The organism is Azospirillum sp. B510 (genome assembly GCF_000010725.1).
GTDB classification, from domain to species: Bacteria; Pseudomonadota; Alphaproteobacteria; order Azospirillales; family Azospirillaceae; genus Azospirillum; species Azospirillum lipoferum_B.
This window is the reverse complement of sequence record NC_013855.1, coordinates 288,358-346,028: the sequence shown is the minus strand read 5'-3', so window position 1 is coordinate 346,028 and position 57,671 is coordinate 288,358. Positions and strand designations below refer to the sequence as shown.

Genomic DNA, 57,671 nt, shown 5'->3' with positions numbered 1-57,671 from the left:
CGCCGCCCGCATTCGTCCAGAACGCATCTCAATCCCCCCACGGTCGAAGGCCCCGACATGCCGCAGCAAGCCCTCCCCCTGACCTATCTGGAAGCCGGCGAAGCCAATGGCGGAACGCCGATGCTGGTCCTGCACGGCCTGTTCGGGTCGGCCCGCAACTGGCAGACGCTGGCCCGCCGCTTCGGCGAGACGCACCGGGTCTATGCGCTCGACCTGCGCAATCATGGCGGCGCTCCCTGGGCCGACGGCATGAGCTATCCGGAGATGGCGGCCGACGTGCTGCGCTTCCTCGACGACCGCGGCTTCGCCCGCGCCACCGTGGTCGGCCATTCGATGGGCGGCAAGACCGCCATGGCCCTGGCGCTGGCCCATCCCGACCGGGTGGAGCGGCTGGTGGTCGCCGACATCGCCCCGGTTCCCTACACCCACACCCACGCCCCCTATGTCGCCGCCATGAAGGCCGCGAAGCTGGAGGGCGTCACCCGCCGGCCTGAGGTCGAGGCCCAACTGACCGACGCCGTGCCGGAGGCGCCGCTGCGCTCCTTCCTGATGCAGAATCTGGTTCTGGAGAATGGCGCCTTCTCCTGGCGGATCAACCTCGACTCCATCGCCGCGAACATGGCCGGCCTGATCGGCTTTCCTGATTTCGGCGCCACCCGCTATGACGGCCCCACCCTTTTCATCGGCGGCGGCGCGTCGGACTATATCCGGCCGGAGCATCACGACGCCATCCGCCGCCATTTTCCCAAGGCGGACATCCGCATGATCGAGGGGGTCGGGCACTGGCTGCACGCCGAACGGCCGGCCGAATTCGCGACGATGGTGGAGGGGTTCCTCTGACGCCGGCCCCTCCCCTCGCTCTTCGACCCGGGTTGTAGGCCGACGCAGATATTGCATCGCCCGGACGTCGGGGCTATCAAGCCAGCGCGCCTTAAAACGCGGCCTGCGAGACAACGCGGCTGCCATTCCTCGAAGGATCGACCGATCATGAGCGTCATCACCGAGATTCACGCCCGCGAAATCCTTGACAGCCGCGGCAACCCGACCGTGGAAGTGGACGTCGCGCTGGACAGCGGCGCCTTCGGCCGCGCCGCGGTGCCGTCGGGCGCCTCCACCGGCGCCCATGAGGCGGTCGAGCTTCGCGACGGCGACAAGGGCCGCTACGGCGGCAAGGGCGTGCTGAAGGCGGTCGAGGCCGTCAACGGCGAGATCTACGACACGCTCGCCGGCTTCGAGGCCGACGACCAGCGCGCCATCGATCTCGCCATGATCGAGCTGGACGGCACCGAGAACAAGGGCCGGCTCGGCGCCAACGCCATCCTTGGCGTTTCGCTGGCGGTCGCCCGCGCCGCCGCCGAGGATGCCGGCCTGCCGCTCTACCGCTATGTCGGCGGCGCCTTCGCCTCGCTGCTGCCGGTGCCGATGATGAACATCATCAACGGCGGCGCCCATGCCGACAACCCGATCGACATCCAGGAATTCATGATCATGCCGGTGGGGGCCGAGACCGGCGCCGACGCCATCCGCATGGGCTCGGAAATCTTCCAGTCGCTGAAGAAGAAGCTGAAGGACGCCGGCCACAACACCAATGTCGGCGACGAGGGCGGCTTCGCCCCCAACCTGGCCTCCACCGACGACGCGCTCGGCTTCGTCATGAAGGCGATCGAGGCCGCCGGCTACAAGCCGGGCGACGACGTCATGCTCGCCATCGACGCCGCCTCCACCGAATTCTTCAAGAACGGCAAGTATGAGCTGGCCGGCGAAGGCAAGTCGCTGTCGCCGGAACAGATGGTCGCCTACTGGACCGATCTGGCCGGGCGCTATCCGATCATCTCGATCGAGGACGGCATGGCCGAGGATGATTGGGAAGGCTGGAAGGCGCTGACCGACGCCATCGGCAACAAGGTGCAGCTGGTCGGCGACGACCTGTTCGTCACCAACCCCAAGCGCCTGGCCCAGGGCATCCGCCAGGGCGTCGCCAACTCGATCCTGGTGAAGGTCAACCAGATCGGCACGCTGTCGGAGACGCTGGAAGCCGTCGACATGGCGCACAAGGCCGGCTACACCGCCGTGTTGTCGCACCGCTCGGGCGAGACCGAGGACAGCACCATCGCCGACCTCGCCGTCGCCACCAACTGCGGCCAGATCAAGACCGGCTCGCTCAGCCGCTCCGACCGCCTCGCCAAGTACAACCAGCTGATCCGCATCGAGGAGCAGCTCGGCGTCGCCGCACGCTTCGCCGGACGCGGCATCCTCAAGGCCTGAGCGGTTTAGGGTAATGAAAAGCCCCTCTCCGGATTGCCGGAGAGGGGCTTTTGTATTGGTACGCCTGAGTTTTACTCCCCGGCCAGCGCACCGATCATCTTGCGCACCGCGGTCATCTGGAAGCCGCTCTTGCGGGCGAAATCATAGCCGGTGTAGCCGAACCAGTCCCAGCAGGCCTTGGGGTTGGAGGTCGGCTTGGCCGCGCCGTCGATCTGCGGATAGAGCACGACGATGTTGTTGACGTCGGCCCAGCGATTATAGCCGGCATGGACGGCGAAATGATCGCCGATCAGGTTCGACGCCATCTGGCAGCCGTGGAAGGCGACGTGGATGCGGCAGGTCTGCTTGCCGCCCTCGCAGGCTTCCGGAACATAGACGTAGCCGGTCTTGGCCATGCCGCTGCGGCTGGTATCGCCGACGAAAGGCGCCTGGTTGAACAGCCGCGGCTGGCGGGCCGCATTGGCTGCGTTCGGAGTCTTCGCATCGGCGTAGAAGAAGCTGACGATGGCTCCGGCCTGATCATATTGGCAGTTGTTGATGTATTCGCTCTTCTCACCCTCTTTCGGGATGAAGTCGCAGGCGGCGCCATAGCCGTCGGTGACGTAGGAGTGCGCCGCCTTGGGCAGCTTCACATAGGTGAGATTCGCCTCCGGCACGCCCAGCGCCTTGTAGAACTGCTCGGTGGCGTCGGCGACCGGCCGCTTGACCGTGATGTCGTTGTCACCGTTGAACAGATAGATCTTCGACTTCGCCAGGTTGGACAGCGGGTCGATGTCCTTCGCCGCCTCGCGCGCCTTGGCGTTGGCGACCAGGGCCGACACGTTGGGCGGCCCCATCGCCACATCCATGCAGCGCTTCAGCGCCACCACGGCCGGAGCGATGCCACCCTCCGACACCTCGGCACAGTCATAGGGGCCGCCGGCGACGATGCCGGCCGCCTTGACCAGATTGGAATAGGCGACCTGGAACTGCCCGGCCATGTAGGCGCCGGAGGAGATGCCCGACACCGTGGTCTGGGTCGGGTCGATCTTCAGCTTCAGGTCGGCCAACTTGATCGAAGCACCGTCCTGGGCCGCGACCGGAAGGGGCGCCAGGGCGACGAGCGCCGCCAGCGTGGTTTTCAGAATGGCTTGCTTGGAAATGATCATGGAAAGGTCACCTTTGCCCGGCAAGGGTTGTCAACATCGCATGGACCGCAGCGATCTGCGCCCCGCCCTTCGTCGCGTAATCCGCCCCCGTCGTGCCGATCCAGTCCCAGCAGGCGATCGGATCCGCGGACCGGCGCGGCGACAGCTGCGGGTAGAGCACGATCAGATTGTTGTTGGCCGCCCAGCGGTTGAAGCCGGCACCGGCGGTCACCGCGTCGCCGACCTCGGCCGCGGACTGGCGGCATCCGTGAAAGACGATGTGCACGGCACAGGCCGCACCACCCGCACAGGCCGGTGGCACATAGACATAGCCGGCAGGCGCCAACCCGGTGCGTACCGGATCGCCGAACGGCGTCTGGTCGAAGGGGCTGGCGGCCGGCTGGCCGGCACCTTGGTTCTCAAGCGGAGGATTCAGGCCGCCATAGATGTGCGACAGGATCCGTCCGGCCTGATCATAGTCGCCGCACGCGTTGACATAGGGGCTGCGGTTGGCGTTGCAGTCGTTGACGCCCCCCGGCGCGATGAAGCCGTTGCCGGCCTCCAGCCCGGTTTCCATCCTGATCCGGTTCGGCGGCACATGGGCGGCGCGATAGAAGGCCTCCGTCTCCTCCACCGCCTTGCGGTTCACCACCATGTCGGCGGTGCCGCTGAACAGATAGACCTGCGCCTCCGTCAAGCGGTCCAGCGGGTCGATCGCCCCGGTCATCGCCAGCGGCAAGGCCGCCTCGTACAGCGACTGGCCATGGGGCCAAAGCGCGTTCCCCTGCATGCAGGCCGCCGCCATCAGAGGATTTCCAGCGGCGCAGAGATAGGGGCCGCCGGCGATCAGGCCGACGCCGGCCATCTCGGACGAATGGGCGACGTGGAACTGGACCGCCATGAAGGCGCCGGCTGCGAGCCCCGAGGCCGAGGTCTTCGCCAGCACCACGTTGCGCGGGACGAGTGGCGCGGCATCCTGACTGCCGGCCGCAGGACCGGCGATGGCGCCACCGGAAACGAACGAGACCGCCGCCGCCAGAAGCACAACCAGAACACACCGGATCGGGCATTTCACTGCCACTTGCCGAACCCCATCCACTCCAACCGGCTCGAAAGGTAGCAAGGAAATAAGGATTGTCTAACAAAAAGGGGGAATGCGTCCTTTTCACACGCATCCCTAGATTGGTGCCGTCACCACCCGACAATCGTCGAGAGAGAGCGGTGCCATAAGAAAATGGCCGGCGGAGCCTTCACCCCGCCGGCCATCATCTTCCCGCATCCTTCATCCCGGTCCGCTCTCCGGTAACCGGAAAGCGACGACTCGGAAGGGTTCAGCTCCGCAGATAGGCGAGCATATTTTCCGGCGACGATTCGCCATAGGGGTCGCCATTCTCGCCGTCGTCGTTGATCCCCGGTTCCTCGAACCATTTCTCGACGACGCCGTCCTTCACCACCATGGCATAGCGCCAGGAGCGGAAGCCGAAGCCCAGATGATCCTTGTCGATCAGCATGCCCATGCGCCGGGTGAAATGGCCCGACCCGTCGGGGATCAGCTTCACATTCTTCAGGTTCAGGCTCTTGCCCCACTGGAACATGACGAAGGCGTCGTTGACGCTGAGACAATAGACCTCGTCGACCCCCAGCGCCTTGAAGTCGTCATAAAGCCGCTCGAAGGCCGGGCATTGTTCGTTGGAACAGGTCGGCGTGAAGGCGCCGGGCAGCGAGAACAGCACCACCCGCTTGCCCTGGAACAGCTCGTCGCTCCGCACATCCTGCCAACGGAACGGGTTGGGTCCGCCGACGCTCTCGTCGCGCACGCGGGTCTTGAACACCACCGAGGGGACCTTGCGCCCTTCCATCATCATCTCCGGCTGATTGGGGTGGACCGGCGGAACCGCCGCCCGCGCACGATAACGGCAACCCCCGCCGCCTCCAACCGGCCATAGGTCATGTCCCCTGCGGCGAAGAGCATCAAGTCCCCCCGAAAGAACAGACAAGACCTGAACCGGTCCGCGCAAAAGTGGTGGCGCCCGGTGGCAATCCTGTGACGTCGGCGAATGTTAATGTCCCATTTACCAAGATGGCATTCCCTGGTCTCGCCTGCATCCAGTGGGCACTGCGCCGACCGGTGACAATTGGAGGGCTCTTCATGCCTGTTTCTACGAAATCAGACTCTTTGCGACGGCCCGAAACCACCAAGCCGGAACTTTCTTTCAATCGCGGTTATTTCAGCAGGATACTTGTTAGTGCATTTATCTTCAGCGCCACCATCAACGCTCTGATGCTGGCCATGCCGCTCTATTCGCTTCAGGTGTTCAGCCGCGCCATTCCATCCGGCAATTACGACACGCTGGCCATGCTGACCGTCATCGTGGTGATCGCGCTGACGCTGAGCGGTCTGCTGGAGATGGTGCGGTCGCGCCTGCTGGCGCGGGCCGGCAACGCGCTGGAGGTGCGCTGGCGCCGACGGCTGACCGCCGACGCGCTCGACGCCGCCGGCCGCGGCCGTCCGGACAGCGGCCCGCTCGCCGACCTGATCGAACTGAAGGGCGCCTTCTCGCGCCCCTCGCTGCCGGCGCTGATGGACCTGCCCTGGGCCCCGCTGTATGTCATCGGCATCTATGTCATCCACCCGATGCTGGCGCTGGTGCTGGTGGTGTCGATGCTGATCATGGCGGTGATGGGCTGGATCGGCTATGTCGCGGTCAAGGACATCAACGACGAGAGTAAACTGCCGGCCAGCCGCGCCCAGAAGCTGTTCGAGGCGCTGGCGTCGCGCTCCGACACCGTGCGCGGCCTGCGCATGGGGAACGCCTCGCTCGACGCCGTCAACCGCGACTTCCTGACCGCCAGCGCCATGCAGGGCCAGGGCTATGAGCGCAGCGCCGCCATCGGCGCCGCCACCAAGTGGGTCCGCATGGTCCTGCAGATCGCCGTCACCGGCATCGGCGCCTGGCTGGTGATCGAGCAGCATCTGTCCTTCGGCGGCATGATCGCCACCTCGATGCTGGTCGGCCGCGGCCTCGCCCCGATCGAACAGACCGCCGGCGCCTGGGGCGGGCTGGTCCGCTCCGCCCAGGCCGTCCGCCGCCTGTTGCCGCTGCTGAAGCGCCTGTCGCGCGAGCCCGAGCGTCCTTCCGTCCCGGTGGAGAGCGAGCGCCTGACGGTGGAGAACCTGCTGTTCGTCTCGCCCCGCGACCAGAAGCCGATCCTGCGCAGCGTCACCCTGTCGGTCGAGCCCGGCGAGACCGTCTGCATCGCCGGCCCCAACCGTTCGGGCAAGTCGGTGCTGGCCCGCCTGCTCGCCGGCGTCGCCCTCCCCTCGGCCGGAACGGTGCGGCTGGGCGGGCTGTCCGTCGCCACTCTGACCCCCGACAGCCCCGAACAAGGCATCGGCTACCTGCCGCAACAGGTCGATCTGCTGCCGGGCAGCATCGCCGACAACATCGCCCGCTTCACCAGCGCCACCCGCGATCAGGTGGAGGAGGCCGCCAAGGCCGTCGGCATCCATGAATGGATCGAAAGCCTGCCGATGGGCTACGAGACCGAGGTCAACGACCCGCTGTCCCCGATCACCGGCGCCAGCGCCCGCCTGATCGGCCTCGCCCGCGCCGCCTTCGCCCGGCCGCCGCTGCTGGTGCTGGACGAGCCGACCGCGGGACTGGACGAGCTGGGCATCAAGGCGGTCCGCGCCTTCGTCGCGGCCTGCAAGGAGCGCGGGGCGACCACCATCGTCATGACCCACGCCCCGGTCTTCGTCGACATGGCCGACCACACCTACGTCCTGAAGAACGGCATGGCGATGGAGCTGCCGCGTCCGGAGCAGCAGGCCCAGCCCGGCGCCGTCAACCTCGCCCGCCTCCGCAATCTCGGCCCTCAAACGGGTCCGTCCACCGCCACGGCCGGGACCGCCGGCTGACCGCCGCGCCGTCCCCCCAAGACCGACCATCAGGCTGACGGCGACCGACCCGACAGAGCCAAGGAAGTCCCATGACCACGATGACCACGACCTTCCCCGCCCCCCTGTCCACCGACATGAAATCGTCCGACAACGGTTCCGAAACCCCCTCCGGCAAGCCGTCGCGCAAGACCGCGACCATCACCTCGATCCATGCGCTGCGGGCGGCGATGCCGGAAACCGGCGTGCGCGGGCTGCTGCTCGGCGGCTTCCTGGTCCTGGCGGTCGGTTTCGGCGGGATGACCGGCTGGGCGGCGGTCGCCCCCCTGCACAGCGCGATCAGCGCGTCGGGCTCGCTGGCGCCGGAAACCGGGCGCAAGGTGATCAAGAACACCGAGGGCGGCGTCATCAGCGCCATCCTGGTCAAGGAAGGCGACCGGGTCGACGCCGGTCAGGTGCTGATGCGGCTGGACAGCACCGAGGCGCAGACCCGGCTGGAGATGCTGAACGCCGCCCTGTTCGACACGCTGGCCTCCGAAGCCCGCCTGTCGGCCGAGCTGTTCGAAAAGCCCGCCATCGAGTGGCCGGCCGAGCTGGCCGCCCGCCGCGCCCGGGAGCCGGCGGTCGAGAACGCCATGACGAACCAGGAGAAGCTGTTCCAGGTCCGCCGCAACCAGCTGGACACCGAAGCCAAGCTGACCCAGGACCGCATCGCCACGCTGGGTGACGAGGTGCACAGCCTGGAAAAGCAGCGCGCCTTCCTGGCCCGCGAGATCAAGCTGTCGGACGAGGATATCCAGATCACCCAGGGCCTGCTGGACCGCGGCAACTCCACCCGCACCAAGCTGGTGGCGGCGCAGAAGGAGAACGCCCAGCTGCACGCCCAGGACCATGAGCTGGAAGCCCGCATGTCGCAGTCGCGCCAGCAGGCGGTCGACGCCCAGGGCGATCTGGTCCGCCGCCGCAGCGATTTCCGCGAGAAGGTGCTGGTCGAGCTGGACAAGGCGCGCGGCGACGCCCAGAAGCTGGCCGAACAGATCCGCGACGCCAGGAACCGCCTGGACAACCGCACCATCAGGGCGCCGGACACCGGCGACGTGGTGATGTACGGCCATCCCACCGTCGGCGGCACCATCACCGCCAACGAGCCGGTGCTGGACATCGTCCCCGACGACAAGGCCCTGCTGGCGGAGGTCCGCATCCAGCCGAAGGACATCAAGTCGATGGCCGTCGACCTGCCGGTGAAGGTGCAGCTGACCGCCTATGACAGCCGCGTCGTCGGCACCATCGACGGCACGGTGTCCTACGTCTCCGCCGACCGTCTGACCGACAACGCGACCCGCCAGGACTATTATCTGGCGCGCATCCGCCTGAAGGACGCCGATTCCCACGAGGTGCGCAATCTGAAGATCAAGGCCGGCATGCCGGTGGAGGCCCGCATCGTGCTGTCCGCCCGCACCCCGCTGGACTATCTGATCCAGCCGCTGCGCCAGTCCTATGTGAAGGCGTTCATCCAGGAATGATGGGGGGCGTGACCGGGGCGGGCGATCGAAGCCGTCGCCTTCCCGCACGCGGAAAGGCCCCCGGCCGGTTGGCCGGGGGCCTTTTCCTTGCCCGAAGCCCTTGGAGTGCAATCGTTTCAAGCGCTATCGCTTGAAACGTGAATCGGACGGAGACTCTAACTCCGTCCCGGCCGCAAATCCGGCTTGGGCGGAACCGCCATCGGGGTGGGCAGCGGTGCCGGCATCGGAATCGCCTCCGTCTGCGCCCTGGTGCGACGGGATGCCGCACGGTCCTCGGCCAGCCGGTCCATCGATCGCTGACGCTCGGCCTCGGTAGTCAGATCGGTCGGGCGTGGCGGAACCGTGCCGAGATTGGGGTACTCGTCATTGGTTCCGCTCATGCCACGAACCGGCGACGAATTGTCGCTGACCGGCGACGGATCGCCGAGGACGGCCCCCAGCGGACCGGTGTCGAGCATCCGGTCACCGCAGCCCGCCAGCCCGAAAACCATCGGCGCCGCAACGATTAGCGCGCCGACCACCCGACCGGCCGCCGCCATCCCGCGACCACTCCCCTGGCCGCCTCCCTGACTGCCCGTCACCATCATCCTTCCCCGTTCTGGCCGCCACACCGCACTTGTGCGACGATCCGTGAAATGAAATGTTCACACCTGCGGTGTATGAGAGGTTTCGTATTTCTCCCGCACCGCACCAGAAGGCCGGACCGCCGCACGCCACCCACAGCGACATGGTGCAGAACGCCCCCCAGACATCCTTCCCCCAGACATCATCCCATAGATCACCGACAGCAAGCCTGTATAGCCGTCCCTCCGCGAGGCCCAAAGCCCAATCTGGCGCCAGCCGGGCCCCGCGGACGGTGGTCACACAGGCGATGCGACCGAGACGACGCGACACCCGCCCAAAGAAGAAGGACCGTGCTCATGGCCGAGACCAAGGCCCCCCCTCAGGCTTCCACCCCGGCTTCCCCCCAGGTGCCCGACGTCAAGCTTCCCGATCCGGTAGAGATGTCGCGGGCGATGACCCGCATCGCCGAGCAGAGCCAGCGGCTGGTCTCCGAGTTCCTCGCGCGGCAGGCCGCCGACGGCGCCGGCCCGAAGAGCCCCGACCCGATGGGCGTCGGCCACGCCTTCCTCGAGATGACCACCCGCATGATGGCCGACCCGGCCAAGCTGATGCAGGCGCAGATGTCGCTGTGGCAGGATTACCTGACCCTGTGGCAGCGCACCACCCAGCGTTTCTTCGGGCAGGAGACGCAGCCGGTCATCGCCCCCGCCAAGGACGACCGCCGCTTCAAGGACGCCGCCTGGGACGAGAACACGCTGTTCGACTTCATCAAGCAATCCTACCTGCTGAGCGCCCGGTGGATGCAGTCGACCGTCAATCAGGTCGAGGGGCTGGACGACCACACCGCCAAGAAGGTCGATTTCTACACCCGCCAGTTCGTCGACGCGATGGCGCCGTCCAACTTCGTCATGACCAATCCGGAGGTGCTGCGGGCGACCATCGAGAGCGGCGGCGAGAATCTGGTCAAGGGGCTGGAGCATCTGCTGAAGGATCTGGAGCGCGGCAAGGGCGAGCTGCGAATCTCCATGACCGATTATGACGCCTTCCAACTGGGCAAGAACATCGCGGTCACGCCGGGCAAGGTGGTGTTCCAGACCAGCCTGATGCAGTTGATCCAGTACACGCCGACCACGCCGGACGTGAACAAGCGCCCGCTGATGATCGTGCCGCCCTGGATCAACAAGTTCTACATCCTCGACCTGCGCGAGAAGAACAGCTTCATCAAGTGGGCGGTCGACCAGGGCCACACCGTCTTCGTCCTGTCCTGGGTCAACCCGGACGAGACGCTGGCGGCCAAGGGCTTCGAGGACTACATGGTCGAAGGCCCGCTGGCGGCGCTCGACGCCATCGAGAAGGCGACCGGGGAGAAGGACGTCAACGCCATCGGCTATTGCCTGGGCGGCACGCTGCTGGCCTCCACCCTCTCCTACATGGCGGTCAAGAAGGACGACCGCATCAAGTCGGCGACCTTCTTCACCACGATGCTGGACTTCGCCGAGGCCGGCGAACTGTCGATCTTCATCGACGAGGAGCAGCTGACCTTCATCGAAGGGCAGATGGCCGAACAGGGCTATCTCGACGGCGCCAAGATGGCGACCACCTTCAACATGCTGCGCGCCAACGACCTCATCTGGTCGTTCGTCGTCAACAACTACCTGCTGGGCAAGGATCCCTTCCCCTTCGACCTGCTGTACTGGAACAGCGACAGCACCCGCATGCCGGCGGCGATGCACAGCTTCTATCTGCGCAACATGTACCAGAAGAACATGCTGGCGCAGCCGGGGGCGGTGACGCTGAAGGGCGTTCCCGTCGATCTCGGCAAGATCAAGGTGCCGTCGCTGTTCCTGTCGGCCCGCGAGGACCACATCGCGCCGTGGAAGAGCACCTACAGCGGCGCCCAGCTGTTCAGCGGCCCGGTCAAATTCGTGCTGGGAGCGTCGGGGCACATCGCCGGCGTCGTCAACCCGCCGGCGGCCAACAAATACTGCTACTGGACCAGCGACAAGCTGGCCAAGACCTCCGACGAGTGGCTGGAGAAGGCGACCCAGACCCCCGGCTCCTGGTGGCCGGAGTGGAACAGGTGGGTCGGCCAATATGCCAACGGCAAGGTGCCCGCCCGCCAACCTGGCGATGGCGCCCTGCCCGCCCTGGAGGACGCGCCCGGCTCCTACGTCAAGGTCAAGAACGAGTGATCACTGCGTCGCGGAACCTCCTCTTCCCTGGTGGAAAAGGAGGATTCGGAAGGGGCCGCCGAAAGGCGGCCTCTCTTTTTTCCGCCTTTTAGAGCCTGTCTGGTGCTTCAATAAGCACCAGACAGACTCTAGCCTTTTGATTTTCCGTGCGATTCACGCTCCAGACGATTCCGTCTGAACCGATCGCCCTCTAACCGGCCAATGCCGCAAGGATCGCGCGCTCCAAGCCCGCCAGATCATAAGGCTTCCGCAGGTGGACGGTTTTTCCACCGAACGACGCGGCATCCAATTCGTCAGGCCCCATTCGACCGGACGCGAACACCACCGGAAGTCCGGGCATCCGTCGCACCAATTCCGCCGCCAGATCCTCTCCGCGCCCGTCCGGCAGGGTCAGGTCGGTGAACAGCAGGTCGATCGCATGCTCCGACCCGGCGATGTGCAGCGCCTCCCGCACGCTCCCAGCCTCCAGCACCCGGTGGCCAAGCTCGGCCACCATGTCCGCGACCGCCATGCGGATCAAGGCATCATCTTCGACCAGAAGTATCGTCAGGCTTCCCGCCGCGACATTACCCGCTGCCACGGCGGGTTCCGGCCGCTCCGGCTTCCGGCCGCTCAGCACCTGACGGATCTTGCGTGCGAGAATTTCGCGGGAATAGGGCTTGCTCAGCAGTTCCACGCCGGGGTCGAGCCGGCCGCCATGCACGATGGCGTTCTGCGTGTAGCCGGAGGTGAACAGAACGGCCAGGTTCGGAAAGCGTTCCTGCGCCTTGCGCGCCAAGTCCGGACTGCGCAACGGTCCGGGCATCACCACATCGGTGAACAGCAGGTCGATCGGAACGCCGCTCTCCAGAATGGCAAGGGCGCTCTGCGCGTCACGCGCCTGCAACACTCTGTAGTCGAGGTCGGTCAGCATCGCCACCACGGTGTGGCGGACCTCCTCGTCATCCTCCACCACCAGCACGGTTTCGCTGCCGCCGCCGGCCGGCGCCATGTCCACCGCCACCGGCGGATCCTCCACCTCCTGCGTGCGCGGTAGATAGAGGCGGATGGTGGTTCCGTGGCCCATCTCGCTGTAGATCTTGACGTGCCCGCCGGACTGCTTGACGAAGCCGTAGACCATGCTCAGCCCCAGACCGGTGCCATGCCCCTCCGGTTTGGTGGTGAAGAACGGATCGAACGCGCGCTCCCGCACCTCGGGCGACATGCCGCTGCCTGTATCGGTCACCGCGAGCATGACATACTGGCCGGGCCGCACGTCGCCATGCCGGGCGGCATAGACATCGTCCAGCTCGGCATTGCCGGCCTCGATCGTCAGCACGCCACGGCCCTTCATCGCGTCGCGGGCGTTGATGGCCAGATTGAGCAGGGCGTTTTCCACCTGGGTCGGGTCGACCACGGTGTTCCACAGGCCACCGCCACCGATCACCTCGATCCTGATCTCCTCGCCCAGCACCCGGCGCAGCATATCGTCGAGACCGCGGATCAGCCGGCCCGGATTGACCACCCGAGGCTCCAGCGGCTGGCGCCGCGCGAAGGCCAGCAGCGACGAGGCGAGCTTGGCCCCGCGCGACACGCCGCTCAGCGCATTGCGCACCCGGTCCGCCGCACGCGCGTTGTCGCCCACATCGTTGAGAAGCAACTGGAGATTGCCGCCGATCACCTGGAGGAGATTGTTGAAGTCGTGGGCGACACCGCCGGTGAGCTGCCCCACCGCCTCCATCTTCTGCGCCCGGCGGAGCTGCTCCTCGGCCTGGCGCAGCGCTTGCCCCTGTTCCTTTTCAGCCGTGATATGGCGGCCATAGGCATAGATCATGTCGCCTTCGACCGAGCTGTGCCAGGAAATCCAGCGGGGCGTACCGTCCTTGTGCCGGTAGCGGTTCTCGAAATTGATCAGGCTGCGCTTGACCGCCTCCTCATGTCCGCCCTGGGTCCATTCCAGATCCTCGGGCCAGACGAAATGGCGGAAGCTGTGCCCGACCACCTCGTCGGGTCGATAGCCGAGGATTTCGGTCCAGACAGGATTGACCGCCCGGAACACCCCGTCGGCTCCCACCACGGCCAGCAGGTCACGGGAATTGCGCCAGACTTGATTCAGCTCGCGCGTCCTTTCCGCCACCCGTTTCTCCAGTTCCTCGTTCGCCGCGCGCAGCATGGCGCTGGTTTCCCGGCGAAGCTTGGCCAGCCGCAGCGTCCCTTCCACGCGCGCGATCAGTTCACGCGCGCTGAACGGCTTGGCGACGTAATCGTCCGCCCCGGCCTGGAAACCGTCGATGGCGGACTCCTCGCCGGCACGGGCGGACAGCAGGATGATCGGAAGCTCCCGGGTGTCCGGGTTGCGACGCAGCGCGTCGATCACACCGAATCCGTCGAGATGGGGCATCATCACATCGGAGAGCACGAGGTCGGGCCGGATGGCGCGGACGGCGGTCACCGCGGACCGTCCGTCCTCGACCGCCACCACCCGGTAGCCGGCCCCGGCCAGCAACCGCTCAACATAGCCGCGCATGTCGGCATTGTCGTCGGCGAGCAGGACGGTCTCCCCCTGCGCCCGGTCGGCCATGGTCGCCGGGGCGGCATCCACCGCGTCGGCATCGGGCAGCCAACGCATCGCCTCGGAGAGAAAGACGCCGGCACGGGTCGCAGTCGGCACCTGCGCCGTCTCGCCGCCCACATCCGCCAACGGGATATGCGACCTGCCGAAAGGCAGGGAGACCGTGAAGACGGCCCCCTCGCCGATGCGGCTCTCGACACCGACGGTTCCGCCATGGAGCGCCGTCAGATCCTTGACCAGCGCCAGCCCGATCCCGGTACCCTCATGCGTGCGGCCGACCTGCCCTTCGATCCGATGGAAGCGGTCGAACACGCGGGTCAACTCGGCCTCGGGAATGCCGATGCCGGTGTCGCGGACCTTGAGGACGGCGGCACCGCGAACAGCTTCCAGCGTCACCGCGACTTCGCCACGGAGCGTGTATTTGAAGGCGTTGGAGATCAGGTTGAGAACGATCTTTTCCCAGAGATCGCGATCGATCCAGACCGGTTCGGGCAGGGTCGGACAGTCGATCCTATAGGCCAGCCCCGCCTTCTCCATGGCGGAGCGGAAGCCGCTCGCCAGATCGGCGGTATAGGCCGCGAGGTCGACCGGCGCGAAGCTGGCGCGCATCCGTCCCGCCTCGATCCGGGAAAAGTCGAGGAGCGCGTTGACCAGCCGCAGCAGCCGCTGCCCGTTGCGGTGGACCATCTCCAGCTCGTTCCGGGAAACGCTGACGGATGAGCCGGCCAGCGCCGCCGATCCGTGCAGCATCTCCTCCAGCGGCCCCAGCATCAAGGTCAGCGGGGTGCGGAACTCGTGGCTGGCATTGGAGAAGAAGGCGGTCTTGGCCCGGTCGATCTCGGCCAACGCTTCCGCCCGGCGGCGCTCCGCCTCGTAGCTCTCGGCGTTGGCGATCGCCGCGGCGACCTGTCCGGCGACCAGCCCCAGAAACCGCCGGTATCCGTCGTCGAACAGGCGGTACGGATTGAGCCCGACGATCAGCATACCGGACCGTCCGGTCTCGCCGCTGGGCGGCAGCGGCAACGCGACCGCCTGCGTCGACTGGCGGTTCCAGACACCGGCCGGCAGGCTGTCGGCCACCATGGCGCGCAGGTCGGCGATATGCACGACCCCCGTGAGCTGGTCCGCGAGCGGCCAGACCGGGGCGGCCACCGTCAGGGTGTCCGGGGCGGCGGGGTGTCCGGGAGCGATGCCGGTGGCCGCGGCAAGGGCGAAATCCGTCTTCTCCGGCTCCTTCAGATAGATCAGGGCGAACGCCACATCGCGCGGATCGGTCGCCAATGCTTCGGCGCTCCGGTCGCAGACCTGCCGCCACGTCTGGGCCCGCGAGGTGCGCGTCGCCAACTCACGCAGCAGAGCGAGTTGCCGTTCGCCGATCACCCGTTCGGTGACGTCGGTGTTGGCGCAGATGATTCCGCCCGGGCTGCCGTCGTCGTCCGGGATCGGGCTGTAGGAGAAGGTGTAGTAGGTCTCCTCGGGGTAGCCGTTGCGCTCCATGATGAGGAGCTGGTCCTCGACATAGATTCCCTCCACCCCCGTCAGGGCGGTGGTCAGCAGCGGATGGATGTCGGCCCAGATCTCGCGCCAGACGGTCGAGGTGGCAAGGCCGAGCGCCCACGGATGCTTGCCGCCGATGATCGACTTGTAGGGATCGTTGTAAAGGTATGTCAGCTCCCGTCCCCAGCCGATCCAGATCGGCTGCCGGGAGGTCAGCATGATGCGGACGGCGGTCTTCAGGCTCTGCGGCCACCCGTCGGGCGGACCGAGCGGCGTCGCGCCCCAGTCATGGGCGCGCATCAACGCGCCCAGTTCCCCTCCACCGGCGAAGAATCCCGGGTCGAAACCGCCTGGAGCGCCGACGCCCAGGGTGACGGGCTGGCTGCCGCCGGTTCCGCCGCCATCTTGTGCATTCACGTTGGCACCCACTCGCCGCACCGCCTGATCGACCGGAATTCGTGTGCGTGCCAAGTGTATGGTCCATGCCGGACGGCGCAAGCCGGAGAAATGCCATACCCCGATTGGTTGCCGTCGCGTTACCCGCGGCAGTCTTTTGGTGGCAGCGCCCCAAATTCCGCAGGGGTCATGCCCACGCCCCCGCCTTCGCAGCGGGGGTTTTCCTTTCCGATCCAATCCGATAGTGTTGCGCACGCACACGTTAAGGGTTTGTTTGCCCTTTTCACGCCACGTAAGGCCTGCGGCCGTTCGCACGCCCCAAGGGATCCGCCATCCATGCCATCCGACGCCCAGACAGGTACGATGGGAGCCGCCGCGGCAGCGATGGCGAATGCCGAACCGGTCAAGCTCGCCGAACGCTACGAAATCCAGCCGGGCGCGCCGATCCCACTGCTGAACGCCGTCGGTGGCAACGCCTTCACCGCCAAGGCGCTACGCGAGAAGCGGATCGAGCCCTTCGCCATCATCTGCCATGCCGCGATCCTGCCGCGGATGGACATCTGCGCCACCGTCGGCAGCCTCGACAACGCCACCCACATGCGGTTGCTCGACTGGGGACTGGTGGATTGGCCGCAGGACCGCGGCCGGCGCTTCTGCCTGGTGTTCGAGCGGCCTGGCGGCAAGCGGCTGATGGGATCGCTGACCGACACGCTGGACCCGATGCCGGAGGATCAGCTGACCCGGCAGATCGTCCATCCGCTGGTGTCGGCGCTGAAGGAATTGTCGAGCCGCGGGGTCGTCCATGGCGCGATCCGCCCGACCAACCTGTTCTACCGCGATCTCGCCTCCGGCGGGTTGATGCTGGGCGATTGCGTGTCGGCCCAGCCCGGCTATGGCCAGCCGGTCCTGCTGGAAACGATCGAGCGCGGCATGGCGAACCCGGCCGGGCGCGGCACCGGCACCATGGCCGACGACCTCTATTCGCTGGGCGTCACCCTGCTGATCCTGGCGCTGGGCCGCAACCCGCTGGCCGGCCTCGACGACGAGGCGGTGCTGCAAGCCAAGATCGAGCGGGGGTCCTATCCGGCGCTGGTGCAGCAGCTCCGGCTGCCGCTGGCGATCAACGAGGTGGTGCGCGGCCTGCTGGTCGACGACCCCAAGCAGCGCTGGACCCTGAACGACCTGGATCTGTGGGTGGCCGGCCGCCGGCTGAGCCCGAAGCAGCCGCAGATCTCCCGCCGCGCCGCCCGGCCGCTGGAATTCCAGGGATCGGAATACTGGCATTGCCGCACGCTGGCCCGCGCCTTCGCCCGCCATGCCCCCGCCGCCGCCTCCGTCATCGAAAGCGGGGAGCTGGACAAATGGCTGCGCCGGTCGATGGGCGACGAGGTGCGGGCGGAGGCGGTGAGCAACGCCATCCAGACCGCCTCCAGCGGCAAGGGCGGCACCCAGGGCGACCGGCTGGTCGCCCGCGTCTGCATCGCGCTCGACCCCGCCGCCCCCATCCGCTACCGCGGCCGGGCGATGATGCCGGACGGCATCGCCACCATGCTGGCCGACGCCTTCATGCGCGGTGAATCCCCCCAGGCGGTGGCGGAGGTGCTCGCCAACCAGCTGCCGATGTTCTGGGTCAATGTCCAGACCGACTTCAAGCCGGAATTCGTGCCGCTGGTGCAGAGTTTCGACCAGTTGCGCAGCTTCCTCGACCGGTCCAGCCACGGGCTGGGGGTGGAACGGGCGCTCTACGAGATGAATCCGACCATGCCCTGCATGAGCGGGCTGGTCGCCCGGCAACTGCCGACCACGCTGGCCGAACTGCTGCGGGCGCTGGACTGGCTCGCCGCCGGGGGCGAACGCCACAAGGATCCGATCGATCGCCAGATCGCCGCCTTCCTCGGCGCCCGCAACAAGCGGGGGGACGAACTGCTGTTCACCCAGCTCGGCAGCGGGGTGGAACCGATGCGGCGCGTCATCGCCATGCTGACCATCCTGTCCGACATCCAGGCCCGCACCGGCGTCGATGGGTTGACCCATCTGGCCTCCTGGGTGGTGGCGCTGCTCGACCCGGCCTTCCGCCGCTTCCACAACCGCCCGCAACAGCAGGAGGTGCGCAAGATGGCCGACGCCGCCGCGCACAACGGCCGGCTGACCGAGCTTTTGAAGGTGGTGGACGATCCCGAGGCGCTGCGCCGCGACCGTCTGGAATTCGAGGCGGCGCAGATCGCCTACCGCGAGGCCGACGCGGAGATGGACAAGATCCGCCACACCATCGCCGACCGCAACGCCATCATCGAGACGTCGGGCCGGCAGGTCGCCGCCATCGCCTCCAGCCTGCTGTCGACCGTACTGGTCGCCGGCATCATCCTGTTCTTCGCATTCTGACCGGCCGACGGGGATCGCCATGGCGCGCAAGAAGAAGAAAAAGGGCGGTGCCCTCACGCTGATCCTGCTGGTCATCCCGGCGGGGCTGATCGTGCTGCCGACCACCATCCTGTTCGGCATCGGCATGATCCCGACCATCGTCGCCTATGTCGTCGACCGCGACCCCGACAAATCGGCGCCGATCACCGTCGGCGGCCTGAATTTCTGCGGCTGCATGCCCTTCGCCATCGATCTTTGGAAACACCAGCACACCCTCGGCGCCGTCGCCAAGATCCTTGCCGATCCGCTGGCCTGGCTGGTGATGTACAGCGCCGCCGCCGTCGGCTGGGGCCTCTATTACGGCATTCCGCCTTTGGTCGCCGGGATGGAGATCACCCGCGCCGAGAAGCGGGTCGAGGTGCTGAAGCAAAAGAAGGTGGCGCTGGTCCAGGAATGGGGCCCGGACGTCGCCGGCGATTATTTCGACGAGTCCGGGGAACCCGAAGCCCAGCCGGAAGGCGCCTGACGGACGGTCTTGCAACCGATCCCGTCGCCGGGGCATGATCGCTGGCGGGAGCCGCGAGGTCGGCCATGAGGATCGGATGTTCAGCGTCAGCCAGGATGAAGCCGCCGCGATCCAAAGGGCGTTTCACGAAAGCGGCGAATGGGCGGCCGTCGCCGAATTGCGGCGGCACTTCCACATTCAGGACAATGCGAACGCCCTGAATGCCGTCCGCTCCATCGTGCGATGGGCCCAGCCGCCGCATCCCGCGTCAACCTCCCCTGTTTGAAGCCGCCCTCCTGATCAGCGGTTTCAACCGATCAGACCGGCCACCGTCCGCGCGACCTCGGCATGGATCGAATCCTGCGCCTTGAAGCCTTTGGCCGTCTGGGTGAGGTAGCTGGCGATCAACACCGGCGCGCGGCCGTCCGGCCAGACGATGGCGATGTCGTTGGCGGTCCCGTTGGCGCCGGTCCCGGTCTTGTCGCCGACACGCCACCCCGCCGGCAGCCCGGCGCGCAGGCGCTTGTCGCCGGTCTTGTTGGCGATCAGCCAGTCGACCAGCCGCCAGCGGGAGTCCAGCCGCAGGACATCGCCGATCAGGAGCCGCTCCATGCCGCGGACCATCGCCGCCGGCGTGGTCGTGTCGCGCGGATCACCTGGGATGGCGCTGTTCAATGTCGGCTCGTTGCGGTCCAGCCGGGTGGTCTGGTCGCCGATGCCGCGCAGGAAGGCGGTGAGGCCGGCCGGATCGCCGACGCCGGGCAGCAGCAGGTTGGCCGCCGTATTGTCGCTGAGCGTGACCGCCGCCTCGCACAGTTCGGCCAGCGTCGGCGGCGTGCCGGTCAACCGGGTCTCCGAGAAGGGCGCATAGGGCAGGAGATCGGCCTTGGTCACCGGGATCCGCCGGTCCAGCCGGTCCTTGCCCTGGTCCACGCTCTTCAGGACAGCGGCAGCCAATAGAAATTTGAATGTGCTGCACATCGGGAACCGCTCGTCGCCGCGCCAGCCCCGCAGCCGTCCAGTGGCGGTGTCGAGCACCGCGACGCCGAGCCGCCCACCGCTCCGCTCCTCCAGCGCCGCCATGCCGGCCGCCAGCCCATCGTCCCCGGATGGCTTTCCATCCTTGACAGGCTTGCTCTCCTCAGCCTGCGCCGCGGCGGCCGACCAGAGCAGGACACCTCCCGTCGCCACCAGAAATCCACGTCGTCCGATCATCCCTTCCCCCCAATTGCCCGGTTGCGATGGCCGGACGATAGAAAGCCCCGGACATGCGGACAAACGAGCTTTCCTCGCCGAAGCCACAAATTAAACTTATGCCTTGCCGCCGCCGCTCCATGGCAGTCTATGGACCGCATCGGGAGAGGAAGGGGCCGGCGGATGCCTTTGCGCCAGGAGATGGAAACGGACCGCTTCGAGGCGAGAGCCGAAGACGGCAGCGTCCATGTGGTGGTCGAGATGACCAGCTTCATCCAGATGGTGACCTTCCGCGGTCCGGCCGGCTGGGTTCCGGACGGCAAGAGCCATCGCCTCGACGGCGGGGAGGCGGTGGAGCAGACGGAGGATGGCGGCTTCCGCATCGCCGCGTCCGGGCTGACGGTGCGGCGGATCGGCTGAAGCGGCCACGGCACCGTGGGCATCGCAACGAGATGTTCACAAACATATCCAGCGCTTTCCACTGGCATGGCCGGGCTGGTTGAGGTCATCCTCGCGGCAACGCCGGACGCCGGTCCAGCCGGGTCCGCAAATCAGGGAGACAGAGATCGTGACCGCGCCCTTCATTCTGTACGGCAATGTGAATTCCCAGCCCGCGACCCGCATCGCGCTGTTCTTCCGGCTTGCCGGCATTCCCTTCCACTACCGCCATCTCGACCTGCGGGCGGGCCAGCAGAAGTCGCCGGAATATCATGCGATCAACCGTTTCGGCCGGGTGCCGACGCTGGTGCATGGCGACCATTCGATTTCCGAATCCAGCGTGATCCTGACCTATCTGGCCGAACAGACCGGCCGGTTCGGCGGCCGCGACGAGGCCGAGACGCTGCGCATCGCCGAATGGCTGAGCTGGCTGGCCGACGTGCTGCTGCCGGTCCAGCGGGCGCGGGCCGTGCGCAAGTTCAACGGCGACGCCAACGCCCTGCCCTGGCTCGACGCCTCGGCGGCGAGCGGGCTGAAGCTGTTCGACCAGCATTTGGCCGGCCGCAGCTTCATCGAGGGCGAACGGCTGACCATCGCCGACATCTTCGCCTTCCCCTGGATCGATCTGCTGGGCGAGTCCGCCGTCGACGAGACGGACTATCCGAACGTGAAGAGCTGGGCCGACCGCATCCGCGCGCAGCCGGGCTACAAGCCGCAATATGAGCTGATGCCGTCGGCGGATGCGGAGTGCTGATAGGGGATAGGGCGGTCGCGGCGGGCATCCGCCGCGACACCCTCACCCCCGCATGTCGTCGATCACCTTGCCGTCATTCGGCAAACTCCCCGGCGCCACGAACTCCACCGCCCCCTTCAGCTTGGTGACCGACGCCAGCGTCTCGCGAAGGGTGGCGGCGAGCGCCTCGCCGCTCTCCGCCGCTTCGCAGCGCAGAATCATGGTGTCGCCGGCGTCCAGGCGCCCGACGACCAGACGGGCGCGGGCGATCTCGGGATGGCGGCGCAGCAGCTCGGCGACCTGGGACGGGTGGACGAACATGCCCTTGACCTTGGTGGTCTGGTCGGCGCGGCCCATCCAGCCCTTCAGCCGCATGTTGGTCCGGCCACAGGGGCTGGCGCCCGGCAGCACCGCCGACAGGTCGCCGGTGGCGAAGCGGATCAGCGGATAGGCCGGGTTGAAGATGGTGACCACCATCTCGCCGACCTCGCCGTCTGGAACCGGGTCGCCGGTGCCGGGGCGGACGATCTCGACGATGCAGCCCTCATTCACCACCAGACCGGACCTTGCCGTCGTCTCATAGGCGACGATGCCGAGATCGGCGGTGCCATAGCATTGATAGACCTCCAGCCCGCGCGACTCGTAGAAGGCGCGGGCGTCGGGCAGATAGGGGCCGCCCGACACGCTGGCGATGCGGATCGACGAGACGTCCAGCCCCAGCGCGTCGCCCTTCTCCAGGATGACCTTCAGGAAGTCGGGCGTGCCGACATAGCCGCGCGGCCTCAGGCTGGCGACGACCTGGGCCTGCATCTCGCTGTTGCCGGTGCCGGCGGGAATGACGGCGCAGCCGATGGCATGCGCCCCGGTCTCGAACATCGAGCCGGCCGGGGTCAGGTGATAGGCGAAGCAGTTGTGGACGAGGTCGCCGGCGCGGAAGCCGGCGGCGAACAGCGCGCGGGCGCTGCGCCAGGGATCGACGCCATGCGGCTCCGGATCATGGATCGGACCGGGCGAGGCGAAGACGCGGGCCAGCCGGCCGATCTCAACCGCAGCCAGACCGCCGAAGGGCGGGTTGGCCTGCTGCAAGGCGATCAGATCGGACTTGCGTGTCACCGGCAGGGTGGCGAGCGACGCGCGGTCGTGGATCGACGCCGGGTCGATGTCGGCCAGCAACCGGCGGAAATAGGGGCTAGCGTCCCTGGCGTGGTGCAGATGGGCGGGTAGCGCCGCGAACTGCTCGGCCTCGCGCCGGTCAGGGGAACGGGTTTCGAGGTCGTCGTGGAAATCGGTCATGGTCGTTCGTCCGTTCGGGGGTCGGCCGAGGTGACGCGGAGAGTGGCCCCTCAAATCCAGCGCTTGCGCCGCTTGAAGCTCTTGAGGTTCTTGAAGCTCTTGCGCTCCTCGTTGCCACCGCCGAGGTAGAATTCCTTCACGTCCTCATTGTTGCGCAGCTCCTCGGCGGTGCCGTCCAGCACGACCTTGCCGTTCTCCATGATGTAGCCGCGCGTCGCCGCCTGGAGGGCCATGCGGGCGTTCTGCTCCACCAGCAGGATGGTGACGCCGAGATCCTTGTTGATCTGCTGGACGATGCTGAACACCTCCTTCACCATCAGCGGCGACAGGCCCATGCTGGGCTCGTCCATCAGGATCAGCTTCGGCCGGGCCATCATCGCACGGCCGATCGCCAGCATCTGCTGCTCGCCGCCGGACAGATAGCCGGCGAGGCCGGTGCGCTCCTTCAGCCGGGGGAAATAGCTGAAGACCATGTCGAGATCGTCCTTCACCCCATTGTCGCGGCGGGTGTAGGCGCCGAGCCGCAGATTCTCCAGACAGGTCATGTCGGCGATGATGCGCCGGCCCTCCATCACCTGGAAGATGCCCTTGCGGACGATCCGGTCGGGGTCGATTCCGTTGATGCGCTCGCCATTGAAGGTGATATCGCCACGGGTGACCTCGCCATCCTCGGTCTTGAGCAGGCCGGAGATCGCTTTCAGCGTCGTCGATTTGCCCGCACCATTGGCACCGAGCAGAGCCACGATCTCCCCCTCCGGCACCTCCAGGCTGAGACCGCGGAGGACAAGGATCACATCGTTGTAGACGACCTCGATGTTGTTGACGGACAGCATCATCCGCTTCGCCGCCGTGATTGGCGGTACTACGAAAGCGCTGGTCGAAGCGGCCGTGGCGGTGATCGGCATGCGGCACCTGAACGATTTGGAAGAAAGGGGGCGCCCCCGCCGGGACGGGGCGGAGGCGCCGGACATTCAACGGCTCACCAGCCCAGCCACTCCGGCTTGCGCGGGACGTCGACGGTCGTCAGCTTCTCCAGCTTGATGGTGCCGGCCTTGACCAGATCATCGACGCTGGCGCCGGTGTCACCCGACACCTTGGCGCGGTAAATGTTGACCGCCGTCATGCCGCGATGGTCGGTGTCGGTCCAGGTCGAGGGAACGCACACACCCTCCAGCCCGGCGGGCACCCAATCCTTGTTCTGGTACATCGCCTTGCGGATGTTCGGGCCGGTGACGCCGCCGTTCTTCGAGGCCCAGTCCATCGCCTCCTTCATGTAGAAGGCGGTGCAGACGCCGGCCATGTAATGCACCGGGCGATAGGCTGTGCCCGCGGCGTCGGAGAGCTTGGAAATCTCCTTCAGCGTCTTCATGCCCGGAACATCCGCATTCCAGGTCACCGCCGTGCGCATCGGGAACACCACGCCATCGGCGGCCGAGCCGGCGGCCTTGGCGGCGTTCTCGTCCATGCCCCAGACATTGCCCATGAACTGGACCTTGGCGCCGACCGTCTGGCAAGCCTTCAGCACCGAGATGTTGGAGCCGGCGGTGTTGCCGAGATAGGCGTAATTGGCACCGGCCTGCTTCAGCGTCAGGCACTGGGCTGTGTAATCGCCGGGGGTCAGGGCGAACTGCACGGCCGGCAGCACGTCGAAGCCCAGCTCCTTGGCCAGCTGCTCGCCGGCATCCTTCGGCGCGTTGGGATAGGGGTGGTTGGCGCCCATATGGACATATTTCGGCTTGCCCTGGCCGCCCTGCTTCTTCCAATCGTCGGCCGCCCACATCAGCATGCCGCGCAGCGCGTCGGAATAGGAGGGACCATAGAAGAAGTTGTAAGGCGCCGGCTTGGAGCCGTGCGGGCCCTTGCCGGTCGGGTCGGTCAGATGGCCGGAGTAGGAGCCGGAATAGGCCGGGATCTCGTCCTTGCCGACGAAGCCGGTCAGCGCCTCGGTGTCGGCGGTGCCCCAGCCCTGGAGGGCCGCGATCTTGTCGCTGCCCGACGACCATTTCTTGTACTGGCTGATGGCGCGCGGCGCCTGATAGCCGTAATCGACGCTGTCGACCGCAAGCTTGGTGCCGTTGATGCCGCCCTTGGAGTTGATGTAGGCCAGCGCGTCCGCCACACCCTGGGCATAGGGCACGCCGACGTCGGAGGTGGCGCCGGACTGGTCCGCCAGATGGCCGACCGGGATGTCGGCATATGCCGTGGCGGAGGTCGCCAGCAGAAGGGCGGAGGTGGCGAAGAGCGCGGTCCTGATCGACATGGTGCGTTGACTCCCCAGTCTGTTCTGTTCGTTGATCGGCAAAAGCGTACGCGTCAGTGCGAGAAGGGATAGAGCTTCCAATAGGCCTTGATCTGCTTCCAGCGGTGGGCCAGCCCGTCGGGCTCGAACACCAGGAACAGAATGATGACGAGGCCGATCGACATCTCGCGCAGAAAGGCGATGTTGTCCTTCAGGTTCAGCGCGGTATCGATGGCGGTGCCGCTTACCAGCTTGGTCAGCGCCTGCATCGCTTCGGGCAGGAAGACCATGAAGGCGGTGCCCATCAGCGTGCCCATGATCGAGCCCAGTCCGCCGATGATGATCATGCCAAGGAACTGGATCGAGAAGAGGATGGTGAAGCCCTCGACCGACACGAACTGGAGATAATGGGCGTACAGCGCGCCGCCGATGCCGGCGTAGAAGGCGGAGATGCCAAAGGACATCGTCCGGTACTTCGTCAGGTTGATGCCCATGATCTCGGCCGAGAGATAATGGTCGCGCACCGCCACCAGGGCGCGGCCGTCGCGGGTCCGCATCAGGTTGGTGGCGAGGATGTACATCACCACCAGCGCCACCAGCGCCACATAGAAGAAGCGCTCGTCGGTGTCGAAGGCGAAGCCGAGGATGGTCAGCGGCTCGGCGATGGTGCCGGCGGTGCCGCCGGTGAACCAGTCGGCCCGCGCGAAGAAATCCTGAAGGATATACTGCGCCGCCAGCGTTGCGATGGCGAGATACAGGCCCTTCAGCCGCGCCGCCGGCATGCCGAACAGCAGCCCGACCAGTGTCGTCATCATGCCGGCCAGCGGGATGGCGAGCGCCACCGGAACGCCCAGGCTGTTGCTGGCCCAGGCCGAGGCGAAGGCGCCGAAGCCGAAGAAGGCGGAATGGCCGATGGAGATCTGGCCGGTGAAGCCGACCAGGATGTTGAGGCCCAGCGCGGCGATGCCGAGATAGCCGATCTGGATCAGCAGGCTGAGCCAGTAGCGGTCCATGAAGGCCGGGCAAGCCAGCAGCAGGACCACGCCCAGGATCGCGAAGTTGCGGCTGGTCCTGGTCGGGAAGATGGTGGTGTCGGACCCGTAGGAGGTCTTGTAGTCGCCGCTCGGGATGATGCTGACGGATGCCATGGGGTCCTCACACGCGCTCGATGTCTTTGGTGCCGAACAGGCCGTAGGGCTTGATCATCAGGATGGCGATCAGGACGTAGAAGGGCGCGATCTCGTACATGTTGCCCCAGTTCAGCCACTGGCTGTCGAGGTAGTGCGCCATGTTCTCCAGCACGCCGACGATCAGGCCGCCGACCACGGCGCCGATGACGCTGTCGAGTCCGCCGAGGATCACCGCCGGAAACACCTTGATGCCGAAGAAGGACAGGGCCGACGACACGCCGTTGACCACGCCCACCGTGACGCCGGCCACCGCCGACACCATGGCGGAGATCGCCCAGCTCATCGCGAACATGTGGCGGACCGAGATGCCGAGCGACTGCGCCACCTGCTGGTCGAAGGCGGTGGCCCGCATGGCGAGGCCGACCCGCGAATATTTGAAGAACCAGCCGAAGCCCGCCATGATCAGGATCGAGATGACCAGCGACATGACATAGACGGTCTGCACCTCCAGCCCGAACAGGTTCATGGTCGGGCTGGCGAAGATCGGCGGGAAGGGCTTGGCGAAGACGCCGAACATCCATTTCATCGCCGCCTGGAAGACGATGGACAGGCCGATCGTCACCATGATGACCGAGATGATCGGCTCGCCGATCATCGGCCGCAGCACCACGATCTGGAGGATGACGCCGAAGGCCAGCATGAAGGCCAGCGTGATCGGGAAGCCGATCCAGAAGGGCAACTGCCAGCTGGTCAGCAGCCACCAGCAGGTCCAGGCGCCGATCAGCAGGAATTCGCCCTGCGCGAAGTTGACGATGCGACTGGCCTTGTAGATCAGCACGAAGGACATGGCGACCACGCCATACAGCGCGCCGACGATCAGGCCGTTGACGAGAAGCTGGAAGAGAAGGGTCATGGCGTGGCCTCTTTCTGTCCCTCTCCCGCCCCGGGAGAGGGGGACCGCGAAGCGGTCGGGTGAGGGGGCTTCCAAGGATCAGGACGCCCGTTCTTTGCCGGACCCCTCACCCTCCCCGTGCTGCGCACGGGTCCCCTCCCTCGCCCGGGACGGGGGAGGGTTTGATTGGCGGTTTGCATCGCGCGCTCCTTACGCCGCGACCGTCTGCCGCGGCTCCTTGGCAGCGCCGGACACAAGGTCGATGACGGTCAGCGTCGTGCGGATGCGCTGTTTGGTGCCGTCCTGGAAGGCGATGGTGGTGTCGACGCCGATCTTCGGCTGGCCGGCATAGATGCTGTCGATGATGCTGCCGTATTTCTCGGCGATGACACCACGACGCACCTTGCGGGTGCGGGTCAGCTCGCCGTCATCGGCGTCCAGCTCCTTGTAGAGCAACAGGAACTTCGAGATGCGCTGGTAGTCGGGAAGCGTCCGGTTCACCCGCTCCACCTCCGCCCGCAGCAGATCGTAGACCTCCTGCTTCGACGACAGGTCGGAGTATGTGGTGAAGGCGATGCGGTTCTTCTCCGCCCATTTCGACACGATTGGGAAACGGATGCAGATGATCGCCGACAGATAGTCGCGCTTGTCGCCCAGGATCACCGCCTCGGCCACATAGGGGCTGAACTTCAGCTTGTTCTCGATATATTGCGGGCTGAAGCGGTCGCCCTTGGCGGTCGTGGCGATGTCCTTGATGCGGTCGATGATGACCAGATGGCCCTTCTTGTCGAAGAAGCCGGCGTCGCCGGTGTGCATCCAGCCGTCGCGCATGTCGGCGACGGTCGCCGTCTCGTTGCGGTAATAGCCGGCGAACATGTTGGGATGGCGGGTGACGATCTCGCCGACGCCGTTGTGGTCGGGGTCGATCACCTTCACCTCGATGCCGCCGTCGAACGGCACGCCGACCGTGTCGAAATCGACGTCGGCGCCGCGATGGACGGTATAGGCACCCATCGTCTCGGTCTGGCCGTAGATCTGGCGCAGCGGGACGCCCAGCGCCTGGAAGAATTTGAAGGTGTCGGGCCCGAGCGCCGCACCGCCGGTCGCCGCCGATTTCAGGTTGGTGAAGCCCAGCCGGTCGCGCAGCGCCTTGAACAGGATGGCGTCGGCCATCGCCGAGCGCCGCCCCTTCGCCAGCGCCTCCAGCCCCAGCTTCATGCCAAGGTCGAACATCTTCTGCTTGAAGGGCGAGGCGTCCATCATGCGGGCGCGCACATCGGCGGCGATCTGCTCCCACAGGCGGGGGGCGAACAGCACGAAGGTCGGCCCGATCTCGCGGAAATCATGCATCATCGTCTCGGCTTCCTCGACGAAGTTCACGCGCATCCGCGACACCATCCCCATGCCGACCGCATAGACCTGCTCCATGATCCAGGACAGCGGCAGGACCGAGACATAGTCATCCTCCGGCCCCTTGGGATCGGCCGACAGGTAGCTGGCGACATGGCGGATCAGCCGCCCGGCCGGCAGCATCGCCATCTTCGGGTTGGACGTGGTGCCGGACGTGGTGCAGAGGATCGCCACCTCCTCGCCCTTCGTCGCCGCGACCATGCGGTCGTAGAGATTCGGCTGCCGCGCATGCAGCTCCTCCCCCATGGCCACAAGATCGGTGACCGGCATCAGGCGGGGGTCGTGGTATTTGCGCATGCCGCGCGGGTCGGAATAGAGGATGTGCCGCAAGGTCGGCAGCCGGTCGGCGAGGTTCAGCAGCTTGTCGACCTGCTCCTCATCCTCGGCGAAGACGACCTTCACATCGGCATAGGTGATGAGGTAGGCGACCTCCTCGTCCAGCGCGTCGCGGTAGATGCCCAGGCTGTAGCCGCGCACGGCATGGGTGGCGATCTCGCCCATCACCCAGTCGGGACGGTTGTCGCCGAGAAGCCCGACGACCTCGCCCGGCACGACGCCGAGCTTGGTCATCCCCAGCGCGAAGGCGCGGACACGCGCCTGCACATCAGCCCAGGTGAAGGTGCGCCAAATGCCGAAATCCTTCTCGCGCATGGCGATGTCGCCGCCATGCTCACGCGCATGCAGGGCCAGCAGCTTCGGCAGGGTGTCGTTGACGACCAGATCGGGAAGGGGGACGGCGGACATCACGCGACCTCCTTGCGCGGGGGGATGACCGCCGCGGGCACATCCTCCTCGTCGTCATCCTCGCCCAGATAGGCGCGGCGGACGCGGGGATCGGCCAGCACCTCCTCCGGCTTGCCCTCGGCGATCTTCTTGCCGAATTCCAGCACCATCACCCGGTGCGAAATGTCCATGACCACGCCCATGTCATGCTCGATCATGACCACGGTCATGCCGAACTCCTCGTTCAGGTCGACGATGTAGCGGGCCATGTCCTCCTTCTCTTCCAGATTCATGCCGGCCATCGGCTCGTCCAGCAGGATCAGGTCCGGCTTCAGCGCAATGGCGCGGGCCAGCTCCACCCGCTTGCGCAGGCCGTAGGACAGGGTGCCGGCGGTCGCCTTGCGCACATGCTGGATTTCGAGGAAGTCGATGATCTCCTCCACCTCGCGGCGGTGGGACAGCTCCTCCCTCCGCGCACCGGTCAGCCAATAGAGCGACCCGGTCAGGAAATTGTTCTTCAGCAGGTGGTGGCGACCGACCATGATGTTGTCGAGCACGGTCATATGCCCGAACAGCGCCAGATTCTGGAAGGTGCGGCCGATGCCGAGCGCCGCGCGGTGGTTCGGGGTCATGCCCGTCACGTCGCGGCCCTTGAAATAAACCTTGCCGTCGGTCGGCCGATAGCGGCCGGAGATGCAGTTGACCATCGAGGTCTTGCCGGCCCCGTTCGGGCCGATGATCGAGAACAGCTCCCCCTTGCGGATGCCGAAACTGACGTCGGTCAGCGCATGGACGCCCCCGAAGCGCAGATTGACGCCCCGAGCCTCGAAGATGGTTTCCGCCTGGGTGGTGGGCGACTTTTGGCCAGGGGAATTTTGGCCAGGGCCGGGCTGTGCGACGGGCGCGCCGGACATTTCCTCCTCCGTTGCTGTTGGTACCGCTTCTCCGGGTCACGCACCGGCTCTTTGGCGGCCGGCTGGGTCCATATTGTGGACCGTTTCATGAGCAACTTCCTCACTATATACCGCGATGCTTTCTGTTTTCAACACTGACATTCCGCCAATGCATGTTTTTTGACGCGACAAGCGGTCGCGCGGTCCATATTATGGACCCCTATGAGCAGTCGCACCGACATCGCCCCCGCCGCTCCCAGCGCGGCGGGGGGCACCCAGAGCCTGGAACGGGCCATCGCCCTGCTGCGGGCGGTCGCCGAGGCCGGGACCGCCGGCGCGCGGCTGGCCGACCTGATGGCCGGGGTCGGGCTGTCGAAGGCGACCGCCCACCGGTTGCTGATGGCGCTGGCCCGCGATGGGCTGGTCGAGCAGGATGCCGGCAGCAAGCGCTATCACTTGGGCCCCGACCTGATGGCGCTCGGCGATCTGGCGGCATTGAGGCATCGCCCTCCGGCACCGGTTCCCCCTCCTGCCCTGCCCCAGCCGCCGGAAGCGGCCGCACCGGCGTCGGTGCCGTCCGCTCTGATGGTGCGGCCCTCGGCCTTCCTGAGGCCGGAATATCGCGGCGGCTCCATCGCGCTGGCGGCGCTGCTGTGCGACCGCCATGTCCGTGCCGCCGACGGCGCGCGGGCGGCGCTGCTGCATGAAAGCGTGGCCGGACAAACGACGGAACTGAGCTTCGCCCGGCTGGCCCGCGATTCGGCGCGCTTCGCCACCGTGCTGGCCGGCATGGGGGTGGGAGCCGGCGACCGGGTGGCGGTCCTGCTGCCGAAGGGGCCGGAGTTGCTGATCACCGCGCTGGCGATCTGGCGGCTGGGCGGCGTCTACATGCCGCTGTTCACCACCTACACCGCGTCGGCCGTCGCCTACCGGCTGGCCGACAGCGAGGCGCGGGCCATCGTCACCAACGGCTTCCTGCGCCGCAAGGTGCCGCGCGACAACACCCGTCCGGTGGTGACGGTGGAGGGGGACGAGGCCTTCGGCCCCGACGCCGTGCCCTTCTGGTCGTCGCTGCACGAGGCCGTCCCGCTCGCCGAAATCGCCCGCTACCGCGAGGACGACGCCTTCGCGCTGATCTACACCTCGGAATCCGAGCCGACGCCGCTCGGCGTCTCGCTGCCGGTCAAGGCCCTGTCGGGGATCGAGCAGTACATGCGCATCGGCCTCGACCTGCGCGACGACGACATCTATTGGAACATGGCCGATCCCGGCTGGGCCTATGGCGCCTATTACGGTCTGGTCGGACCGCTGCTGCTGGGACGGACGACGATCTTCTGCGACGGCCCCTACGATGTGCGGCAGGGCTACCGCATGCTGACGAAGTTCGGCGTCACCAACCTGACCGCCGCCCCGTCGCAGATCCGGGCCTGGCACGGCGCCGATCCTGGCGTGTCGCATCAGGCCGCGCTACGCATCCTGTCAGTGGTGGGCGAACCGTTGCCGCCCGACCTGATCGCCTGGGCGAACCGGACGGTGAAGGTCCCTCTGCTCGACCAATATGGCCAGCGCGAGACCGGCATCTTCATCGTGAACCGTTACGACCCGGACGGGCCGGAGAATGGCGACGCCGCCCAGCCGCCCAGCGGCTCGCTCGGCCGCCCGATGCCGGGGTTCCGCGTCGTCATCCTCGACCCCGACGGGCAGGAGGCGCCGGTGGGCGGGGCCGGCGAACTCGCCATTGACGTCGACCACTCCCCGCTGTTCTGGTTCGAAGCCTACGCCAACAACCCGAACCGTACCGCGCAGCGCTTCCGCCATGGCCGGCGCTATTACATGACCGGCGACCGGGCCTTCCTGGACGGGGACGGCAACATCCATTACCGCGGCCGGGCGTCCGACGCGATCCAGATGCAGCAGGGCGAATAGGCAGCGGCCTTCCTTTTCGGGTATAGATCGCCTTCGGGACCAAGGCCGCGGCAGCCGGCAACGCGCGAAGGACGGGTATGGAATCCAAGACGAAGAACCGCGAATCCTGGCTGGCCGCCGCCTTCGCGGCGTTGGCCGAAGGCGGCGTCGACAAGGTGCGGGTGGAGGTGCTGGCGAAGGCGCTGAAGGTCACCAAGGGCAGCTTCTACTGGCATTTCCGCGACCGCACCGACCTGATGGCCGCGTTGCTGGAGAGCTGGAAACTGGGCCGCATCGCCGCCATCACGGACCAGACCCGGCTGGACGGGCGCGAGCCGGCGCAGCAGTTGCGCGACCTGCTGGCGCTCTATGGCGGCAACAAGCCGCGCGGCATGGCGATCGAACTGGCGGTACGCGACTGGGCCCGGCGCGACCCGGATGCGAAAGGCGTGATCGCCGAGGTGGACCGCGAGCGCCTGCGCAGCGTCGCCGGCCTGTTCGCCGCGCTCGGTCTCGCTCCCGACCAGGCCTTCGCCCGCGCCTATCTGTTCTACGCCTTCGCCTTCGGCCAGGGGCTGCTGGCGCCGGACGCCGCGGCCGACCGGACCGAGCGGATGCGGGCGATCTGCGCCGACGTGCTGGTCCCCGAGACGCACAAGGTTCCTTAGAGTCTGTCCGAAGCGATCGCGCTCTAACGCGGCATGCGGCTCTGCGGGGTTTGGTAGACCTCGCTGAAATGGGTGCGGAACAGGCGCATGGCCGGCGTCAGCGCCACCCCCTGGCGCCAGGCCAGCCCGACATCCATGGCGGGAACCCGCTCCCGCATGATGATGGTTTCGATGCGTTTCCCTTCCAGCGACCAGGGCCGGTAGACCATGTCGGACAGGATGGTCACGCCCTGGCCGTTGGCGACGATCGACCGCACCGCCTCGATCGAGGAGGTGCGCAGCCGGATATTGGGACGGAAGGGCGAGGCGCTCCAGTAGCGCGTCGTCCAGTGGGCGGCCTCGTCCACCGTCAGCATGATGTAGGGATGCTCGGCCACATCCTGCAAACCGACGGATTCGAGGTCGAGCAGCCGGTGCCCGGCCGGTACCCACAGGCGCCGCTGGCTGCCAGTCAGGGTTTCGGTCGTCAGCTCCGGATTGCTGATGTTGGAGGTCAGGACCACCGCCATGTCGAGCCGGCCGGTGATCAGATTGTCCTCGATCATCTCGCGCGTCAGTTCATGGATGTGGATGCGCAGGTTGGGATAGCGCCGCTCCAGCCGTTCCAGATGCTGCGGCAGAAAATATCCCAGCACCGTATAGCTGGCGCCGATGGTCAGGCTGCCCGCCACCTCCGCCGCGGTGTCGACCGGGTGCAGCGCCTCCTCCACGCTGGCCATGATGCGGTGGCTGGCGGCCAGGAAGCGGCGGCCGGTGTCGGTCAGCTCCATACCCTGGGCGGTGCGGACGAACAGGCGCCCGCCCAGCTCGGCCTCCAGCTCCTTGATGGCCGAGGTGATGGCCGACTGCGAAATCGACAGTTCGCGCGCCGCCCGCGACACCTGACCCAGATTGGCGGTGGCGACGAAATATTTCACATGGCGGAAATTCAGCATGCCAAACCTCGGAATTTAGCGCGTCGATATATTGATAAATCAGAAAATGCCTAAAATTTGACTAGGCGCCATCGCCTCAGAATCCCCTATCGCATGGTGATTTGCCTGATATACAGGCGGATTTTTCCAACGGAAAATCAGATAAAGCAATCGCATAAATTAGAAATTGCAAAGGACCTGAAACGACATACGCTCAGATGGCAAGGCAGCCATTCCACAGACTCATTTCCCGGAATGAGCCGGCCTCATAAGCAAGCAAGGGAGTAAGGCGTTGGCCCGCACAATGGTCGATCTCAACTGTGACCTCGGCGAGGGGTACGGCCAGTGGACGCTCGGCGAGGCTTCCGACGACGCGCTGATGGACCTGATCAGCTCCGCCAATGTCGCCACCGGCTTCCATGCCGGCGATCCGAACCTGATGGATCGCGTGGTGCGGCTGGGGGTGGAGCGCGGCGTGGCGCTGGGCGCCCATCCCGGCTATCGCGACCTCCAGGGGTTCGGCCGCCGCGTGATCCAGGCCAAGCCGGAGGAACTGGTCAACGACATCCTCTATCAGGTCGGCGCGCTGCGTGAATTCGCCCGCCGCCACGGTACCCGGCTGCAACATGTCAAGCCGCACGGCGCCCTCTATATGGAGGCGGCGAAGGACGAGACGCTGTCCCGCCTGATGGTCGAGGCGCTGCTGAAATCCAGCCCGGACACGCTGCTGTTCTGCATGGACGTGTCGGAGACCTGCGCCGTCGCCGAGGCGTCGGGCCTGCCGGTGATCCGCGAATTCTACGCCGACCGCGACTATGACCGCAGCGGCTCCATCGTCTTCGCCCGCCGCATGCGCCCGCTCGCCCCGGCGGAGGTCGCCGACAAATGCGTGCGCGCCTGCCGCGACGGCAAGGTGCGGACGGTGGAGGGCGACGACATCGACATCGATTTCGACTCCATCTGCTTCCATTCCGACACGCCCGGCGCGCTCGCCATCGGCACCGCGGTGCGGAACGCCCTGCTGAAGGAGGGGCTGCGCATCGTCGCCGCCGCCGATCTGGTCGTCCAAACGCGCTGACGTCTTTCGACTTCCCAGCCCGCCACTGGCGGCCCGCCAAGAACAGCCCGTTGAAGAAGGATAGTTTCGATGCCCGAGATCCGCTCTCCCCTGCCCGGCTCCTTCTACCGGCGTCCCGCCCCCGGCCAGCCGCCCTTCAAGGAGGTCGGCGACAAGGTGGAGCCGGGCGACGTCATCGGCCTCGTCGAGGTGATGAAGAGCTTCAACGAGATCCGCGCCGACGTCGCCGGGACCATCCTGAGCTTCGCGGTGGAGGATGAGGAGCCGGTGATGGCCGGCGCCGTCCTCGTCGAGCTGGAAGGCTGAGCGCGATGACGATCCGCCGCCTGTTCGTCGCCAACCGCGGCGAGATCGCGGTGCGGATCATCCGCGCCGCCAAGAGCCTGGGCATCGAGACGGTCCAGGCCTATTCCGAAGCCGACCGCGACATGCTGGCGGTCAAGCTGGCCGACGAGGCCGTCAGCGTCGGTCGCCCGGCCGCCCGCCACTCCTACCTCGACGCGGCGGGGTTGGTGGCGGCGGCGCGGAAGACCGGCTGCGACGCCGTCCATCCCGGCTATGGCTTCCTCGCCGAGAATGCCGAATTCGCCGACATGGTTGAGAGCTTCGGCATGGTTTTCGTCGGTCCGAAGGCCGACACCATCCGCCGCATGGGCGACAAGGCCGCCGCCCGCGAGGCCGCCATCGCCGCCGGTGTGCCGGTGGTGCCCGGATCGAAGGGCCGCGTCGCCGATGTGGACGCGGCACTCGCCGCCGCGGAGACCATCGGTTATCCGGTGATGATCAAGGCGGCGGCCGGCGGCGGCGGTCGCGGCATCCGCATCGCCGAGACGCCGGACGATCTGCGCCGCCTCGCGCCACAGGCCCAATCGGAGGCCCAGGCCGCCTTCCGCGACGGCGGCCTTTATCTGGAACGGGTGATCGAAAACGCCCGCCACATCGAGGTGCAGATCCTCGGCGACGGCAGCCGGGCCATCCACTGCTTCGAGCGTGAATGCTCGCTGCAACGCCGCCGCCAGAAGGTGTGGGAGGAGGCGCCGGCCGCCTGCCTGGACGAGGCCACCCGCCAGCGGCTCTGCGCCTCGGCGGTGGCGCTCACCGAAAGCGTCGGCTACCGCGGCGCCGGCACGCTGGAATATCTCTATGACGAGCCGAGCGGCGCCTTCTTCTTCATCGAGATGAACACCCGCATCCAGGTCGAGCACCCGGTGACCGAGATGATCACCGGCATCGATCTGGTCGCGGCGATGATCCGCATCGCCGGGGGCGAGCCGCTGCCCGTCACCCAGGATCAGGTGACGCGGACCGGACACGCGATCGAGGTGCGCATCAATGCCGAGGATCCGGCCGCCGGCTTCCTGCCCTGCCCCGGAACGGTCGAATACCTGTCGGTGCCGACCGATCCGGCGATCCGCTTCGATGGCATGATCTATGAAGGCTACACGGTTCCGCCCTTCTACGATTCCCTGCTCGGCAAGCTGATCGTGCATGGCGCCACCAGGGGCGAGGCCATCGACCGCATGGCGGCGGCGCTGGAAGGCTTCACCCTGACCGGGCTGAAGACCACCGTGCCGCTGCACAAGGCGCTCGCCGCCGATCCGCAGGTCCGGGCGGGCAAGGCGCACACCCGGTTCCTGGAAGGCTGGCTGGCCGGGAACCCCGCATTCAATCCCCCGAAGGCCGCGCAATAGGAGCACCGGATGCAGACCCGCTATTCCTACGGTGGCGACGAGCACATCTTCGTCGAGATGGACGAGGAGATGTCGCTCGAAGCCTTCTTCAAGAGCATGTCGATCACCAACGCGGTCCGCGCCGCCCACATCGACGGCATCACCGAGATCTGTCCGGCCAACGGCAGCTTCCAGATCAAGTTCGATCCCGACCGCATCGCCCCCGATGAGCTGATGGGCCGGCTGCGCGCGCTCGAACAGGCGGCCGACAAGGCGGAGAAGCGGCTGGAGACCCGCATCGTCGAGGTGCCGGTCTATTACCGCGACCCCTGGACCACCGAAACGCTGATGCGCTTCCGCGAACGGCACCAGGATCCGCAGAGCACCGATCTGGAATACGCCGCCCGGATGAACGGCTACGACACGGTGGAGCAGTTCATCCACGCCCACCATGCCTCGCCCTGGTTCGTGTCGATGGTCGGGTTCGTCGCCGGCCTGCCCTTCCTCTACCAGCTGGTCGAGCGCTCGCGGCAAATCCAGGTGCCGAAATATTTGCGCCCGCGCACCGACACGCCCAAGCACACCATCGGCCATGGCGGCTGCTTCGGCTGCGTCTATTCGGTGCGCGGTGCCGGCGGCTATCAGATGTTCGGCATCACGCCGATGCCGATCTACGACCCGACCCAGAAGGTCTCCCACCTGCGCGAATTCATGGTGTTCTTCCGCCCCGGCGACATCGTGAAATGGAAGCCGATCGACCGCGAGGAATATGACGCCGTCACCGCCGACGTCGCGGTCAACCGCTATGAGCCGCGCATCCGCAAGGTCACCTTCGATCTGGACAGCTTCAACGCGGACATCGACGGCACCAACCAGCGGCTGATGGAGACCCTCCATGGCGTTTAAGGTTCTGAATCCCGGCCTGCTGACCACCGTCCAGGATCTCGGCCGGCCCGGCTATTTCCATCTCGGCATCCCGATGTCGGGGGCGATGGACCGCTATGCGCTGCGCGCCGCCAACCTGCTGGTCGGCAACCCGGAAGGGGCGGCGGCGCTGGAGGCGGTCTTCATGGGGCCGCAACTGGAATTCGAGGTCGACGCCACCGTCGCAGTCACCGGCGCCGACCTGCCGGCCCGCGTCGACGGCGAGCCGCATCCGGCCTGGACCGCCTTCCCGGTGCGGGCCGGACAGGTGCTGTCCTTCGATTATCTGAAGGGCGGCGCCCGCGCCTATATCGCGATTTCCGGCGGCATCGACACCCCGCCGGCGCTGGGCAGCCGCTCCACCTACATCATCGGCGCGCTCGGCGGCCATCACGGCCGGGCGCTGGCGGCGGGCGACATGGTGCCGCTGGGCACGCCGGGCGCCATCCGCCACGGCAGCGAGGTGCCCGAGGCGCTGCGCCGCACGGTTGGCAAGAGCGCCGAGCTGCGCGTGCTGCCCGGCCTCTACTGGCGCCTGATCACCGAGGAGGCCGGGCGCAACTTCTTCGAGGATGGCTGGAAGGTGGCGCCCGAGGCCGACCGCATGGGCTACCGCTTCCGCGGCGGCCGTCCCTTCACCTTCGAACCGCGCGAACAGCCCTTCGGCGCCGGTTCCAACCCGTCCAACATCGTCGACGCCTGCTATCCCTACGGCTCGATCCAGGTGCCGGGCGGCACCGAGCCCATCGTGCTGCATCGCGACGCCGTGTCGGGCGGCGGTTACTTCACGCTGGGTGCGGTGATCTCCGCCGACATGGACCTGATCGGCCAGATGCAGCCCCACACCGGCGTGCGTTTCGTCAAGGTCGATATGGAAGAGGCGCTGACCGCACGCGCCGACGAGGCCCACAGGCTGGCCCGCCTGCGCGAAGCGCTGGCCTGACAGGCGGGGAGGCGGCGTCCCCCCCGCCGCCTCCCTCCACTTTTCCGCACACCCCATTCCATCCGTCCAATCCCATGCCGTGGAGACCACCCGCATGAACGCCTTCGCTCGCGCTCTCGTCGCCGCCACCGTTCTTGGAAGCGGCCTCGCCGCCGCCCTCCCGGCATCCGCCGCCGACTGGTTCCCCTATCCGGCGGTGGAGGTGACGCCCGCCTTCTCCGCCGACGGCAAGCCGAAGGACATCTCCTACAGCCCGCTGGCGAAGGCGGCGAAAAAGTGGGACATCTGCGTCTCCTTCCCACACATGAAGGACGCCTATTGGCTGGGCGTCGATTTCGGTGTCGTGGAGGAGGCCAAGCGGCTGGGGGTGAAGGCCAACATCGTCGAGGCCGGCGGCTATACCGAGCTGAACAAGCAGATCAGCCAGATCGAGGATTGCGTGGCGCGCGGCGCCAACGCCGTGGTGATCGGCGCCATCAGCTTCGACGGGCTGAACAATCTGGTGGCGGAGTTGGCCAAGAAGAGCATCCCGGTCATCGATGTCATCAATGGCATCTCCTCCCCGGCGCTGACCGCCAAGTCGCTGGTCTCCTTCCACACCATGGGGGCGGAGACCGGCCGCTATCTCGCCGCCAGGCATCCGGCCGGCAGCCCGCCGGTCAAGGTCGGCTGGTTCCCCGGCCCGGCTGGCGCCGGCTGGGTCGAGGCCGCCAACAAGGGCTTCATGGAGGCGGTGGCCGGTTCCGCCGTGCAGGTGCTGGAGCCGCGCTATGGCGACACCGGCAAGGAGGCGCAGCTTCGGCTGGTCGAGGACGTGCTCCAGGCGACCCCCGACATCAAATACATCGCCGGCACCGCCGTCACCGCCGAGGCGGCGCAGGGCCTGCTGCGCGAGCGCGGACTGACCGACAAGGTCGGGCTGCTCGCCTTCTACATGACGCCCGGCGTCTATCAGGGCATCAAGCGCGGCTTCATCCAGGCCGCCCCGGCCGACTCCATGGTCATCCAGGGCCGCATCGCCATCGACCAGGCGGTGCGGGCGCTGGAGAAGACCGATCTGGTCCGCCATGTCGGCCCGAAGATCTTCGTCGTCGACAAGAGCAATGTCGGCAGCGTGCCGCGCGACAGCATCCTGCCGCCGGACAGCTTCGCTCCGATCTTCAGCGTGAAGTAAGGCCGTCTTCCCCCCGCCGCCGGCTTCCGAGGGGAAGCGGCGGCGGGGATCATCCGGAGTGTGCGCATGTCTCCTCCCGTCCTGATCCGCACCGTCGCCCTGACCAAGCGCTATCCCGGCGTCACCGCGCTGGACCGCGTCGATTTCGACCTGCGCCCCGGCGAGGTGCATGTGCTGTTCGGGGAGAATGGCGCCGGCAAATCGACCCTGATCTCGCTGCTGGCCGGGGTGTCCGCCCCGAGTGACGGCGAGATCCTGGTGCGCGGCCATCATGTCCGCTTCACCGGCGTCGCCGACGCCCGCGCCGCCGGCATCTCCGCCGTCTTCCAGGAATTCTCGCTGGTCCCCAGCCTGACGGTGGCGGAAAACCTGTTCCTGGGCGACGAACCGCGCAAAGGCCCCTTCCTCGACCGCCGGGCGATGCGGCGCAAGGCCGCCGCCCTGTTCGCCGACCTCGATTTCGCCATCGATCCGAAACGGCTGGTCGCCACGCTGAGCCGCGCCGAACAGCAGATGGTGGAGATCGCCAAGGCCCTGCATGGCGAGGTCGGCATCCTGATCCTCGACGAGCCGACCGCCTCGCTGACCGACCGCGAGGTCGATCATCTGTTCGCCGTCATCGCCCGCATGAAGGAGCGCGGCGTCGGCATCATCTACATCTCGCACCGCATGCAGGAATTCGCCCGCATCGCCGACCGCGTCACCGTACTACGCGACGGAAAGCGGATCGGCACGGTGGCGATGGCCGAGACCAGCGAGGCGGCCCTGATCGAAATGATGGCCGGCCGCGCCATCGGCGAGATCTACCCCGTCATCATCCGCGATCCCGGCCCCGCCCTGCTGCGAACGAAGGGGCTGCGCGCCTGGGGCGTCCACGGTGTCGATCTGGAGGTGCGCGCCGGCGAGGTTCTGAGTGTCGCCGGTCTGGTCGGTTCCGGCAAGTCGCGCAGCTTCCGGGCGCTGATGGGCCTGTTGCCGGTCGAGGCCGGGCGGGTGACGCTGCGCGGACAGGACGTCACCGGTGCGGCGACCCGCGACCTGATGCGGGCCGGCCTCTGCTATGTGCCGCCCGACCGCAAGACCGAGGGGCTGCAACTGGCCTTCACCACCCGCGACAATCTGGCGCAAGGGGAGCTGGCCGGCGCGCAAAGCCGCTTCGGCCTGCTGCCCTGGCGGCGTATCCGCCGGAACTGCGAGATGACCGCCGAACGGGTCGAACTGCCGCCGGCCTATCGCGGCAAGGCGGTCGGCCAGCTGTCGGGCGGCAACCAGCAGAAGGCGCTGTTCGGCCGCGCGCTCGGCCGTGACTATGACCTCTACATCTTCGACGAGCCGACCGTCGGCGTCGACATGGGGGCGCGGGCCGCCATCTACCGCCTGATCCGCGAACTGGCGGAAGCCGGCAAGGCGGTGGTGGTGATCTCTTCCGACCTGCCGGAGGCGATGAATCTCGCCCACCGCCTGCTGGTCTTCGCCCATGGCCGCATCGCCGCCGAGTTGGAGGGCGACGCCATCAGCGAGGCCGCCATCCTCGCCCATTTCTTCGATCCGATTCCCCCGGCTTCCACCCCATCGGCTCCCGTCCCAGACCAAGAAGCGAGACTGACCGCATGAGCGCCACCTCCTCCGCCGGATCGCCGCTGTCCGGCACCGCCCCGGTCTCCACCTCCGTCCGCCTGCGCGCGGCCGGGCGTGCGCTGTTCCTGCGCCTCGGCGTGCTGCCCTTCTTCCTGGCCGTGGCGCTGGCCGTCTTCGCGCTGACCTCCGACCGCTTCCTGACCACCGACAACCTCGTCAACGTCGCCCGCCAGTCGGTCTATCTGGTGCTGGTGTCGCTGGGCCAGATGATGGTGCTGATCACCGGCGGCTTCGACCTCGCGGTCGGGGCGACGGTGGCGCTGACCTCCGTGGTGTCGGCCCTGGTGATGGCGGCGCTCGGCGCAGCTTTCCCGGACGCCCCGGTCCTGGTGATCGCGTTCGGCGCGCTCGCCGGTTTCGTGGTGGCGGCGCTGGTCGGGCTGGCCAATGGCGCCGGCGTCGCGCTGTTCGGCGTTTCGCCCTTCATCATGACGCTGGGGGTCAGCTCGGTGGCGGCCGGCGGATCGCTGTTCCTGACCGGCGGCGTCCCGGTGTCCGGCCTGCCGGCGGAATTCGCCGATCTGTTCGGCTTCGGCCGCTGGCTGGGCATCCCGGTGCCGGTGCTGGTCGCGGCGGTGGCGATCGCCATCGCCTGGGTGGTGATGACGCGCACCCGGACCGGCGCCCATCTCTACGCCGTCGGCGGCAATATCAAGGCGGCTAGGCTGTCGGCCATCGACACCGGGCGCACGCTGATCGTCGCCTATGTCCTCTGCGCCCTGATCGCCGCGCTGACCGGCCTGCTGCTGACCGCGCGGGTGGAATCGGGCGAGGCCAATCTGGGCGGCACGCTGGCCCTGGAATCGATCGCCGCCTGCGTCATCGCCGGGGTGTCGCTGCGCGGCGGCATCGGCCGGGTCGAGACGGTGGTGCTGGGCGCCTTCTTCATCGTACTGGTGCAGAACGGCATGAATCTGGCCCAGATCGGTTCCTACCTGCAGATGGTGCTGTTGGGCGGGCTGCTGATCCTCGCCGTGATCTTCGACCAGATCCGCTACCGGATGATGATGGGGTCCAAGCTGTGAAAAGCCCTATTTCTCGCCGATGAAGGCGCAGTGGGGAAAGGTCTGGAAATCGTAGCGGCGGATGCCGAGGTCCGGTTCGTGGCGGCCGAGCCAGTCCAGGACGGCGAGATGGGCGGTCTGGTCGAGCATCCAGCATGGCCGGCCGCCCAGCAGGAAATGGCCGATATAGGCCGCCAGCGTCTCCAGATACCGACCGGCCAGCGGCGTGTCGTTGTAATAGACGAAACCGACCGGAATTTCACGGAACGGCCCCCGCCGCCGGCGGTCATGCATCACGCCAAGATCGTATCCGGCCATCTCGCCGGCGAGACGCCGCAGGTCGCTGCGGGTGGTGGCGTCGAGATCGACGACGATCACCGGCCGACCGAGGCGCCTGTGCCATTGCTGGAGGCGAATGAAGCGCGCGCAGGCATAGTAGGTGACGCGCTGGGCGTGGGACCACCCGGTGAGGTCGGGTTGCTCGGTGGACAGGCCGATGGACAGCGGATGAAGCCGCCGCCATTCCCCGAGCATCCCGAGCAGCGACGGCGACGGCGACACAACGTTCAGCACGACCGAGGCTCCAGGGCTGGACTCGGCGATGGAGCGGAGGAGGTCCGGCCCGAAACGGCGCACATACAGCTCGTCGCCGCTCATCATGATGACGGGCCCCTGCCCCTCGGGCAGATCCGCCACGATGGTCATCCCGGACAGCCGGGCGATCACATCATCGAGCGGCGGCAGAGTCTCGAAGAACGCATCGTCGGCCCGCAGCATCGACCAATAGCCGAGTTCCCCCGCGCCCTCCAGCTCCGCCGGGGTGAAACGCGCCGCGAACCTCCTCTGTAACTTCGAAACAAGCGGCAGGCGGCCACGGCGATAGACGTGATAGCCCACCAGCGAGGCCGCCAGAACGTCCTTGGGGTCGCTGCGCAGGCGCCGCCACGCCGCACCGGCCACCCATCCGAGCCGGCGGTCGTCGAGAGCCCCCAGTTGGAACAGGTCGAGCGCCAGCGCCAGCCACAGCCGCAGGCTACCCGGCTCGTCCGGATGAATGGTCTGGGCAAGGCGCAGATGATCGAAGGCCTTGACCGCCAAGCCGAGATCGACCGGAACCGCCTTGCCCGGCGACCAGTCCAACAGGCCGCTGCGGTGCTGGAGCAGCCGGGCGAGCGCATCATGCGCCCGCACCGACCGGGGGTCGCGCGCGACGGCAAGACGAGCGGCGATCTCCAGACGGCTGCCTTCCTTCCTGCGCAGAACCTCGAGATTGTTCAATGCCTGCTTATGGTCCGGCGTCACCGCCAGGATCCGCTGATACCAGACGGCGGCCTCCAGCGGCGATCCGGTCCCGGCCGGCGCCGGGGCGGCCATGATATTCGCCAGATTGTAGGTCCCCGCCACATGGGCGGGCGCCAGCGCCAGCGCCCGGCGACAGGCCTGCTCGGCCTCCTCCGACCGGCCGGCGCCGCGCAGCAGGCTGGCGAAATTGGCCCGATGATCGGGATTGTCCGGCTGGGCCGCCACCACCCGGCCGAACTGGTCGGCGGCCTCCGCCGGACGCCGGGTCTGCATCAGCAGCAGGCTCAGCATCTGCATGGCCTGGAGATGGCCGGGCATGGCCGTCAGCACATCGCGATATCCCGCCTCCGCCGCCGTCAGATCGCCTTGCTGATGCCGGCCGATGATATGACCAATGTCAACCATGCCCATTCCCAACCCCTTGGCCTCCAGCCGCGATGACCATCACCGCCAGGAGGCGGTGATGGCGGTCTCGACCTGGGGATAGGCATCGGGATCGATGGTCATCGTGCCGGCCGACGGCGGGGCGAAGCCTGCCATGGCCTGGACCAGCCGGTCCACCATGGAATCCAGCAGGACGGTTCCATCGGCGGTTTCGATGCTGTCCATGTGATGCTCGGCGCCGCTGTACCAGCCGGCGACCGTCACCGCGTCGTCGGTGCCGACGACCCGCACCTCCAGATCGCTGCCCGATTTGCTGAACCACAATTGATGGGCATCGATGCCGGCATCGAACACCAGCCGGTCGTTGTCGACGTCGCCATCATTCTCGACAATGCGGTCATGCCCGCCGCCACGTCCGAAACGGTAGACGTCATCGCCCAACCCGCCGGCCAAGGTGTCGTCACCCGCCCCACCGCTCAAGGTGTCGTCGTTGAGGACGGATCTCGACACCATGACGCCATTGGAAGCGAAGCCGACGATGTCGGCGCGGCCATCGCCGTCAACGTCGGCGGCCATCCGAGGATATATCTCCCCGGAGTTCCAGCCATTGTAACCATAGTCCCTGGTCGCAAGGCGGTGCCGGCTGAAGGTGCCATCCGCCCGGCCGAACGAAACATAGGTCCCATCTCCAGCAAAGCCCACGATGTCCATCCGGCCATCACCATTCACATCGGCCAACTGACGGGGATAGACGAGCTGCGACGTCCAGCCACTGTTCTTGGTGAAACCGCCACTGTAGGCGACTTGCAGCGGGGCGAACGTGCCGTCGGCGCGGCCACGGGCGATGAAGACCTGATCGGCACCGAAGCCGACGATGTCGGCCATGCCGTCTCCATCGACGTCGCCGACAAGGCGGGTGTACTGCTGATCGTTGGGCCAGCCATATCCGGTAGTGAAGCTGCCGGTGTAGGCGGTCTGGACGGCGCCGAAGGTTCCGTCCACCTGTCCCAGCGCGGTCAACACGCTGCCGCCGGTGAACCCGACGATATCCGCCCGGCCATCGCCATTCACGTCCCCGAGCAGGCGCGGATAGGAATTCGTACCCCAAAGAGCGTTCGCCGTGAATGTTCCGCTCATCACCGCACGCGACGTCGCGAAACTGCCATCCTCGCGGCCGAGGGCCACCTCCACCTCGGAGTACTTGAAGCCGACGATGTCCGCCCGACCGTCGCCATTCACGTCCCCGAGCAGTCGGGGATAGAGTGTTTGTTCGTCCCAACGGGTCTCCGGCGTGAAGCTTCCGTTGTAGCCGACCTGGGCCGGACCGAAGCTGCCGTTGGCCTGCCCGAGAGAGACCAGAACGGGGGTTCGGGAAAAGCCGACGATGTCCGCCCGGCCATCGCCATTCACGTCCCCAAGCAAACGCGGGCGGGAAACGGATGACGCCCAACCCTGTGCGGGGGCGTAATTTCCGGTGAATGCCATCGTCATCGCCTCGAACATGACGGTGCCGCTGTCCGCCGCGGCATCGCCGACCAGGACGTCGTTGCCGTCGCCGCCCTCCAGCGAATCCCGCCCGGTGCCGCCCACCAGCGTGTCGGCGCCGGCCCCACCGGTCAGGCGGTCGTCGTCGGCACCGCCGGCAAGCATGTCGGCGCCATCGCCGCCGTCGATCACATCGTTGCCGCTGCCACCCGACAGGTTGTCGTTGCCGCCGCCGCCCAGCAGGGTGTCGTTGCCGGCCTCGCCATAAGCGACGTCATAGTCGCCGCTTCCCGCGACATCGGCCCGGCTGTCCAGCAGGTCGTCGCCGTCGCCGCCATGCAGCTCGTCGCGTCCGGTGCCGCCGATCAGCGTGTCATCGCCCCTCAGACCAGACAGCGTGTCGTTGCCGCCCCGTCCATCGATCAGGTCGCCGTTGACATAGCCGACCAGCATGTCGGCGCCCTCGCCGCCGGTGCTTTCCAACCGCAGGGCGGGATTTGACAGCAGCACCTCCGTGCCATCCTGGAAACGGACGGTCCGCAGGTAGGCGCTGCCCTCGCCGACACCGTTGAAGCGGTTGGCGATGACCACCTGCTCCGCCCGATCGCGGAAGCGCAGCACCAGATTGTTGTCGAGCCGCGCGAAATAGAGCTGGTCGGCCGCGAAGCCGTCGCCGAACAGCAGCGTGTCGTTGCCGCCGCCGCCACGGACGGTGTCCCGGCCGCCGTCATAGATCACCAGATCGTCACCGGCGCCGCCATCGATGGCATCGTCGCCGTCGCCGCCCCGGATGGTGTCATTGCCCGCATCGCCCAGCAGAATATCATTGCCGGCACCACCAAGGATGACATCGTCGCCATCGCCACCCCGCAGGCTGTCCTGGCCCGCCTCGCCGAGGAGAAGGTCGTTGCCGGCGCCGCCATCGAGCGTGTCGTCGCCATCGCCGCCGGACAGGCTATCGATGCCGTCGCCGCCCGAGAGAGCGTCGTTGCCGGTGCCGCCGTCCAGCGTGTCGTCGCCGGCATCGCCACTGAGGATGTCATTGCCGGCACCACCGGACAGCGTGTCGTTGCCGAGATCGCCCGTCAGGGTGTCGTCGCCGGCACCGCCATCAAGCGCGTCGTTGCCGGCACCGCCCCACAGGAAGTCGGCGCCGTCGCCACCGTCGAGCGTATCGTCGCCGGCCTCGCCATTGAGCCTGTCGGCGCCATCACCGCCCGACAGGGTGTCGTCACCGTCGCCACCCCACAGGGTGTCGTTGCCGGCGCCGCCATCGAGCGTGTCTTGTCCGGTGCCGCCATAAAGGGAATCGCCGCCGCCGCCGCCACGCAGGCTGTCGTCGCCGTCCTCACCGAACAGCGTGTCGTTGCCGGTCTGGTCATCGCCGCTGTCGAGCAGGTCATTGCCGGCCCCGCCATAGACCAGATCGCTTCCGGCACCGCCATACAGGCTGTCGTCGCCGCCATAGCCATAGAGGCTGTCATTGCCGCCGCCGCCGCGGATGGTGTCCGACGCGGCATAGCCCTCCAGCTTGTGGTCCGCCGCATCGTCCCAAGTGTCGATGATCAAGGCGGGATCGGTCAGGTCGACGGTGCGGCCATCGTCGAACAGCAAGGTTTGCAGGTACTTGACGCCATCGCCCGCCCCGTTGAAACGGTTGGCGATGACGATCCGGTCAGGCTTGCCGTTGAACCGGAGATGCAGGTCGGCGCCATAGCGCTCGAACCGCAGATCGTCGCGGCTGTATCCGGCGCCGACGGACAGGGTGTCGTTGCCGCCGCCGCCGACCACGGTATCGGCACCACCCTGGTAGAGCACGAGGTCGTCGCCGACCCCGGTGTCGATCCAATTGGCCCCGGCACCGCCGCCCAGCGTATCGTTGCCGTCCCCTCCCATGAGCGTATCGGCACCAGCGCCGCCGGACAGGCTGTCGTTCCCGGCATTGCCCTCGATGGAGTCGTTGCCGGCGTTGCCCTCGATCACGTCGTCGCCGTCGCCGCCATAGAGCGCGTCATTGGCGGAGCCACCCCGGATCGTGTCGTCGCCTGCCTCGCCATAGGCCATGTCGCCGCTGACCGTCTCGTCCCGGCTGTCGATCAGGTCGTCGCCGTCGCCACCATACAGGGTGTCGACACCGTCACCGCCATACAGCGTGTCGTCGCCGCCATAGCCGTAGATGGCGTCGGTGCCCCCATTGCCGCGAATGACGTCGCCGGCATTGTAACCCTCCAGCACATGGCCGGCATCGCCGTCGCGGGTCAGGATCATCAGGTCGCGGCGCGACAGGTCCACCGTATCGCCATCGGCGAAGCGCAGGGTCCGCACATAGTCGGTTCCCTCGCCATTGCCGTTGAAGCGGTTGGCGATGACGATCCGCTTGCCGGCGTCATCGAAGACCAGATGCAGCTCCGTGCCGAAGCGCTCCAGACGCAGGCCGTCCTTGGCATAGCCATCACCGAAAACCAGCTCGTCGCCGCCGCCGCCGCCGCCGATGGTGTCGGCGCCGCCCTCATACAGGATGGTGTCGTCGCCGGTCCCGCCATTGATGGAATTGGCGCCGTCGCCACCCGCCAGCGTGTCGTTGCCGGCACCGCCGAGCAGGCTATCGTTGCCGGCGCCGCCCGACAGGCTGTCGGCCCCCTCGCCACCCGAGAGGGTATCGGCCCCGTCACCGCCGATCAGCGTGTCGTTGCCGGCACCACCAATCAGGCTGTCATTGCCGGTGCCGCCCGACAGGCTGTCGCTCCCCTCGCCGCCGTCAAGGATATCGGCCCCGGCACCACCGGTCAGCAGATCGTCGCCGGCATAGCCGTAAAGCGTGTCGTTGCCGCCAGCGCCATCGATGCTGTCATTGGCCTTGTAGCCGAAGAGAACCTCGGCCGTTTCCTGGCCGTGGGTTTCCATCACGATGGTCTGGGCCGAAAGATCGACACGGCTTCCATCGGCGAACCTCACGGTCTGGACGAAGTTGGCACCGTCGCCCTCGCCGCTGAAACGGCCGGCCAGGATGATGCGGTCGCCGGTATCGCGGAAATTCAGGTGCAGGTCGGTGCCGATGCGCGAGAGATACATCTGCTCACGCTTCAGGCCCGCACCCAGCTCCAGCACGTCGGCGCCACCGCCGCCGGTGATGCTGTCGATACCCTCGCCCGCGGTGAAGCGGATCAGGTCATCGCCGGCCCCGCCGTCGATGGTGTCGTTGCCGATGCCGCCGTCCAGCGTGTCGTCGCCGGCCTGACCATAGAGATAGTCGGCCCCGGCACCGCCCAGGACGGAATCCGCGCCATCCTCGCCATAAAGATAATCGGTGCCGCCGCCACCATCGATCAGGTCGTTGCCGGTCCCGCCATAGGCGACATCGGTTCCACCCCCGCCATAGATGGTATCGTTGCCGCTGCCGCCATAGGAGACGTCGTTGATGCCGCCGGCATTCGGGTCGTCGCGGTTGTCGATCAGGTCGTCGCCGGCACCGCCATGCATCTCGTCGGACCCGGTTCCGCCCAGGATGGTGTCGTTGCCCGCACCGCCGAGAATGGTGTCGTTGCCGCTGTCGCCCGACAGGCTGTCATTGCCGAGACCGCCGCTGAGGACATCATTTCCGTTGCCGGCGCTCACGACATCATCGCCAGCGGGCTCGTTCGGCGAAGGCGGTGGCAAGGCGGTCCCGACACCCCAGCTATAAGCGTTCCCTTCGGAAATCCACCGGTAAGGAGACACTCCATCCGCATAATATATATTATTGGTTCCAGGGAATGGCACACCGTTGACCTCGATGCCATCAATATAGACCCAGGCCCTGTCTTGAGGCGTATCCCCGGATTCCCTCGCAACTGAAATGGTGAGGGCGGATGCCGCTGATTTGTCTCGAACAGTGAAGAGGAAATCAGCCATCTGGCCGGGAGCTGGGCCGTTCTCATAGGAGATTGGTACTGTAATGCGCTGATATAGCAGTACCTGCCCATCCAAGCTGATCGTGGTAAGCGGCCATTTCTTAGCATAATGCGCACCCATCCGAATCCGGATGGTCACCACCTCGTTCCCCGTAGTGGACACCTCGTCACCCCACAGCCGGTCCTCACCGTCCCCTCCGATGACCGTGTCGCTCCCGTCACCACCATAGACCATGTCATTACCGACTCCGCCGTCGATGACATCGGTGCCGGCACCGCCACGCACCTGATCATTGTCGGCCCCACCGCTCAGCGTGTCGTCGCCGCCATAGCCATAGATCGTATCGTTGCCGGCCTGACCGTCGATGGTGTCGCCGACATTGTAGCCTTCCAGCTTTTCGCCTCCGGCGCCGCCGATCGTCTGGATCACCAGATCCTTGCGGGTCAGATCCTCGCGCGATCCGTCGGCGAAGCGCAGCGTCTGGGCATAGGCGGCACCGTCGCCGGCACCGTTGAAACGGTCCTTGACGATGATCTGGTCGGTGCGGCCGGTGAAACGCACGTAAAGGTCGTTGCCGAAGCGGGAGAAATAGAGCTTCGCCTTGTCGAAGGACGCATCCAGTTCGATGATGTCGTTGCCACCACTGTTATAGACGATGTCCTGGCCGCCATCGAAGCGGATGACGTTGTCGCCGGCTCCGCCATAGAGCGTGTTGATGCCGGCGCCGCCGATCAGCGTGTCGTCACCGGCATCGCCAAAGAGCGTGTCGTCACCGTCGTTGCCCAGCAGCAGATCGGCACCCGCCCCGCCATAGACCGCGTCGCCGCCGGCGCCGCCGTCCAGCGTATCGTCGCCGGCATAGCCGTAGATGATGTCGTTGCCGCCGAGCCCCTGGATCAGGTCGCCGACATTGTAGCCCTCCAGCGTCTCCGCCCAGTCATGCGCCAGCGTCTCGAGCTTCAGGGCCGGATCGGTCAGATCCACCTCCCGCCCATCGGCGAACAGGATGCGCTGGACATAGCTCGCCCCGTCACCCGCCCCTTTGAAGCGGTTCGTCAGCACGATCTCGTCGGCGGCGTTGCGGAAGCGCAGATAGAGGTCGTTGCCGAAACGGGCGAAATAGAGGTCTTCGCGCTTCAGCCCGGTGCGGATTTCCAGAACGTCGCTGCCGCCCTCGTTGGTGATGGTGTCGCGCCCGCCGCTATAACGGATCACATCGTCGCCGAGGCCGGTCAGGATGCTGTTGGTCCCCGACCCGCCCTCCAGCGTGTCGGCCCCGTCGCCGCCCTGGAGGGAATCGTCGCCTTCGCCGCCAAGCAGGCTGTCGTTGCCGGCATTGCCCTCCAGCCAATCATTGCCGCCATTGCCTTCCACCCGGTCATTGCCATCGCCGCCGGAGAAGGTCTCGCCGGCATCGCCGCCGAGGATGGTGTCATCACCCGCCTCGCCATAGGCGACGTTCCGCGACGCGCCGGCGCCGGTATCGTCGCGGTTGTCGATCAGGTCGTCGCCGGCCCCGCCATAGAGCTGGTCGGCGCCCTGGCCACCCAGCAGCGTGTCGTTGCCGGCCCCACCGATGATGCTGTCGTTGCCATCGCCGCCCAGCAGCAGGTCGTTGCCGTCCTCGCCCTCCAGCTGGTCGTCGCCGGCGCCGCCGATCAGGCTGTCGTCGCCGCTCCCGCCCAGGATGCTGTCGCTGCCGGCGCCGCCGTCCAGCGTGTCGTCGCCGGCATAGCCGTAAATTGTGTCTTTGCCGCCGAGCCCCTGGATCAGGTCGCCGACATTGTAGCCCTCCAGCGTCTCCGCCCAGTCATGCGCCAGCGTCTCGAGCTTCAGGGCCGGATCGGTCAGATCCACCTCCCGCCCATCGGCGAACAGGATACGCTGGACATAGCTCGCCCCGTCGCCCGCCCCTTTGAAGCGGTTCGTCAGCACGATCTCGTCACCGGCGTCGCGGAAGCGCAGATAGAGGTCGTTGCCGAAACGGGCGAAATAGAGGTCCTCGCGCTTCAGCCCGATGCGGATTTCCAGAACGTCGCGGCCGCCCTCGTTGGTAATGGTGTCGCGGCCGCCGCCATAGCGGATCACGTCGTCGCCGAGGCCGGTCAGGATGCTGTTGGTCCCCGACCCGCCCTCCAGCGTGTCGGCCCCGTCGCCGCCCCGCAGGGAATCGTCGCCTTCGCCACCCAGCAGGCTGTCGTTGCCGGCATCGCCGTACAGCGTGTCGTTCCCGGCATCGCCCGACAGGCTGTCGTCGCCGTCGCCACCCTCCATGTAATCGCCGCCGCCGCCGCCGCCGATCACGTCATTGCCGGCGCCGCCATAATGGAGGTCGGCATCGTCGCCGCCCTCCAGCGTGTCGTCGCCATCGCCGCCCTCCAGCCGGTCAGCCCCGCTGCCGCCGATCAGCCGATCGTTGCCCAGCCCGCCGAACAGCGTGTCGTTGCCGGCCCCGCCATCCAGCACGTCATCGCCACCATAGCCAAAAATTGCGTCAGCACCGCCCAGACCGCTGATGGTGTCATTGGCGTGGTAGCCTTCCAGCGTTTCCGGCCCATCGGTCGCCACCGTCTCCAGCACCAGGGACGGATCGGTCAGGTCGGCCTCCTGCCCGTCGGCGAACAGCACGCGCTGCACATAACTCGCCCCGTCGCCTTCCCCCTTGAAACGGCCGGTCAGCACCACCTCGTCGCCGCGGTTGCGGAAACGCAGATAGAGGTCGTTGCCGAAACGGGCGTAATACATCTCCGCCTTGGTCAGCCCGCCGCCGATCACCAGGGTATCGAAACCGCCTTCGTTGGTGATGGTCTCCCGCCCGCCGTCGAAGCGGATGGTGTCGTTGCCGGCGCCGGTGAACAGCCTGTCGGTGCCGCCGCCACCCACCAGCGTGTCATCGCCATCGCCACCCTTCAGAATGTCGTCGCCGTCGCCCCCTTCGAGCAGGTCATTGCCGGCCCCGCCCTCCAGCGTGTCCGCGCCGGCTCCGCCGGCCAGACCATCATTGCCGTCGCCGCCCGACAGGAAGTCGGCGCCGTCGCCACCCGACAGGGAATCGGCCCCGGCCTCGCCATAGAGGCTGTCATTGCCGGCGCCACCCGACAGCGTGTCGTCACCGACATCGCCATAGAGGGCATCGGCACCGTCGCCCCCCTCGGCGCTGTCGTCACCGGTGCCGGCATAGAGGAAGTCGTCACCCGCCCCGCCGTCGAGGCTGTCATCGCCGGTGTAGCCATAGATGGTGTCGTTGCCGCCCTGGCCGCGGATGATGTCGCCGACATTGTAACCCTCCAGCTTCTCGCTGGCGTCGGTCGCCACCGTCTCCAGGGCGATGTCCTGCGCCGTGACGGCGAAGTCGGAGCCATCGGCGAAGCGCAGCGTCTGAACGAAGGTCGCCCCGTCGCCGGGTCCGTTGAACCGCCCGGTCAGGACGATCCGTTCCGCCGAATTGCGGAAGCGGATATGAAGGTCGTCGCCAAAACGCGCGAAATAAAGGTCGGCACGGGTGATGCCCGCCCCCATCTCCAGCACGTCGTTGCCAGCTTCGTTGGTGATGGTGTCGCTGCCGCCGCCATAGCGGATCAGGTCGTCGCCGGCTCCGCTGAAGAGCGTGTCGTTGCCGGCACCGCCGGCCAGCGTGTCGTTGCCGGCACCGCCAAGGATGTTGTCGTCGCCGGCGCCGCCGTCGATGCTGTCGACACCATCCCCACCATCGATGCCGTCATTGCCGCCACCGCCAGACAGGCTGTCGTCACCGGCACCGCCGAAAATCACGTCGGAGCCACCGCCCCCCAGGACGGTATCGTTGCCATCGCCGCCGGAGATCGTGTCTCGCGCGCCGTCGGTGCCGGGATCGTCGCGCCCATCGATCAGGTCGTCGCCGGTACCGCCGTCGATCGAATCCGAGCCGGTGCCGCCGATCAGCGTGTCGTTGCCGGCATAGCCGAGGATCGTGTCGTTGCCGCCGGTTCCCTCGATCCGGTCGCCGACATTGTAGCCCTGCAGATACTCCGCCGCCGCCACCCCCACCGTCTCCAGCGCGATGTCGGTGCGGGTCAGGTCGAAGCTGCTGCCGTCGGCGAAGGCCAGCCGCTCGACGAAGGAGGTGCCGTCACCCGCCAGATTGAAACGTCCGGTGACGACGATCTCATCGGTCGGCCGCCCGCGGAAGCGGATGTAGAGGTCGTTGCCGAACCGGGCGAAGTAAAGGTCGCCCCGGCCGATGCCGGGACCGAACTCGATGCGGTCGAGGCCACCATTGTCCAGGATGAAGTCGCGGCCGTCGCCGATGCGGTAGACATAGACGTCGTTGCCGGTTCCACCGTCCAGCGTGTCGTTGCCGATGCCGCCGATCAGCGTGTCGTTGCCGTCGCCGCCGCTCAACCGGTCGTCGCCATCCTGGCCGAGCAGCAGGTCGTCGGTCGCGGCACCGGTCAGCAGGTCGCCGCCGGTGCCGCCCAGCATCGCCGTTTCGCCCAGCGGCATGGTGGTGCCGTCGGCGAAGGTCAGCCCGGCCAGCCCGCTGGTGCCGTCGCTGGCCGAGAAATGGTTGACGATGCGGATCTGCCGGCCAGTGGCGCGGACCTGGACGATCAGGTCGCCGCCGGACCGCGTCAGCACCACATCCTTCCAGTCGAGCCCGCCGGGCAGGCCCACCGTGTCGCCGCTGCCGGGGAACACGATCAGGTCGGTGTCGATGCTGCCGAACCGGAAGACCGACGGGCCGTCGCCGCCGATAAAGACGTTGCCGCCCCCGAGATTCCACGGCGCCCCGGTCGGGAAAGCCACCTGGTCGAGCTGATACTGGAAGTGATTGACCACCAGCACATCGACCGTGCCGTCGGCCGAGACGATGCGCAGATCGTCATGTTCGCGCACCAGCCGCAGGTTGGCCGGCGGGATGCCGGCGCCGAAGACCAGCCGGTTGCCCTCGCCCGCCGGGTGGATGGTCACCGGGCCGCTGGCGGAACCGACGCTGTAGCTGTTGTTGCCGCGGCTGCCGATCAGGATGCCGTTGCCGGCGACCGACCATGTCTGGCCATCGCCATAGCGGACGGTGGACAGGCCGGAACCGCTGCCCGCCAGACCGGTGGGACCGAAATGGTTGACCACCGTCAGGTCGATGCTGCCGTCGTCGGTGTAGACGCGCAGGTCGACGCCATCGCGCTCCATCCGCACCAGCGCCGGGTCGATGCCGGGACCGAAGGTCAGCCGGTCGCTGCCGCCGCCGGGGAAGAGATAGCGGTGACCCTGGCCGGGCAGCACGGTGAAGTCGTCGGTCCCCTGCTGGCCGAACATCACGCTGTCGCCCTGTAGGTTCAGCGTCACCCCGCCGGAGAAGGTGACGGCGTCCAGCCCGCGGGCCAGCCCGTCGGTGGGCGCGGTGAAGTGGTTGACGACGCGCACGACGCGCCCGCTGCCGACGAAGGCGACCACCAGATCGACGCCGTCCTGGCGCAGGGTGACGTCGCCCGGCGAAACATCGGGACCGAAGACGATCTGGCTGCCGCCGCCACCGGCATGGATGATCTGGGTCGCCGGGCCGGTCTTGCCGATGGTGAAGCGGTCGCCCCCGCCGGTGCCGATCAGCGTATAGGGCGAGGTCAGGTCGAAATTCCGCCCGTCGGCGAATTCCAGCCTGCCAGCGCCGTTGAAATAATTGATGATCGTCACCGCCTGCCGGGTGCGGTCGTTGAAGACCTGTAGATCGGAGCCGGTGCTGATCAGCCGCACCTCGGTGCTGTCGGTGTCGCCGAAGACCACGCGGTCACCGCCCTCGGCATAGATGGTCTTCGACCCGCTGTCCTCTCCGACCAGGAAGACGGTTTGGCCCTGGCCGCCGATCAGCAGCCCGTCGCCGGTCAGCGGCAGCTCCGTGCCGTCGGGACGGGTCAGCGACTTCATCGGCGTGCCGGCGAAGTGGTTGACGATGGTCAGCGCGTCGCTGGTGCCATCGATGGTGATGCGCAGATTGTCGCCGACGCGCGCCACGCGGATCCTGGATCCGTCCACCGTGTCGAGGAAGCGCAGACGGTCGTCGCCGACGCTGTCGGGATAGACGATCACGTCGCCCATGCCGCGCTGGATCACGAACTGGTCGTGGCCGGTGCCGCCGATCAACACCTTGCCGCCCTGGATGTTCCAGGTGGTGCCGTTGTTGAAGACCAGATCGCCGATGCCGTTCATGGCGAAATGGTTGACGATGATCATCTCGTTCGGCTGGCCGACGATGGTCAGATGCAGGTCGTTGCCGACGCGCACGATGCGGGTGGTCGCCGGATCGGCATTGATGCCCAGATGCTGTCCGGGCGCGCCGGGATAGATGAACATCGGGCCGCCGGGAATGGTCTCCGCCCCGCCGCCGCTGATGAAGACGTTGGTGCCGGTGATCGGCCAGACCACGCCATTGGAGAAGACGATCTCCGGGATCGTCGTCACCCCGCCGGTGACGAACTGGTTGACGATGGTCATGCTGTCGCCGCCGGCGGTGACGCGCAGGTCGTTGCCGACGCGGGTCAGCCGGACGGTGGACGGGTCGATGCCGGCGGCCACCTCGATGCGGTCTTCACCGCCCTGATTGCCGCCGCCATAGACCACGACGGAGCCCATGCCGGGCGACAGGACGAAACGGTCGGCACCATCGGTGCCGATCCGGGCGTTGGGACCGCCGACCGTCCAGACTGTGCCGTCGGCGAAGGCGAGGTCGCGCGCCTCGTTGCCCAGGAAATGGTTCAGCACGGTGATCCTGTCGGCGCTGTCGCGCCGCCGGATCTCCAGATTGTCGCCGACCCGCCGCACCATCGTGTCGAGGGTGTCGAAACCGGTGCCGAGCCGGAGCCGGTCATTGCCGCCGCCGGGGAAGAGTGACACGCCGCCGATGCCGGGATTGGCGGTGAAAATGTCGGTGGCGCTGGTGCCGACCAGCAGGCTGGCGCCCCAGATGTTCCAGATGTCGCCATCGATGAAGCGCAGCGTATGGGCGCCGCCGCTCGCCCCGCCGGAGAAATGGTTCAGCACGGTCAATTTGTCGGGCAGCGTGCGCAGACCGATCACCAGATCGTCGCCGACCCGCTGCATGGTGACGCTGGCCTTGTCGATGCCGGGACCGATGACGATCTGGTCGTTGCCACCGCTGGGCAGGATCGACTTGGCGCCGCCGCCGACCGTCAGGGTATAGCTGTCGTCACCGGCCCCGCCGATCAGCATGGCGGGATCGGAGAGGTTCCAGAAGCGCCCGCCGGCATAGACATTCTCGAGCAGCGACGCGCCCCAGCCGCTGGCGAAATGGTTCAGCGCCGTCACCTTGTCGCCGGTTCCCTTCACCGAAATGACGAGGTCGTCGCCGACGCGGGTGAAATCCAGCTTGTCGGCGCCGATGGCCGACGCGAGGTTCAGCGTGTCCACCCCCTTGCCGGCGAACAGGGTGACGGCGCCGTCGCCCGGCTTGAAGGCGAAGACGTCGCCGGTGTCGCCGCCGATGCGGAAGCCCGCCCCGGCGTCGAGCGGCCACACCGTCCCGTCGGCGAAGGTCAGGCTGCGCAGCACGCCGTTGCCGGCACCGGTGCCGTTGAAATGGTTGAGCACCACCACCCGGTCATTGCCGCCGCCGATCTCGATGACCAGCTTGTCGCCATCGCGGCGCAGGGCCACCTGGGACGGCAGGATGCCGGCCGCCAGGACCAACCCATCGCGGCCACCGCCGGTCGCCAGCACGCGCTCGCCCAAACCGCCGCCGATCTCGACCCGCTCGTCGGCGGCGGTCCCGGCCAGCAGGCGGGTGTTATCGATGGCCCATTCGGTGCCGTCACCGAAACGGATCGTCCGGAAGCCATCGGGATTGCCGTCGAAATGCCGCTTGATCAGCCAGGAGTCGCCGGTGCCCTCGTAGGAGAGGCGCAGGTCATCGCCCTCGCGGCTCAGCCGCATGCGGTCGGGATCGATGGTCGTCGCGAAGGCGATGCTGTCGTTCCCGGCGCTGCCATAGAGCGTCGTCTGCCCGCCATCCAGGCCGAAGACCATGCGGTCGTCGCCGCCGCTGCCGATGCGGATGTCGGTGCCGCGCACGCGCCAATGGCTGCCGTCGGCCAGCTCGATCGCCTCCACCCCGCCATTGCCGGCGCCGGCCAGCGCCTCCGCCGAGAAATGGTTGAAGAGGAGAAGCGAGCGGTCGGTGCCGACGATGCGGATCTCCAGATCGTCGCCCTTGCGCGACAGGCGCAGATCGTCGGCGGTCACGTCGGCGCCGAAGCGGATGACGTTCACACCCGCATCGGCATGCAGGCTGTGGCTGGTGAAGCCCGGCTCGATGGCGACGGTGTCGTCGCCGGTGCCGCCCAGCAGCAGATCACCGCCCCATACCGGCCAGACCACGCCATCGGCGAACTGGATCTGACGGACGCTGCCCTCCCCAGCCCCGGCGGCACCGTTGGCGGCGAAATGGCCCATGATGGTGACGCGGTCGCGGGCATAGCCGTCCTCGCCGGCCGGGCCGCCCTGGGCGTCGAACAGGATATGCAGATCGTCGTCGATACGCACCAGATGGGCGATCTCGTGGCGGAAGCCGGCGCCGAACCGAACCGTGTCGTTGCCGCCCTCGCCGAACACCACGACATGGCCGGCGCCCGACGGCGCGGTCAGCACATCGTCCCCGACGGTGCCGGTGACCACGAGGTCGCCGAACATCCGCACGCCGTCCTGGACATGGACCGTGGTCGTGCCGCGGGAATAGAGGTTGTAGAGGATCGACCCGACGGTCTCGCTGCCGCCGCGCCGCCAGCCGGATTCCTTGAAGGTGACCAGATCGCCGCGGTCGCCGGTGACATAGAGCGGCCCGCCGCCGGTGTCGGCCAGGATGCCCTGTTCGTTCAGGA

General features: G+C 67.1%; 36 protein-coding genes (1 of these 36 running past the window's edge). 20 read left to right on the top strand and 16 right to left on the bottom strand.

The genetic code is table 11. The annotated features are described in order from the left end of the window. Positions 1 to 57 precede the first annotated feature (57 nt). Together AZL_RS16815 and eno are read left to right on the top strand one after the other, a co-directional pair. A complete protein-coding gene (locus tag AZL_RS16815; RefSeq protein ID WP_012975698.1) occupies positions 58 to 840 on the top strand; it encodes an alpha/beta fold hydrolase in 783 nt (260 codons plus the stop codon). A gap of 147 nt (positions 841 to 987) precedes the next feature. Further along, on the top strand, positions 988 to 2,265 hold the full coding sequence (gene eno / locus AZL_RS16810) for a phosphopyruvate hydratase (RefSeq protein ID WP_012975697.1): 1,278 nt from the start codon (positions 988 to 990) through the stop codon (positions 2,263 to 2,265). Positions 2,266 to 2,336: 71 nt separating this feature from the next. On the opposite strand, the gene AZL_RS16805 is transcribed toward eno, so the two are convergent. The 3 genes from AZL_RS16805 to AZL_RS16795 form a co-directional block, all read right to left on the bottom strand. Next, a complete protein-coding gene (locus AZL_RS16805; protein WP_012975696.1) occupies positions 2,337 to 3,413 on the bottom strand; it encodes an extracellular catalytic domain type 2 short-chain-length polyhydroxyalkanoate depolymerase in 1,077 nt (358 codons plus the stop codon). A 7-nt stretch (positions 3,414 to 3,420) separates the two neighbouring features. Further along, complete coding sequence (locus AZL_RS16800) at positions 3,421 to 4,473, bottom strand: extracellular catalytic domain type 2 short-chain-length polyhydroxyalkanoate depolymerase (protein ID WP_148219455.1); 1,053 nt, start codon at positions 4,471 to 4,473, stop codon at positions 3,421 to 3,423. Between the two features lie 250 nt (positions 4,474 to 4,723). Beyond that, a complete protein-coding gene (locus tag AZL_RS16795) occupies positions 4,724 to 5,251 on the bottom strand; it encodes a peroxiredoxin (protein WP_012975694.1) in 528 nt (175 codons plus the stop codon). 431 nt (positions 5,252 to 5,682) lie between these two features. On the opposite strand from AZL_RS16795, the gene AZL_RS16790 reads away from it, so the two are divergent. Further along, positions 5,683 to 7,311 carry a type I secretion system permease/ATPase gene (locus AZL_RS16790; protein ID WP_247894393.1) on the top strand — a complete coding sequence of 543 codons (1,629 nt, stop codon included), beginning with the start codon at positions 5,683 to 5,685 and terminating at the stop codon, positions 7,309 to 7,311. A gap of 71 nt (positions 7,312 to 7,382) precedes the next feature. Beyond that, positions 7,383 to 8,813: an HlyD family type I secretion periplasmic adaptor subunit gene (locus AZL_RS16785; RefSeq protein ID WP_012975692.1), complete on the top strand. Its 1,431-nt coding sequence runs from the start codon at positions 7,383 to 7,385 to the stop codon at positions 8,811 to 8,813. A gap of 155 nt (positions 8,814 to 8,968) precedes the next feature. Here AZL_RS16785 and AZL_RS16780 read toward each other — a convergent pair whose 3' ends face one another. After that, entirely contained in the window at positions 8,969 to 9,352 is a 384-nt protein-coding gene (locus AZL_RS16780) for a hypothetical protein (protein ID WP_247894392.1), read from the bottom strand. A gap of 381 nt (positions 9,353 to 9,733) precedes the next feature. Between AZL_RS16780 and AZL_RS16775 the strand changes: the two genes are divergently transcribed. Then, positions 9,734 to 11,569, top strand: coding sequence for a PHA/PHB synthase family protein (locus AZL_RS16775; protein ID WP_148219453.1), 1,836 nt, complete (start codon positions 9,734 to 9,736; stop codon positions 11,567 to 11,569). Between the two features lie 190 nt (positions 11,570 to 11,759). Here the strand turns inward: AZL_RS16775 and AZL_RS16770 are convergent, their stop codons facing one another. Then, complete coding sequence (locus tag AZL_RS16770) at positions 11,760 to 15,917, bottom strand: response regulator (protein ID WP_148219541.1); 4,158 nt, start codon at positions 15,915 to 15,917, stop codon at positions 11,760 to 11,762. Between the two features lie 432 nt (positions 15,918 to 16,349). On the opposite strand from AZL_RS16770, the gene AZL_RS16765 reads away from it, so the two are divergent. The 3 genes from AZL_RS16765 to AZL_RS16755 all read left to right on the top strand — a co-directional run bounded on the left by AZL_RS16765 (position 16,350) and on the right by AZL_RS16755 (position 19,165). Further along, positions 16,350 to 18,395 (top strand): serine/threonine protein kinase, encoded by a 2,046-nt coding sequence (locus tag AZL_RS16765; protein WP_148219452.1) that lies wholly within the window; start codon positions 16,350 to 16,352, stop codon positions 18,393 to 18,395. A gap of 19 nt (positions 18,396 to 18,414) precedes the next feature. Further along, positions 18,415 to 18,900 (top strand): hypothetical protein, encoded by a 486-nt coding sequence (locus AZL_RS16760; RefSeq protein ID WP_012975687.1) that lies wholly within the window; start codon positions 18,415 to 18,417, stop codon positions 18,898 to 18,900. Between the two features lie 76 nt (positions 18,901 to 18,976). Next, positions 18,977 to 19,165 (top strand): hypothetical protein, encoded by a 189-nt coding sequence (locus tag AZL_RS16755; RefSeq protein WP_247894391.1) that lies wholly within the window; start codon positions 18,977 to 18,979, stop codon positions 19,163 to 19,165. A gap of 23 nt (positions 19,166 to 19,188) precedes the next feature. Here the strand turns inward: AZL_RS16755 and bla are convergent, their stop codons facing one another. After that, entirely contained in the window at positions 19,189 to 20,094 is a 906-nt protein-coding gene (bla, locus tag AZL_RS16750) for a class A beta-lactamase (protein ID WP_012975685.1), read from the bottom strand. 162 nt (positions 20,095 to 20,256) lie between these two features. On the opposite strand from bla, the gene AZL_RS16745 reads away from it, so the two are divergent. Then, positions 20,257 to 20,493: a hypothetical protein gene (locus tag AZL_RS16745; protein ID WP_042444112.1), complete on the top strand. Its 237-nt coding sequence runs from the start codon at positions 20,257 to 20,259 to the stop codon at positions 20,491 to 20,493. Positions 20,494 to 20,641: 148 nt separating this feature from the next. Further along, positions 20,642 to 21,265: a glutathione S-transferase family protein gene (locus AZL_RS16740; protein ID WP_012975684.1), complete on the top strand. Its 624-nt coding sequence runs from the start codon at positions 20,642 to 20,644 to the stop codon at positions 21,263 to 21,265. A gap of 42 nt (positions 21,266 to 21,307) precedes the next feature. Here AZL_RS16740 and AZL_RS16735 read toward each other — a convergent pair whose 3' ends face one another. The 7 genes from AZL_RS16735 to AZL_RS16705 all read right to left on the bottom strand — a co-directional run bounded on the left by AZL_RS16735 (position 21,308) and on the right by AZL_RS16705 (position 29,845). Continuing rightward, on the bottom strand, positions 21,308 to 22,537 hold the full coding sequence (locus tag AZL_RS16735) for a phenylacetate--CoA ligase family protein (RefSeq protein ID WP_012975683.1): 1,230 nt from the start codon (positions 22,535 to 22,537) through the stop codon (positions 21,308 to 21,310). Positions 22,538 to 22,587: 50 nt separating this feature from the next. Continuing rightward, complete coding sequence (locus tag AZL_RS16730) at positions 22,588 to 23,442, bottom strand: ABC transporter ATP-binding protein (protein ID WP_012975682.1); 855 nt, start codon at positions 23,440 to 23,442, stop codon at positions 22,588 to 22,590. A 74-nt stretch (positions 23,443 to 23,516) separates the two neighbouring features. After that, entirely contained in the window at positions 23,517 to 24,797 is a 1,281-nt protein-coding gene (locus AZL_RS16725; protein ID WP_012975681.1) for an ABC transporter substrate-binding protein, read from the bottom strand. Positions 24,798 to 24,850: 53 nt separating this feature from the next. Beyond that, positions 24,851 to 25,924, bottom strand: a complete 1,074-nt coding sequence (locus AZL_RS16720; RefSeq protein ID WP_012975680.1) for a branched-chain amino acid ABC transporter permease — start codon at positions 25,922 to 25,924, stop codon at positions 24,851 to 24,853. Between the two features lie 7 nt (positions 25,925 to 25,931). Then, the gene (locus AZL_RS16715) at positions 25,932 to 26,819 is read right to left on the bottom strand and encodes a branched-chain amino acid ABC transporter permease (RefSeq protein WP_012975679.1); all 888 of its coding nucleotides are present in this window, start codon (positions 26,817 to 26,819) and stop codon (positions 25,932 to 25,934) included. A gap of 189 nt (positions 26,820 to 27,008) precedes the next feature. Next, positions 27,009 to 28,952, bottom strand: a complete 1,944-nt coding sequence (locus tag AZL_RS16710) for a long-chain fatty acid--CoA ligase (RefSeq protein ID WP_042444107.1) — start codon at positions 28,950 to 28,952, stop codon at positions 27,009 to 27,011. Continuing rightward, a complete protein-coding gene (locus AZL_RS16705) occupies positions 28,952 to 29,845 on the bottom strand; it encodes an ABC transporter ATP-binding protein (protein WP_012975677.1) in 894 nt (297 codons plus the stop codon). The genes AZL_RS16710 and AZL_RS16705 overlap by 1 nt, the downstream gene beginning before the upstream one ends. Before the next feature lie 201 nt (positions 29,846 to 30,046). Between AZL_RS16705 and AZL_RS16700 the strand changes: the two genes are divergently transcribed. Together AZL_RS16700 and AZL_RS16695 are read left to right on the top strand one after the other, a co-directional pair. Next, the gene (locus AZL_RS16700; RefSeq protein WP_012975676.1) at positions 30,047 to 31,750 is read left to right on the top strand and encodes an AMP-binding protein; all 1,704 of its coding nucleotides are present in this window, start codon (positions 30,047 to 30,049) and stop codon (positions 31,748 to 31,750) included. A 77-nt stretch (positions 31,751 to 31,827) separates the two neighbouring features. After that, entirely contained in the window at positions 31,828 to 32,397 is a 570-nt protein-coding gene (locus AZL_RS16695; protein ID WP_012975675.1) for a TetR/AcrR family transcriptional regulator, read from the top strand. Between the two features lie 23 nt (positions 32,398 to 32,420). On the opposite strand, the gene AZL_RS16690 is transcribed toward AZL_RS16695, so the two are convergent. Continuing rightward, entirely contained in the window at positions 32,421 to 33,332 is a 912-nt protein-coding gene (locus AZL_RS16690; protein ID WP_012975674.1) for a LysR family transcriptional regulator, read from the bottom strand. Positions 33,333 to 33,603: 271 nt separating this feature from the next. Between AZL_RS16690 and AZL_RS16685 the strand changes: the two genes are divergently transcribed. The 8 genes from AZL_RS16685 (at position 33,604) to AZL_RS16650 (ending at position 41,763) form a co-directional block, all read left to right on the top strand. Further along, positions 33,604 to 34,389 (top strand): 5-oxoprolinase subunit PxpA, encoded by a 786-nt coding sequence (locus tag AZL_RS16685; protein ID WP_042444105.1) that lies wholly within the window; start codon positions 33,604 to 33,606, stop codon positions 34,387 to 34,389. 69 nt (positions 34,390 to 34,458) lie between these two features. Further along, positions 34,459 to 34,695, top strand: coding sequence for an acetyl-CoA carboxylase (locus tag AZL_RS16680; protein ID WP_012975672.1), 237 nt, complete (start codon positions 34,459 to 34,461; stop codon positions 34,693 to 34,695). 5 nt (positions 34,696 to 34,700) lie between these two features. After that, positions 34,701 to 36,080, top strand: a complete 1,380-nt coding sequence (locus tag AZL_RS16675; protein WP_012975671.1) for an acetyl-CoA carboxylase biotin carboxylase subunit — start codon at positions 34,701 to 34,703, stop codon at positions 36,078 to 36,080. Between the two features lie 9 nt (positions 36,081 to 36,089). Next, the gene (locus AZL_RS16670; RefSeq protein ID WP_012975670.1) at positions 36,090 to 36,965 is read left to right on the top strand and encodes a 5-oxoprolinase subunit B family protein; all 876 of its coding nucleotides are present in this window, start codon (positions 36,090 to 36,092) and stop codon (positions 36,963 to 36,965) included. Continuing rightward, positions 36,955 to 37,926 carry a biotin-dependent carboxyltransferase family protein gene (locus AZL_RS16665; RefSeq protein WP_012975669.1) on the top strand — a complete coding sequence of 324 codons (972 nt, stop codon included), beginning with the start codon at positions 36,955 to 36,957 and terminating at the stop codon, positions 37,924 to 37,926. The genes AZL_RS16670 and AZL_RS16665 overlap by 11 nt, the downstream gene beginning before the upstream one ends. Positions 37,927 to 38,020: 94 nt before the next feature. Continuing rightward, the gene (torT, locus tag AZL_RS16660; RefSeq protein WP_042444103.1) at positions 38,021 to 39,100 is read left to right on the top strand and encodes a TMAO reductase system periplasmic protein TorT; all 1,080 of its coding nucleotides are present in this window, start codon (positions 38,021 to 38,023) and stop codon (positions 39,098 to 39,100) included. A gap of 66 nt (positions 39,101 to 39,166) precedes the next feature. Next, positions 39,167 to 40,714, top strand: a complete 1,548-nt coding sequence (locus AZL_RS16655) for a sugar ABC transporter ATP-binding protein (RefSeq protein ID WP_042444101.1) — start codon at positions 39,167 to 39,169, stop codon at positions 40,712 to 40,714. Continuing rightward, positions 40,711 to 41,763, top strand: coding sequence for an ABC transporter permease (locus AZL_RS16650; RefSeq protein ID WP_012975666.1), 1,053 nt, complete (start codon positions 40,711 to 40,713; stop codon positions 41,761 to 41,763). Before AZL_RS16655 ends, AZL_RS16650 begins: the two co-directional genes overlap by 4 nt. A 6-nt stretch (positions 41,764 to 41,769) precedes the next feature. On the opposite strand, the gene AZL_RS16645 is transcribed toward AZL_RS16650, so the two are convergent. Together AZL_RS16645 and AZL_RS37525 are read right to left on the bottom strand one after the other, a co-directional pair. Then, complete coding sequence (locus AZL_RS16645) at positions 41,770 to 43,449, bottom strand: tetratricopeptide repeat protein (protein ID WP_148219451.1); 1,680 nt, start codon at positions 43,447 to 43,449, stop codon at positions 41,770 to 41,772. A gap of 39 nt (positions 43,450 to 43,488) precedes the next feature. Further along, a protein-coding gene (locus AZL_RS37525; RefSeq protein WP_012975664.1) for a calcium-binding protein crosses the window boundary here: on the bottom strand, positions 43,489 to 57,671 show its 3' portion. It continues 5,473 nt past the right edge of the window; only the last 14,183 of its 19,656 coding nucleotides appear in the window; its start codon lies beyond the right edge, outside the window; the stop codon is at positions 43,489 to 43,491.

Bases quoted from the DNA above. Each gene is read 5' to 3' on its own strand.
- AZL_RS16815 (WP_012975698.1), top strand. From the start codon at position 58: ATGCCGCAGCAAGCCCTCCCCCTGACCTATCTGGAAGCCGGCGAAGCC.
- AZL_RS16725 (WP_012975681.1), bottom strand. From the start codon at position 24,797: ATGTCGATCAGGACCGCGCTCTTCGCCACCTCCGCCCTTCTGCTGGCG.
- AZL_RS16645 (WP_148219451.1), bottom strand. From the start codon at position 43,449: ATGGTTGACATTGGTCATATCATCGGCCGGCATCAGCAAGGCGATCTG.
- AZL_RS16770 (WP_148219541.1), bottom strand. From the start codon at position 15,917: ATGCGCGCCCATGACTGGGGCGCGACGCCGCTCGGTCCGCCCGACGGG.
- AZL_RS16765 (WP_148219452.1), top strand. From the start codon at position 16,350: ATGCCATCCGACGCCCAGACAGGTACGATGGGAGCCGCCGCGGCAGCG.
- AZL_RS16735 (WP_012975683.1), bottom strand. From the start codon at position 22,537: ATGACCGATTTCCACGACGACCTCGAAACCCGTTCCCCTGACCGGCGC.
- AZL_RS16700 (WP_012975676.1), top strand. From the start codon at position 30,047: ATGAGCAGTCGCACCGACATCGCCCCCGCCGCTCCCAGCGCGGCGGGG.
- AZL_RS16755 (WP_247894391.1), top strand. From the start codon at position 18,977: ATGTTCAGCGTCAGCCAGGATGAAGCCGCCGCGATCCAAAGGGCGTTT.
- AZL_RS16790 (WP_247894393.1), top strand. From the start codon at position 5,683: ATGCCGCTCTATTCGCTTCAGGTGTTCAGCCGCGCCATTCCATCCGGC.
- AZL_RS16805 (WP_012975696.1), bottom strand. From the start codon at position 3,413: ATGATCATTTCCAAGCAAGCCATTCTGAAAACCACGCTGGCGGCGCTC.
- AZL_RS16655 (WP_042444101.1), top strand. From the start codon at position 39,167: ATGTCTCCTCCCGTCCTGATCCGCACCGTCGCCCTGACCAAGCGCTAT.
- AZL_RS16780 (WP_247894392.1), bottom strand. From the start codon at position 9,352: ATGGCGGCGGCCGGTCGGGTGGTCGGCGCGCTAATCGTTGCGGCGCCG.
- AZL_RS16665 (WP_012975669.1), top strand. From the start codon at position 36,955: ATGGCGTTTAAGGTTCTGAATCCCGGCCTGCTGACCACCGTCCAGGAT.
- eno (WP_012975697.1), top strand. From the start codon at position 988: ATGAGCGTCATCACCGAGATTCACGCCCGCGAAATCCTTGACAGCCGC.
- AZL_RS16695 (WP_012975675.1), top strand. From the start codon at position 31,828: ATGGAATCCAAGACGAAGAACCGCGAATCCTGGCTGGCCGCCGCCTTC.
- AZL_RS16670 (WP_012975670.1), top strand. From the start codon at position 36,090: ATGCAGACCCGCTATTCCTACGGTGGCGACGAGCACATCTTCGTCGAG.
- AZL_RS16720 (WP_012975680.1), bottom strand. From the start codon at position 25,924: ATGGCATCCGTCAGCATCATCCCGAGCGGCGACTACAAGACCTCCTAC.
- AZL_RS16730 (WP_012975682.1), bottom strand. From the start codon at position 23,442: ATGCCGATCACCGCCACGGCCGCTTCGACCAGCGCTTTCGTAGTACCG.
- AZL_RS16710 (WP_042444107.1), bottom strand. From the start codon at position 28,952: ATGTCCGCCGTCCCCCTTCCCGATCTGGTCGTCAACGACACCCTGCCG.
- AZL_RS16785 (WP_012975692.1), top strand. From the start codon at position 7,383: ATGACCACGATGACCACGACCTTCCCCGCCCCCCTGTCCACCGACATG.
- AZL_RS16650 (WP_012975666.1), top strand. From the start codon at position 40,711: ATGAGCGCCACCTCCTCCGCCGGATCGCCGCTGTCCGGCACCGCCCCG.
- torT (WP_042444103.1), top strand. From the start codon at position 38,021: ATGAACGCCTTCGCTCGCGCTCTCGTCGCCGCCACCGTTCTTGGAAGC.
- AZL_RS16715 (WP_012975679.1), bottom strand. From the start codon at position 26,819: ATGACCCTTCTCTTCCAGCTTCTCGTCAACGGCCTGATCGTCGGCGCG.
- AZL_RS16745 (WP_042444112.1), top strand. From the start codon at position 20,257: ATGCCTTTGCGCCAGGAGATGGAAACGGACCGCTTCGAGGCGAGAGCC.
- AZL_RS16775 (WP_148219453.1), top strand. From the start codon at position 9,734: ATGGCCGAGACCAAGGCCCCCCCTCAGGCTTCCACCCCGGCTTCCCCC.
- AZL_RS16675 (WP_012975671.1), top strand. From the start codon at position 34,701: ATGACGATCCGCCGCCTGTTCGTCGCCAACCGCGGCGAGATCGCGGTG.
- AZL_RS16680 (WP_012975672.1), top strand. From the start codon at position 34,459: ATGCCCGAGATCCGCTCTCCCCTGCCCGGCTCCTTCTACCGGCGTCCC.
- bla (WP_012975685.1), bottom strand. From the start codon at position 20,094: ATGATCGGACGACGTGGATTTCTGGTGGCGACGGGAGGTGTCCTGCTC.
- AZL_RS16705 (WP_012975677.1), bottom strand. From the start codon at position 29,845: ATGTCCGGCGCGCCCGTCGCACAGCCCGGCCCTGGCCAAAATTCCCCT.
- AZL_RS16690 (WP_012975674.1), bottom strand. From the start codon at position 33,332: ATGCTGAATTTCCGCCATGTGAAATATTTCGTCGCCACCGCCAATCTG.
- AZL_RS16795 (WP_012975694.1), bottom strand. From the start codon at position 5,251: ATGGAAGGGCGCAAGGTCCCCTCGGTGGTGTTCAAGACCCGCGTGCGC.
- AZL_RS16760 (WP_012975687.1), top strand. From the start codon at position 18,415: ATGGCGCGCAAGAAGAAGAAAAAGGGCGGTGCCCTCACGCTGATCCTG.